Genomic DNA, 57,671 nt, shown 5'->3' with positions numbered 1-57,671 from the left:
CGCGCTCGAAGAGCATCGCGGCCTGCTCGAAGACGGCCTCGTTGCGCGCGCCGTGGGCGAGCTCATCGCCCCGCGTGCGCATCGCCTCGGCCTCGTCGCGCATCTCGGCCACGCGCGCGTAGACCATGTCGATGTGCTTCTGCTCGACCGCGATCTCGGCCTCTCTGACAGAGGTTTCCGACACGCAGCGCTCCCACGGTTTCGTTCCCGGACGGAAGAGCGAGATTACGCGCTTCGCGGCCGGCGTGAATCAGCCGCGTGGCGGATGTGCTCTGCCTCACCTCGATTTCCCTGCTCACGGCGGCCATCCGGCCCGCTGAGTGGTCTGATCCACTCAGGTTCCGACAGCGGCAGGGCACGCTGCGTGCGCCTGGGCCCCGTCCGGTCGCCGGCCCACCCGGTCCCCGCGTCGCCCGGTCGGGTCGGGCACCATGGCCCGGTGACCAGGATCGTGGCCGGGGCCGCCGGGGGCCGCAGGCTGGACGTGCCGCCGCGGGGCACCCGCCCGACCGCGGACCGGGTGCGCGAGGCCCTGTTCAGCGCCCTGGAGGCGGCGCTGGACCTGGACGGCGCCCGGGTGCTGGACCTGTACGCGGGCTCCGGCGCGCTCGGCCTGGAGGCGCTCTCCCGCGGCGCCGCGCTGGCCACGCTGGTGGAGAGCGACCGGGCCGCGGTGGCCGTGCTGCGCCGCAACGCGGACACGGTCGGACTGCCCGGGGTGGACATTCGGCAGGCGACAGTGGACCGGGTGCTGGCCACCGCCCCGGCCGCGCCGTACGACCTGGTCTTCGCCGACCCGCCGTACGCGCTGGCCGACGCGGACCTGACGCGCGTGCTCACCGCGCTCGCCGCGGGCTGGCTGGCGCCGGACGCGACCGTCGTGGTGGAGCGGTCCACCCGGACGGGTGACCCGGGCTGGCCCGCGGACCTGGTCGCCGACCGCAGCAAGCGCTACGGCGAGACCACCCTGCACTGGGCGGCGTACCGGCCCGACGCCGGTACGTGAGCGCCGCTACATCACCGGTGGCGGCCCCGGCCTGCTGCTACGGTCCGGGATCATGACGCGCGCGGTCTGCCCGGGTTCCTACGACCCGCCCACCAACGGTCACCTCGACATCATCGAGCGCGCCGCCGCCCTCTTCGACGAGGTCGTGGTCGCGGTGCTGGTCAACAAGAACAAGAAGGGCCTGTTCACCGTGGACGAGCGGCTCGCGCTGATCGCCGAGACCGTCGAGCACCTGCCGAACGTCCGGGTGGACTCCTGGCAGGGTCTGCTGGTGGACTACTGCGCCCGCTTCGACATCCAGGCCATCGTCAAGGGCCTGCGCGCGGTCAGCGACTTCGACTACGAGCTGCAGATGGCCCAGATGAACCAGGGCCTGACCGGCGTGGAGACCATGTTCATGCCGACCAAGCCGCTCAACAGCTTCCTGTCCAGCTCGCTGGTCAAGGAGGTCGCCACCTACGGCGGCGAGGTCTCCCACCTGCTCCCGCCCAACGTCCACAAGCGATTGCTGGCCCGCCTTGCGGAGAACCGCGCGGCCGAGGGCTGACCGGGGCCCGAAGGGGTTACAGCGGCAGCTTCATGCCGATGTGGCTGGCCACGAACCCGAACCGCCGGTAGAAGCGGTGCGCCTCCTCGCGTGAGGCGTCCGTGGTCAGCTGCACCATGATCGCGCCGCGCTCGCGGGCCGCGTCGATCGCCCACTCGATCAGCGCGTGCCCGAGCCCGTCGCCGCGCCGGTCGGCCCGCACCCGCACGCCCTCGATGGTCGCCCGCACCGCGCCCAGCCGGGACAGCCCCGGGGTGAAGGTCAGCTGCAGCGTGCCGACCACCTCGCCGTCCCGCTCGGCCACCACCAGCAGCTGCCGGTCGTCGGCCGCGATCTCCGCGAACGCCTCGGCGTAGCGCGGGTCGCCCGGGGACTCCCTGGTCGCGCCGAGCGGGTCGTCGGCCAGCATGGCCACGATCGCGGGCACGTCGTCGTCGGCGGCGGGGCGGATGAGCACGATCCACAGCCTGCCACAGCCGGTTCACGCGACCGACAGCCGATGCTCACCCGGTAGAGCTACGTTCGGTGAATGAGCAACTTCGCCGCGAAGGCCGCCAACGCCCTGCTCGCCGTCCTGCTCACCACCTTGGGCGTGCTCGGCCTCACCGCCACCGCCTCGGCCGCCACCCCCATCGAGTACGGCACCGCCGCCCCTACCCTGGCCCAGCCCGCGTGCGGGAACACCTCCTCCTACACCCGCGTCGCCCTCTCCAGCCTGCCGTCCCAGGCCAACGACACCTACCGGCTCATCCGGTCGGGTGGTCCGTTCCCGTACCCGCAGGACGGCACCGTGTTCCAGAACCGCGAACACCTGCTGCCCGCCTGCTCCACCGGCTATTACCACGAATACACCGTGGTCACCCCCGGCTCCGGCGACCGGGGCGCGCGCCGGATCATCACCGGCCGCGCGGGCGAGTACTTCTACACCGCCGACCACTACGCCAGCTTCCGCCTGATCACCGTCTGATCCCGCCCGGCTTGATCCCCCCGGCGGACGCTCCCCGCCGACCTCGCGCGGCGCCGGGACACGCCCGGCGCCGCGCGTCCCCCTCGACCGCTGCCTCGACGGGCAAAATCAGCATCTGGGTCCTGCCCAGGGGGATGGGCGAGTGCGGGTCGGTTGGAGGAGCCGTGTACAAGGTCTTCGAGGCCATCGACGAGCTGGTCACCATCGTGGAGGAGGCCCGCGGGCTGCCGATGACCTCCGGCTGCGTGGTGCCCCGCGGCGACGTGCTGGAACTGCTCGACGAGATCCGCGACGCGCTGCCCGCCGAGGTCGACGACGCCCAGGACGTGCTCGACCGCAAGGACGAGATCGTCGGCGGCGCCGAGCACCAGGCCGAGCAGACGCTGAGCAAGGCCAGGCTGGAGGCCGAGCAGGCCGTCGCCGAGGCCCGCGCCGAGGCCGATCGGCTGGTCGCCGAGGCCACCGCGCACGCCGACCGGCTCGTCGCGGACGCCCAGGACGAGGCCGACCGCACCGTGGCCGCGGGCCGCGCCGAGTACGAGAGCCTGGTCGGCCGCTCGCAGACCGAGGCCGACCGGATGATCCAGGCGGGCCGCGAGTCCTACGAGCGCGCGGTCGAGGAGGGCCGGTTCGAACGCGACCGGCTCGTCTCGCAGACCGAGGTCGTGCAGACCGCGCACCAGGAGTCGGCCAGGGTCGTGGACGCGGCCGCCGACGAGGCCAACCGCCAGCGCGCCGACTGCGACGCCTATGTGGACGGCAAGCTCGCCGAGTTCGAGGACCTGCTCACGCACACCCTGCGCACCGTCGGCAAGGGCCGGATCCACCTGCGCGGGCCGGTGCCCGCCGGCCCCGCGGGCTACGACGCCCCGCCGTTCGACTACGAGAGCTGACCGACCCCGCGAGCCGACCGACCCGGTATTCGATTTCGTCCCGGACCGGCCCATCGCGTACCCTGTTCAGGCTGTCCACGTAACCGACCGGGCGTGTCCCGGGCGGATCGTCCGAAGGTGTCCCGAGGCGAAGGGTCCGATGTCCGCCAACCGCAAGAGCCCCGCTCGTCTGGTGCTCACCAGCCCCTGGGTGATCGATACCCGCGAGCTGGGCAGGCGACCCGGGTCCAGCCGCCGCGTGCACCGCGTCGCCACCGCCGACCATGTGATCGGCCTGGAGGGCGTCATCGGGGTGCCCGCGGGCGCCGAGGTCGAGCTGGACGTGCTCCTGGAGTCCGTGGTGGAGGGCGTGCTGGTCACCGGCACGGCCGTCGGTCCGCTGGCGGGCGAGTGCTCGCGCTGCCTGGACCCGATCACCGACGAGGTCGAGGTCGGGCTGACCGAGCTGTTCGCCTACCCGGACAGTGCCACCGACCTGACCACCGACGAGGACGAGGTGAGCAGGCTGGTCGAGGACCACCTGGACCTCGAACCGGTGGTCCGGGACGCGGTCGTGCTCGCGTTGCCGCACGTGCCGCTGTGCGCGGAGGACTGCGCCGGGCTGTGCACGGAGTGCGGTGGCAAGTGGGCCGATCTCGGTCCGAATCACCGGCATGAGACCATTGACCCTCGGTGGGCCGCGCTGCAGGAGCGGTTCCAACAGGATCCGGGTCAGTAGCTGCGATACCAGTCCAGATCCTGCTCAAACAGCTCGTCAGAGGAGAGTCAGTCGTGGCCGTCCCCAAGCGGAAGATGTCGCGTTCGAACACCCGCTCGCGCCGTTCGCAGTGGAAGACCACTGCGGTGCACCTGGTGAACTGCTCGAACAAGGCCTGCCGCGCACTCAAGCCGCAGCACATCGCCTGCCCGACCTGTGGCCAGTACGACGGTCGCCAGGTCACCCAGCCCGCGTAACCCGGCCGGAAGCAGAACCACGGCATGGGGGGTAAGGCGTCCCGGGGTCCCACGGCGGATCCGGAAACGTTGCTCGACGCGCTCGGCGTCCGTCTGGACGCCGAGCTGCTCGTGCTCGCCCTGACGCACCGCTCGTACGCCTACGAGAACGGGGGCCTGCCGCCCAACGAGCGGCTGGAGTTCCTGGGCGACGTGGTGCTCGGGCTAGTGGTCACCGACCACCTCTACCGCACGCACCCGGACCTGGCCGAGGGCCAGCTGGCCAAGCTGCGCGCCAGCGTCGTCAACATGCACGCGCTGGCCAGCGTGGCCCGCGGTCTCGGCGACGGCGGTCTCGGCGCGCACCTGCTGCTTGGCAAGGGCGAGGAGCTCACCGGCGGCCGCGACAAGGCCAGCATCCTGGCCGACGGCATGGAGGCCGTCATCGGCGCGGTCTACCTCGAACACGGCATCGACACCGCGCGCGAGGTCGTGCACCGCCACTTCGACCCGCTGCTCACCGAGGCCCCCCGGCTGGGCGCGGGCCTGGACTGGAAGACCAGCCTCCAGGAGCTGACGGCGTCGGCAGGCCTGGGCGTGCCGGAGTACCGGGTCCGCGAGGAGGGCCCGGACCACCGCAAGGAGTTCACGGCCTACGTCGTGGTCAACGGCCAGAGCTACGGCAACGGCGACGGCCGCACCAAGAAGGAAGCCGAGCAGAAGGCCGCCGAGGCCGCCTGGCGCGAACTCTCGGCGAAGATCCAGTCCGACGACAGCGGTGCCTGAGCTCCCCGAGGTCGAGGTCGTCCGCCGGGGTCTGCGTGACCACGTGGCCGGTCGGACGATCATCTCGGTGGAGGTCCTGCACCCGCGCGCCACCCGCCGCCATGTGCTCGGCGACCTCGATTTCGCCGGTCGACTGGTCGGCCGGACCATGGCGGCGGCGCGCCGTCGGGGCAAGTACCTCTGGGTCGACCTGGACTCCGGCGAGGCGGTACTGGCACACCTGGGCATGAGCGGCCAGATGCTCGTCCAGCCCGCGGACGCCCCGGACGAGAAACACCTGCGCGTCCGGCTGCGCTTCACCTCGGGGCCGGAACTCCGCTTCGTGGACCAGCGCACCTTCGGCGGACTGTCGGTGGAGGAGATGACCTCGGTCGACGGGGTGCTGCTGCCGGTACCGGTCGCGCATATCGCCCGCGACCCGATGGACCCGGACTTCGACCTGTCGGCGGCGGTGTCGTCGTTACGCCGCAAGCACACGGAGATCAAGCGCGCCCTGCTGGACCAGACTCTGGTGTCCGGCATCGGCAACATCTACGCGGACGAGGCGTTGTGGCGGGCCCGGCTGCATTGGGCCCGCCCTGCGGACAAGCTGTCGGCCGCCAAGGCGGGGGAGCTGTTGTCCGCCGCCACGGATGTGATGAACGAGGCGTTGGGGGTCGGCGGGACCTCCTTCGATGCGTTGTATGTGAACGTCAACGGGCAGTCTGGGTACTTCGATCGCTCGTTGAACGCGTATGGGCAGGAGGGGCTGCCCTGCCGTCGGTGCGGTAGGCCGATTCGGCGGGAGCCGTTCATGAACCGGTCCTCGTTCTCCTGCCCCCGCTGCCAACCCCATCCGGCGGGCTTCACCGGCTGACTCGCCACAACGGGTACCCATCCGGTTCGACACCGCAGGACCGACCTGAGCCGGAGCGGCCGGTCTCCGCTCGCTCGCTGATACTCCTGGCCGAGGCCGTCCGCAGTGGAGTGCCTTGCGCGCTAGTGCGCTATGCGTAATAGTGTTCCTAGCGCGATAGCGGGGAGGGTGCATGGATACCAGCCAGCTGCTCAAGGGCGTGCTGGACCTGGCGGTGCTGGCGGTCCTCAAGGACGAGGACGGGTACGGCTACGACGTGCTGCGCAGGCTGCGGGGTGGGGGCATGGAGGAGGTGGGGGACGCCTCGGTCTATGGGACGTTGCGGAGGTTGTACCGGGCCGGGTTGCTCACCTCGTACGTCGTGCCCAGTGACGAGGGGCCGCATCGGAAGTACTACGGGATGAACGAGGCGGGCCGGGAGCGGTTGGTGGAGTCGGAGAAGGCGTGGCGGGAGTTCTCGACCGCCATGGACGGGATTCTGCGGAAAGGGGCGGCGGCGTGAACGGCACCGATACGCGCCCGGAGGTGGCGGATTATCTGCGGCGGGTGCGGGCCGCGTTGGCCGATCTGCCCGCGGACGAGCTGTCCGAGGTGATGGAGGACGTCGAGCCGCATGTGGCCGAGGTGCTCGACGAGGCGGGGTCGGCCGAGGAGCTGACCCGCAGGCTGGGCACGCCCGAGGAGTACGCGGCCGAGCTGCGGGCGGCGGGCGGGTATCCGGCGCCTGCCGTGCCACGGGCCGAGCCGACGCGGTGGGTGGCGGCGAGGTACGCGGTCTGGGGGTCCGCGTTGCTCGTCGTGACCGCGTTCATCAGCGGGGCCCTGGCGTTCGGCCATGAGAGCGCGCGGAAGTACGCGGTGCCGGTGATGGTGCTCGTCGCCGTGGCGCCCGCGTTGTGGATGCTGGTCGGGCGGGCGCTGAGCCGGGACGACATCGAGGCGGTGCGGGAGTTCCGCTGGCTGCGGGCGCGCGGGCAGGCGATCGTGGCGCTGCTGTCGCCCGCGGTGATCGTGTTCGTGCGGTCCCTGCGGCCGGGCTGGTGGCTGCTGCGGGTGGCGCTCGTGGTGCTGGCGTTCTTCAGCGGCCACTTCGAGGGCACGCTGGTCGTGGTGCTCGCGGCGGCGGTGGCGTCCTGGGCCGGGCCCCGGTCGAGCACCGACCGCCGGGTGCTGCCGATCGCGGTGGCGGCCAACACGTTCCTGGCGGGTGCGTTGATCGCGTTGCTCGCCGTCGGCCTGAACGCCATGCACTCCCGTCGGGACGACCGGCCGGTGTACATCCCGAGTGGACTGTCCTATGAGGGCCGCACACTGTCCAACCTGTACGCGGTGGACCCGGACGGCAAGCCGATCCCGGACTTCTACCTCTACGACGAGGCGGGCAGCCCGATCACCGTCGAGCAGCCGAGCTGCCACGACTACGACGACACCTCCAGGCCCGGCAATCGGTTCCCGCTGCCGGAGATCCAGTACCTCCGCGGCGCCTGCGTGGAGACGTCCGACAACCCGTTCGTGCCCCGGCCGCCGCGCGGCTCCGCGACCCCGACCGGCACGCCCGCCCCCTCCACCACCCCGGGGACCAGCACGCCGGAACCCGGCACCACGAGCCAGGCACCGAGCGCGACGTCGAGCGCGCCGCCGACGACCACGGCACCGACCACCACGCTGTCACCGACCACTACGCCGCCGGTCACTCAGCCGCCGGTCACGACAACCAGGTAACCAGGCTCACGTGACCGTCAAGACCGCGTAAGAACGGCAGGTCACAGCGTCAAGGTGCCGTCAGGTGCCATCAAGGTCCGGCCGCGGGAAGTGCACGCTCTCCTGCGGTCGGACCGCCATATGGGCGGTCCGGTGAAGAGAGGAACCGGATGGCCGACCTGGTTTACGCCGCCCTGATCATCGGCGGCTTCCTGGTGCTGGCGCTCACCCTGCGCGGTCTGGGGAACCTGTGAGCACCGCCGCGAACATCGTCGGCGGCGTGCTCGCGCTGGCCCTCATCGTGTACCTGTTCGTCGCGCTCGTCCGTCCGGAGAAGTTCTGATGTCCGCCACCGCCGCGGGCCTTCTCCAGGCGGGCCTGCTCCTGCTCGCCCTCGCGGTCGGCTACCGGCCGCTGGGTGATCACATGGCCAGGGTGTTCTCGACCGGGAAGCACTGGCGCGTCGAGAAGGCCGTCTACCGCGTGGGCCGGGTCGATCCCGACGCCCAGCAGCACTGGAAGACATACGCGTCGTCGGTGCTGGGTTTCTCCGCCGTCTCGGTGGTCCTGCTGTTCCTGGTGCAGCGCCTGCAATCCCTGCTGCCGTTCGACTTCGACCGCGGCCCGGTCCCGGTCGGTGTCGCGTTCAACACCGCGATCAGCTTCGTCACCAACACCAACTGGCAGTCCTACCTGCCCGAGAAGGTCATGGGGCACACCGTCCAGATGGTCGGCCTGACCGTGCAGAACTTCGTCTCCGCCGCCGTCGGTCTGGCCGTGGCGATCGCCCTGGTGCGCGGGTTCACGCGCGCGGGCACCGACCGCATCGGCAACTTCTGGGTCGACCTCGTGCGCGGCACCGTCCGCGTCCTGTTGCCGCTCGCGTTCATCTCGGCCGTCCTGCTCGTCGCGCTGGGCGTGGTGATGAGCCTCAAGTCCGGTGTGGACGTGACCAACCCGGACGGTTCCGCAGGCCGTATCGCCCTCGCCCCGGCCGCGAGCCAGGAGGCCATCAAGGAGCTCGGCACCAACGGCGGCGGCATCTTCAACGCCAACTCCGCGCACCCGCTGGAGAACCCGAACGGCTGGACGAACCTGGTCGAGATCTACCTGATCCTGGTGATCCCGGTCAGCCTCACCCGCACCTTCGGCACCCTCGTGGGCAACCGCAGGCAGGGCTACGTACTGCTCTCCGTCATGGGCGTGATCTGGGCCGCCATGCTCACCGTCATCTGGTGGGCCGAGTCGCACCCCAACGGCCCGGCCGCGCTCCTGGCGGGCGCGGGCATGGAAGGCAAGGAACAACGGTTCGGCATCGCCGGTTCGGCATTGTTCGCCAACGCCACCACCGGCACCTCGACCGGCGCCGTCAACTCCATGCACGACAGCTTCAGCGGTCTCGGCGGCGGCGGGACCATGCTCAACATGCTGTTCGGCGAGATGACGCCCGGCGGCGTCGGCACCGGCCTCTACAGCGTCCTGATCATGGCCGTGATCGCCATGTTCCTGGCCGGGCTCATGGTCGGTCGCACCCCCGAGTACCTGGGCAAGAAGCTGGGCAGACGCGAGGTCACCTGCGCCGCGATCGCCATGCTGGCCATGCCGGTCGTCGTCCTGGTCGGCGCGGGCGCGGCCCTGCTGCTCCCGTCGACCCCCGGCGCGCTCAACAACCCCGGCGCGCACGGCCTCTCCGAGATCCTCTACGCCTACGCCTCGGCGTCCAACAACAACGGCAGCGCGTTCGCGGGCATCACGGTCACCAGTGACTGGTTCCAGATCACGCTCGGGCTGTGCATGCTGTTCGGCCGGTTCATCCCGATCCTGGCCGTGCTCTGCCTGGCAGGCTCGCTCGCGGCGCAGAAGAAGGTTCCGGAGACGGCGGGCACGCTGCCCACCACCGGACCGTTGTTTGCCACCATGCTCGGCGGCACCGTCGTGCTCGTCGCCGCGCTCACCTTCATCCCGGCTCTCGCGCTGGGCCCCATCGCGGAGGCACTCGCATGACCATCACGGACCCGGGAACCAAGCCGGACGTGGTCGAGCACCACGCGGAGAGCACCGGCAGGGTCGGCGCGGGCGTGTTCGACCCGAGGCAGCTGCTCACCTCGCTGCCCGACGCGCTGCGCAAACTGCACCCACGCCACCAGATCCGCAACCCCGTCATGTTCGTGGTGTGGGTCGGTTCGATCCTGGTCACGGTGTTCGCGATCGCCGAGCCGAGCGGGTTCACCGTCGCGGTCGCGGTCTGGCTGTGGTTCACCGTCCTGTTCGCGAACCTCGCCGAGGCCGTCGCGGAAGGCCGGGGCAAGGCGCAGGCGGAGTCGTTGCGGCGCACCAAACGCGACACGATGGCCCGGCGGTTGCGTGCCGACGGCGGCGAGGAGACCGTGCCGGGGGCCGGGCTGGCCGTCGGCGACCTCGTGGTGGTCGAGGCGGGCGAGGTGGTCCCCGGCGACGGCGACGTGGTCGAGGGCATCGCGACCGTGGACGAGTCGGCCATCACCGGCGAGTCGGCTCCGGTGATCCGGGAGTCCGGCGGCGACCGGTCGGCGGTCACCGGCGGCACCACCGTGCTGTCCGACCGGATCGTGGTGAAGATCGCCACCCGGCCCGGCGAGTCCTTCGTGGACAGGATGATCGCCCTGGTGGAAGGCGCGAAACGGCAGAAGACGCCGAACGAGATCGCGCTCACCATCCTGCTCGCCACGCTGACGATCATCTTCCTGCTCGCGGTCGTGGCGTTGCAGCCGATGGCGGACTACTCCGGCAGACAGCAGTCGGTGACCGTGCTGACCGCGTTGCTGGTCTGCCTGATCCCCACGACCATCGGCGCGCTGCTGTCGGCGATCGGCATCGCGGGCATGGACCGGTTGGTGCAGCGCAACGTCCTCGCCACGTCCGGCCGCGCGGTCGAGGCGGCCGGAGACGTGAGCACGCTGCTGCTCGACAAGACCGGCACCATCACCTTCGGCAACCGCCGCGCCACGGAGATCATCCCGGTGGGTACCGCCACCGCCGACGACCTCGCCGTTGCCGCCCGACTCTCCAGCCTGGCCGACGGCACGCCGGAAGGCCGCAGCATCGTCGAACTCTGCGTCGGGACCTATGGCCTGCCCGGGGAACCGACCCGGGCCGAGCGCGCGGGCGAGTCCGTGCCGTTCACCGCGCAGACCCGGATGAGCGGCATCGACCTGGGCGGCCGCCGGATCCGCAAGGGCGCGGCGAGCGCGGTCCGCGACTGGGTCACCGGCCAGGGCGGCACGGTCCCCGACGAGGTGCACGAGATCGTCGACCGGATCTCCGCCGAGGGCGGCACGCCGCTGGTCGTCGCCGAGGGCGCGGTGGTGCGCGGGGTGGTCCGACTGTCCGATGTGGTCAAACCGGGCATGCGGGAGCGGTTCGCCGAGCTGCGCGCCATGGGCATCCGCACGGTCATGGTCACCGGCGACAACGCGCTCACCGCCAAGGCCATCGCCGGACGCGCGGGCGTGGACGACTTCCTCGCCGAGGCCAAGCCGGAGGACAAGATGGCCCTGATCCGCCGGGAGCAGGAGGGCGGGCGGCTGGTCGCGATGACCGGCGACGGCACCAACGACGCCCCCGCGCTGGCCCAGGCGGACGTGGGCGTGGCGATGAACACCGGGACCATGGCCGCCAAGGAGGCGGGCAACATGGTCGACCTGGACTCCGACCCCACCAAGCTGATCGAGGTCGTGGCCATCGGCAAGCAGCTGCTGATCACCCGGGGCGCGCTGACCACCTTCAGCATCGCCAACGACCTGGCCAAGTACTTCGCCATCCTGCCTGCCATGTTCGCCACCGTGTATCCGCAGCTGGGGCAGCTCGACATCATGCGGCTGCACTCGTCGAACTCGGCCATCCTGTCCGCGGTGGTCTTCAACGCGCTGGTCATCGTGGCGCTGATCCCGTTGGCACTGCGCGGTGTCCGCTACCGCCCGGCGAGCGCTCGTTCGCTGTTGCGGCGCAATCTGCTGATCTACGGCCTCGGTGGCGTGGTCACGCCGTTCGTCGGGATCTGGCTGATCGACCTGCTCGTCCGACTCATCCCGGGAATGTGACGCCATGAAACAGCTGTTGAAGCAGAGCGCGGCGGGACTGCGGGTGCTGCTGGTCCTCACGGTCCTGACCGGGATCCTCTACCCGCTGGGCGTGTGGGCGGTCAGCAGACTGCCCGGGTTGTCGGCGAACGCGGAAGGGTCGGTGATCCAGGTGGACGGTCGGGCCGTCGGCTCGCGGCACATCGGCGTCGACCCGGTGGCCGCCGACCCGGCCCGCGACCCCTGGTTCCACACCCGCCCGTCGGCCGGTTCGGCCGACCCGCTCGGCCCGGGTGACCCGTCGACCTCCGGCGGCTCGAACAAGGCCGCCGACAACACCGACCTGGTCGACATGATCCGGCAGCGGATCGATCTCGTCGCGCGGCGCGAGGGTGTGGACCCGGCGAAGGTGCCCGCCGACGCGGTGACCGCGTCCGCCTCCGGGCTGGACCCCGACATCGGCCCCGCCTACGCGGACCTGCAGGTCCCGCGGGTGGCGCGGGTGACCGGCGTGCCAGAGGATCGGATCCGGGCGCTGGTCGTCGAGCACACCTCGGGCCGGGACCTCGGGTTCGTCGGCGAGCCCGCGGTGAACGTGCTGGAGCTGAACCTCGCGGTACAGGCCGCGAGTGGATAGCAGAGTGGGCAGATCGGTGGGAGCACAGTGGTAGAGGGGCGGCCGCGCCGGGGAGAGCTGCGGATCTACCTCGGCGCGGCACCGGGCGTCGGCAAGACCTTCGCGATGCTCGGCGAGGCGCACCGCAGGCTGGAGCGCGGCACGGACGTGGTCGTCGGCCTGGTCGAGACGCACGGCCGGGACAAGACCGCCGCGCTGCTCGACGGCCTGGAGGTCGTGCCGCGCGGGCGGGCCGACCACCGCGGCCGCGAGTTCGAGGAGATGGACCTGGCCGCCGTGCTGGCCCGCGCGCCCGAGGTGGCGCTGGTCGACGAGCTGGCGCACACCAACGTGCCCGGCTCCCGGCACGCCAAGCGCTGGGAGGACGTGGAGGAGCTGCTCGCGGCGGGCATCGACGTGCTGTCCACGGTCAACGTGCAGCACCTGGCCAGCCTCAACGACGTGGTCGAGCGGATCACCGGGGTGCCGCAGCAGGAGACCGTGCCGGACGAGGTGGTGCGTCGCGCCGGGCAGATCGAGCTGGTCGACATCACCCCGGAGGCGCTGCGCCGCAGGCTCGCGCACGGCAACGTCTACCCGGCGCAGCGCATCGACGCCGCGCTGGGCAACTACTTCCGGCCCGGCAACCTGACCGCGCTGCGCGAGCTGGCGCTGCTGTGGGTGGCCGACCAGGTCGACGTGGCGCTGCGCCGGTACCGCGAAGAGCAGGACATCACCGACACCTGGGAGACCCGCGAGCGGGTGGTCGTGGCGATCACCGGCGGCCCGGAGAGCGAGCCGCTGATCCGGCGCGGCAGCCGCATCGCCACCCGCGCGGGCGCCGAGCTGATGGTGCTGACCGTGCTGCGCGGCGACGGCCTGGCGGGCATCGCGCCGCAGGAGACGGCCCGCTACCGCAGGCTCGCCGAGGACGTCGGCGCCACCTTCCACGCGGTGGTCGGCGACGACGTGCCCGCCGCGCTGCTGGACTTCGCCCGCGCCGTCAACGCCACCCAGCTGGTGGTCGGCACCTCCCGCCGCTCCCGCTGGGCGCGCGCGGTGGACGAGGGCATCGGCGCGGCCGTGGTCCGCCGTTCCGGCGCCATCGACGTGCACATGGTCACCCACGACGAACGTGAGGGCGGCCTGCGCGGCAGGCTCGCCCGCAGCCCGCTCGCCCCGACCCGCCGCCTGCTCGGCTGGGCCCTCGCGCTCGCCGCGCCCGGCCTGGCCACGCTGATCGGGGCGTTGCTGCGGGAGGAGCTGATCCTGTCCACGAACGTGGTGGATTACGTGCTGGCGACCGTCGCGGTGGCGCTCGTGGGCGGTCTGGGGCCCGCGCTGCTCGCGTCGGTGCTGTCCGGGGTGCTGCTGAACTTCTTCTTCACCGCCCCGCTCTACACGCTGACCATCGACGCGCAGCAGAACGTGGTCACGCTGGTGGTCATGGTCGTCGTCGGGGTGCTGGTCGCGCTGGTGGTGGACACGGCCGCCCGACGCGCGGAACAGGCGGCGCGCGCCCGGACGGAGGCGGCACTGCTGGCGTCGTACTCGCGGACAGTGCTCACGCACCCGCATCCGGTGCAGCGGCTGCTGGAGAAGGTGCGGGAGAACTTCGCCCTGAACTCGGTGGCCCTGCTGGAGCGGCGCGACGGCGTGTGGGAACGGGTCGCGTGCGACGGGCCGCAGCCGTGCGACGAACCGGACGAGGCCGATGTGGACGTACCGGTGACCGTCGACGTACACCTGGCCCTGCGCGGCCGCAAACTGCCCGCCTCCGACCAGCGAGTGCTCACCGCCGCCGCCGGACAGGCCCTGCTCGCGTTGCGCCAGCAACGGATGGCGGCCGAGACCGCCGACGCCCGCCACCGCGCCGAGACCACCGAGCTGCGCACCGCGCTGCTGTCCGCGGTCGGCCACGACCTGCGCACCCCGCTCACCTCGATCAAGGCCGCGGCGGGCAGCCTGCGCGCCGCCGACCTCGAACTGTCCGAAGAGGACACCGCGGAGCTGCTGGCCACGGTGGAGGAGTCCGCCGACCGCCTGGCGGCCCTGGTGGACAACCTGCTCGACTCCTCCCGGCTGGCCACCGGCGCCGTCGCCCCCCGGCTGCGCCCGGTCACCTACGACGAGGCCGTGGCCCGCGCCCTGACCGGCATCGACGGCCGGGAGCGGGTGGAGATCGACGTCCCGGAGTCGCTGCCCCCGGTCCTCGCCGACGCGGGCCTGCTCGACCGGGTCATCGCCAACGTGGTCGACAACGCCCTGCGCCACGGCGGACCCCGGGTCGCGGTCCGCGCCAGCGCCCACGCCGCCCGCGCCGAGCTGCGCGTCGTCGACCACGGCCGGGGCCTGCCCAAGGGCGGCGCCGACGTCGCGTTCGCCCCGTTCCAGCGACTCGGCGACCGGGACGCCACGCCCGGGGTCGGCCTGGGCCTGTCCGTGGCGAAGGGCTTCACCGAGGCGATGGGTGGGAGTATCCGGGCCGAGGACACGCCGGGCGGTGGCCTCACCGTGGTCGTGTCGCTGGTGCTCGCTCAGCCGATGGGGGAGATGCCGATGGGGGAGGTGTCGTGACGACGGTTCTCGTGGTCGATGACGAGCCGCAGATCGTTCGCGCGCTGCGGATCAACCTGACCGCGCGCGGTTATGACGTGTGCACTGCCCATGATGGGGCTGCCGCGTTGCGGGCCGCGGCCGAGGCGCGGCCGGATGTGGTGGTGCTCGATCTCGGGTTGCCGGATATCGACGGGACCGAGGTGATCGCCGGGCTGCGAGGGTGGACCGCGGTGCCGATCATCGTGCTGTCCGCTCGGGGTGAGTCGGTGGACAAGGTCCGTGCCTTGGACGCAGGCGCCGATGACTATGTGACCAAGCCGTTCGGCATGGACGAGCTGTTGGCACGGTTGCGGGCCGCTGTCCGGCGCGGGGCCGCTTCGGTGCCTGGCGGTGAGGAGGCCGTGGTCGAGACTGCCTCGTTCACGGTCGATCTGGCGGCCAAGAAGGTGCACCGCGACGGGGTGGAGGTGCATCTGACGCCGACCGAGTGGGGGATTCTGGAGATGTTGGTCCGGAATCGGGGGCGGTTGGTGGCGCAGAAGCAGTTGCTGCAGGAGGTATGGGGTCCCGGGTATGCGAACGAGACGCATTACCTGCGGGTCTATCTGGCGCAGCTGCGGCGGAAGCTTGAGCCTGAGGCGGCCCGGCCCCGGCATCTGATCACCGAGGCCGGTATGGGGTATCGGTTCGAGCTGTGAGGGCTACCGCTCTGTGAGGGTTACCGCTCCGCGGGCTGCAACTCACCAGCGTGCTCGACCGACCTGCTCGGAAACCCATGCCGTCGAGCCCCGATCACCAACAACAACACCGGAACCGCGACCCCCAGACACAACCACGGAAACGCCCCGGCCCCCACCCCGTCCAACACCAACCCGCCGACAACCCCGCCCACCGCCGTGGCCACATTCCACAACGTCACCAACATTGCCTGCGCCATATCCGCGGACTCCCCGCCCGCATTGGCCACGGCAGTCTGCAACAGAGTGGGCATACTCCCCGCGCTGAACCCCCACAACACCACCGCAGCGAACACCCACACCTGACTCCCCGACAACGCTCCCATGATCCCCGCCGCGACCGAGAACAACACCATGGTCAGCACGGACAAGCCCCGCAGCCGCCGATCTATCTGAGTCCCCACGACCCAGATGGCGACCACCGAAGCCGCCCCATAAACCAGCAATACGACATCAATGACGTCAGCCAGTCCGGCCCGATCCAGGTACGTGGAGATATAGGTGTAGAGAATCGCCTGGGCCAGCACGTAAGCGGCGGTCGCGACCAACACCGCCGTCACCCCGGGCACGGCCAACGCCCCCAGCACCCGACCCCGACGGCCGACCTCGCCGGGAAAGTCCGGCACGAGCACGAGCATGGCCCCCATCAACACCACGGCGATCCCGGTCATGCTCCAGAACGTCACCCGCCACCCGACCGCGTCCCCCAGGAACGTCCCGGCGGGCACCCCGAACGACAGCGCCAACGGCACCCCCGCCATCACGATGGCCACCGCCTTGCCATGCTGCCGAGCAGGCGCCACCCGCCGCGCGTACCCGGCCAGCATCGCCCACACCAGACCGGCCGCCAGACCGGCGACGAACCGGGCCCCCATGCTCAGCCAGTAGTCCGTCGCGAACGCGGTGACCGAGTTGGCCACCGCGAACCCGGCGACGGTCGACAGCAGCAACCGCTTCCGCGACCACCCCGCCGTGGCGGCCGACAACGGCACGGCGGCCAACGCCGACCCGATCGCGTAGACCGTCACCGACTGGCCCATCGCGGACTCGCTGACGCCGATGTCCCGGCTCATCCCGGGCAGCACCCCGGCGGGCAGGGCCTCGGTCAGGACGGTGATGAACGCCGCCGTCGCCAGCGCGGACAACGCGCGCAGGGGGAGACGGTCATGGCTGGCGCTGCCGGGGCTCCGCATGATCTTTATGCTGGAACCCTCGCATATATGTGAAGGTCCACCCGCGGTAGGAGTGAGGTCGAACACAGTCATGCGCATCGGCGAGCTGTCCGCCCGCACCGACATCCCGCGCCGGATGCTGCGCTACTACGAGGAGCAGGAGCTGATCGCCTCGACCAGGGCGGCCAACGGCTACCGGGAGTACGCCGAGGAGACCGTCGAACGGGTGGCCCAGATCCGCGAGCTGCTCGACGTCGGCCTGCCCACCCGGATCATCCGCGAGATCCTGCCCTGCCTCGGCGTGCCCAGGGTGATCCGGTTCCCGGCGCCCACCCCGGAGATGGTCGGGTCGCTGCGGGAGGAGCTGGACCGGGTGCAGACGCGGATCGACATCCTCACCCGGCACCGCGACGCCATGGCCTGCTACCTGGACTCGGTGATGGCCCACGACAGCGGTCACCAGCCGAACATCTGCGTCCAGTAGGTGCCGTACTGGCTGCCGTTGTCGGCGAACCCGAGGCCCATGTTGCGGTAGGCGCAGTTGAGGATGTTGGCGCGGTGGCTGGCGGAGCCCATCCACGCGCTCATCGCCGACGCCGCCGACGTCTGGCCCTGGGCGATGTTCTCCGCCGACGCGGTCCAGTAGCCCGCCGCCTCGGCGCGGTCGACGAAGCTGCTGCCGTTGAGGCCGGTGTGCGAGAAGTACCGCCGGGTCGCCATGTCCGTGCTGTGCGCCTGCGCGGCCTGGTTCAGCCGGGGGTCGATGGTCAGCGAGCCGCAGCCCGCGTTCCGGCGCTCGTTGTTGACCAGGGACAGCACCTGGTTGGCGAACGCCGGGTTGGTGCTCACCGGCGCGGTGCTCGTCGGGGTCGCCGTGGGGTCCCGGGTGCCGGTGCCGGGCCCGCCCGTCCCGGGGCCGCCGCCTCCCGGGCCGCCTGGGTTGCCGCCGCCCGGACCGCCGGGTGTCCCGGTGGAGCCGCTCGCGGTGGGGGTGATCGGGACGCTCGGTGTGGTCGTAATGGCGCCTGAGGAAGGCGCGATCGTCGCGGACGCGGTGGGCGCGCCGGGGCTGGGGGTGACGGTGGGAGCGCCGGAGTCGGTGGGGTTACCGGACTCGCGGTCGCCGCGGCCGGGCAGACCGGCGCGGTCGAGTGCGGTGCGGCCGATCGGCCCGTCCGGGGCCGCCTCGATGTGCGCGGGGGCCATCAGGAACGTGGCCACCCCCGCCGTGCTCGCCCCGACCGCCAAGGCCACGAGCAGGGCGGGCACCACGCCGCCGCGACGAGAGGCGCGGCCGGGCTCCTCGTCGTCCTCGGGCCGCGGTCTTCGACTCACGGATCGGCAAGCTACCACTATCGGGCTAGATGATCCCTAACCTGGTGAATTTTGCTTGATCAAATTGACGGAGAGTTACCCCGCGGGCGTCGTGGTGGTGGGATCCGAGGTCGGCGGCACCGTCGTCGTGGTGGTCGTCGTGGTCGTCGGCGGGTTGTTCGGGGTCGTCGTGCCCCCGCCACCACCACCGCCCCCGCCACCACCGCGGGTCGTGGTGGTCGTGGTGGTAGGTCGCTTGGTGGTGGTCGTCGTCGTGGTGGTCGTGCCCGACGTCGTGGTCGTGGTCGTCGTCGACTCGGTGGTGGTCGAGGACGTGTCGGTGGTCGACGTGGCGCCGTCGGTGGTCGTCGTCGTCGTGGTGCGCGCGGTGGTGGTCGTGGTGTGCGGGATCACCTGGTTGGCGGGGGACCGGGCCTCCTCGCCCTTCCCCGCGGCGAGGCCCGCCACGGCGGCGAACACGGTGGAGAGCACCACCCCGGCCACACCCAGGATCGCGTACGGCGACTTGCGCAGGCCGCGCGCGCGGGGCTCCTCGTCATCTGCCGGGACGGACGAGACGACCGGGTCATCCTCTGGCTCGGACATGCGGGTCCTACCTCCCTGACCCGTCGGCGAAGGCGGGTCACGGCGCGGCAACGTATCACTCGACCGTGGACACGGTCACGGCCGGTCGGCGAACGGGGCATCCGGGACACACCGGCCACGGGACGTTCACCGGACGTTCGGCCGTCGACAGCCGCCCGTCCGTTGCTCACTACTTGTCTGTACAGGAAGGCTGCCGGGTGTACCGCCGGACCCCAGTTCTTGGAGGAACACCTTGCGGCGAACACCCCTGTCGACCATCCTCGCCGGGCTCGCCGTGGCGGCCGCGGCCGTCACCGTCCCCACCGCCGCGCATGCGGCCGTGCATACCCCGAAGGTTCTCGTCATCGGCATAGATGGCCTGCTCTACGACAAGATCGCGCCTGCCGACGCGCCCACCCTCGACAGCCTGATCGCGACCGGTTCGGCGAGCAGGACCGTGCTCTACGCCAACCCCTTCGCGCCTACTCTCTCCGGCCCGGGCTGGGCCACCCTGGCCACGGGAACCTGGCCAGACAAGCACCGCGTGCTGAGCAACAGCTGGGGCACCGGCACCAACCTGGCCACCTACCCGGACTTCCTCACCCGGATCGAGCAGACCAGGCCGACCCTGTCCACCTTCGCCGCCGCCACCTGGGACCCGCTGGTCGACGACTCCGCGGGCAAGGCCATCTTCGGCCCGTCCGTCGACCTGCGCGTCAACGGCGCCGACGACACCGACACCACCGCCAAGACCGTCGCCCGCCTGCGCGACGTCGGCCCGGACGCGAGCTTCGTCGTGCTCGACGACGTGGACGCCGCCGGTCACAGCAGCGGCGCCGCAGGCACCGCCTACCTGAACGCGGTCGCCGCCGCGGACAAGCGGGTCAAGCAGTTCGTCGACACGATCAAGGCCCGCCCGACCTACGCCACCGAGGACTGGACGATCATCGTCAGCGCCGACCACGGCCACACCGACGCGGGCGGCCACGGCGGCAACACCCCGCCGGAGCGCTCCTCGTTCATCATCCGCACCGGCCCCGGCACCACCCCGGGCACGCCCGCCATCGCGCCCAGGAACGTCGATGTCGCCCCGACCGTGCTGTCCCTGCTGGGCGTGTCGATCCCGAGCACCTTGGACGGCCGCGTGCTCGGCACCGCCACCAACGACCCGTTCGACACCCTCGTCGGCTCGTTGCAGACCCGTGTGGACGAGACCGGCATCCCGGCCTCGGTGCGCGGCTGGACCAAGACCACCCCGTCCGGGTGGACCATCGACAACTCCGCGATGGGCACCGGCGGCGTGACCGAGTGGCGCGGTTGGTCGTTCGCCACCGACGACTTCTGGACCCGCGCCGAGGCGGGGCAGAACCGCGAGGGCAACGTGCGCGCCCGCGGGGTGTTCGCCGTGGCCGATTCGGACGAGTGGTCGGACAAGTCCACCTCGGGCACCTTCAACAGCGCGTTGACCTCGCCCGCCTACCCGGTCGCGGGCAAGAGCACGGCCACCATCGGGTTCAGTTCGCACTACCGCAAGGAAGGCGCGGAGACCGCGACCGTCACGGTGTCCTTCGACGGCGGCACCCCGCGCACCGTCCTGACCTACACCGGTGACGCCATCGCGAAGGTCGAGTCGCTGACCGTCGCCGTGCCCGCGGGCGCCGCCACCATGAAGGTCACCTGGCGCCTGGCCAACGGCAGCAACAACTGGTTCTGGGCCGTGGACGCGCCCGTCGTCACCGCGTCCTGAGGCGCGCGGCGGTTGCTTCACGCGTGGCTTGCTTCACCCGTGGGCAGTCGCCGTGTTGATCACAGCCGTATCGATCACAATGGAGTGATCAACAACGTGATCACAGCTGGAGCGGACCGGTCCACCCGGTCGGGAATCTCCCGTCCGCCGTCGGACACCGGCCCATGCCACCATGGGCCGGTGTCCGACGAGCGTGTACGGCTGACCGCGTGGGTCAGGGGACGCGTGCAGGGCGTGGGTTTCCGGTGGTGGACCCGCGCCCGCGCGCTGGAGCTGGGCCTGGTCGGCTGGGCCCGCAACGCCGACGACGGCCGGGTCGAGGTGGTCGCCGAGGGCGGCCGCGACCGGTGCGCCGACCTGGTGGCGGCACTGCGATCGGACGACCCGCCCGGGACCGTCCACTCCGTTGTCGAGCAGTGGGCCGATCCCAAGGGGAACCTGGCCGGGTTCGTGGAACGGTGAGTCGTCGGGTGCCCGTCCACCGCGGACCCGGGGAACATGAGACACGGAACACATCCGCCGGACGACCTTGTCGTTGAACCACCACGTCGCGGGAGGCGTAGGCCCAGATCGTGGGGAGCACCCCGGAGCAGGACGACGAGTTCGTCCGCGAGCTCTACCGCCGGTACCGGCGACCGCTGCTCGGCTATGTGCTGCGCGCGGTCGGCGGCGACCACCAGCGCGCCGAGGATGTCGTGCAGGAGACACTGTTGCGGGCGTGGCGCCACGCCGAGTCGCTGGAGGCCGACAAGGCCGGTCCGTGGCTGTACACGGTCGCCAAGAACCTGGTGATCTCCGGCTACCGCAAGCAGAGCGCGCGGGTGGCCGAGGTGCCGATCGAGAACGGCGACTGGCCGCGCGGCGGCGACGAGTTCGAGCAGGTCCTGCAGGGCTGGCAGGTCGCCGAGGCGATGCGGGCGCTCTCCCGCGACCACCGCGCCGTCATCGCCGAGCTGTTCTACCGCCGCCGCACCGTCGCCGAGGCCGCCAAGGTGCTCGGCATCCCCCCGGGCACGGTCAAATCCCGATCGTTCTACGCGCTGCGCGCCCTTCGCGACGCCCTGGAGGAGAGAGGGGTGACGGAGTTGTGACCTGCGCACACACCCTGTCCCTCGGGGCATACCTGCTCGGCGCGCTCGACCCCGCCGACCGCTACGCCTTCGAGGCGCACGCCGCGAGCTGCGCCGACTGCACCCGCGAGCTGGTCCGGCTCTCCCCGCTGCCGGGCCTGCTGCACCGCATCCGGGCCGAGGACTTCGAGGACATCCCGGAGGTGCCCGCCGACCTGCGGCTGGTCGAGGAGCGGCCGGACCCGCCCGCCTGGTACGACGAGGAGGCGGCCGAGCCCGAGCAGAGCGCGCAACCGGAGCCCGCCAAGCCCGCCCGGCGCAGGCGGCACGTGGTGCTCGCCTCGGCGGCCGCGGCCGTGGTCGCGCTCTCCGTCGGCGGCGTACTGGTCTGGGAGTCGCTGCACGGCCAGGCGGGCCCGCAGCCGATGATCGTCAACTGGTCGGCCACCGACGCGGCCAGCGGCGTGCGCGCCGACGTCGACCTGACCGACCGCAACTGGGGCACCGAGGTCAAGATCCGGCTGCACGACGTGCCGCCGGGCAAGCCGTGCAAGCTGGTCGTGCAGGGCCGCGACGGCTACCGGGAGATCGCGGGCTGGTGGGCGACCGGGTACGTGCAGGGCGAGTCGATCCCGGGCAGCACCTCGATCGACCTGTCCCGCATCTCCCGGGTCGAGGTGGTGACGGACGACAACATCGTCCTGGTCGACGTGCCCGCGCCCTCCTGACCAGGCCCGATCGAGCGGTGGGAAACGTGAGTCGGCCCCGCCTCCCGCGTGGGCGTCACCTACACAGGTAGTCTCGTTCGGATCACGGCGGAGCTCGCCTCACCGGAAGGGTCTGCCTCGTGCACCTCAAGAGCCTGACGCTGAAGGGGTTCAAGTCCTTCGCCTCGGCGACCACGCTCAAGTTCGAGCCGGGCATCACCTGCGTGGTCGGTCCGAACGGCTCGGGCAAGTCGAACGTGCTCGACGCGTTGCGCTGGGTGATGGGCGAGGGGTCGGCCAAGGGCCTGCGCGGCGGCAAGATGGAGGACGTCATCTTCGCGGGCACCGCGGGCCGCGCCCCGCTCGGCCGCGCCGAGGTGACGCTGACCATCGACAACGCCGACGGCGCGCTGCCCATCGAGTACACCGAGGTGTCGATCACCCGCCGGATGTTCCGCGACGGCGCCAGCGAGTACGAGATCAACGGCCAGGGCTGCCGCCTGATGGACGTGCAGGAGCTGCTGTCCGACTCCGGCATCGGCCGCGAGATGCACGTCATCGTCGGCCAGGGCCAGCTCTCGGCTATCCTGGAGTCCAAGCCCGAGGAGCGCCGCGCTTTCATCGAGGAGGCCGCGGGCGTCCTCAAGCACCGCAAGCGCAAAGAGAAGGCCATCCGCAAGCTCGACGCGATGCAGGCCAACCTCACCCGGCTCAACGACCTCACCGCCGAGCTGCGCCGCCAGCTCAAACCGCTGGGCAAGCAGGCCGAGATCGCCCGCCGCGCGCAGACCGTGCAGTCCGAGCTGCGCGACGCCCGGCTGCGCCTGCACGCCGACGAGCTGGTCACCCAGCGCTCGGACATCGCCCGCGACCAGGCCGACGAGGCCACCGCCCGGCGCAAGCGCGCCGAGGTCGAGCAGGCCCTGGAGATCGGCCAGGCCCGGCAGACCGAGCTGGAGGACCACCTGGCGGTCGACGCGCCCGCGCTCGCCGCCGCCCAGGAGACCTGGTACCGGCTCTCCGCCCTGGAGGAACGCCTGCGCGGCACGGTCCGGCTGGCCGTGGAACGCGCCCGGCACCTGTCCGCATCGGTGGAGGCCCCGCGCGGCGGCCGCGACCCCGAGGAGCTGGAAGAAGAGGCCGAGCACACCGCGCAGCGCGAGGCCGAGCTGTTCGAGGCCGTCGCCGAGGCCCGCTACACGCTCGCCGAGTCCACCGAACGCCGCGCCGAGCTGGAACGCATGGTGCAGGCGGCGGAGAAGGCGCACTTGGCCGCCGTCCGCGCGATCGCCGACCGCCGCGAGGGCCTGGCCCGGCTGGGCGGCCAGGTGGAGGCGTTGCGCAGCAAGACGAACGCCACCGACGAGGAGATCGAACGGCTGTCGTTCGCCCTGGGCGAGGCCCGCGAGCGCGCCGAGATCGCGGCCGAGGAACTGGCCGTCGCGCAGGAGACCACCGAGGTCGAGGACACCGACGACGCCGGCCTGGTCGAGCGCCACCAGCAGGCAGGCGCGGCCAACGACGCCGCGCGCGCCCGGGTGGAGGAGCTGGTGCGCGCCGAGCGTCAGGCGGAGAAGGACATCGCGTCGTGGCGCGCTCGCGTGGACGCGCTGTCCCTGGGGCTCTCGCGCAAGGACGGCGCCGGTGCGCTGTTGGCGGCGGGGGAGCGGCTGCCCGGCCTGCTCGGCTCGGTCGCCGCGCTGCTGACCGTCGAACCGGGCGCCGAGGTGGCCCTGGCGGCCGCTTTGGGGCCGGTGGCCGACGCCATCGCCGTCGCCGACCCTGATGGCGCGGTGGCCGCGTTGCGGTTGCTGCGGTCCGGGGATGCAGGGCGTGCCGGGATGCTCGTGGGTGGGAATACCGCTCCGATGGCAGGCACAGCTCGTGACGACTGGCCGATGTTGCCGTCCGGGGCGCGGTGGGCGGCGGATCTGGTCCGGGCGCCGGAAGCCCTGCTGAACACCGTGCACCGCGCGTTGGACCGGATCGCCGTGGTCGACGGCCTGGACACCGCGCAGACCCTGGTCGGCGCGCACCCCGCGGTCCGCGCGGTCACCACCGAGGGCGACCTGCTCGGCGCGCACTGGGCGGTCGGCGGCTCGGAGAAGGCACAGAGCGTCATCGAGGTCCAGGCGGCGGTCGACGAGGCCAATGCCAAGCTCGCGGGCTCCGAGCGCGCTCTGGAACAGTCGGCGGCGGCGCTGGAGGGCGCCCGCGCGGAACAGCAGTCCCGGCGCGCCGAGCTGGACTCGGTCAAGGAGCTGATGAACGAGGCCAAGGTCCGCGCGGCCCGGTCCTCGGAGCGCCTCAATCGCCTCAGGCAGGCCCTGCGCTCGACCGAGGCGGAGGTCGACCGCGCCGAGACCCAGCGCGGCAAGGTCGAACGCGCCCGCGAGGAGGCCCTGACCCGGCTCGCCGAACTGGAGGAGCGGCTCGCCGCCGTCCAGGAGGAGCAGGTCGACGACGAACCCGACTCCGCCGAACGCGACGAGTACACCGCGTCCCTGGCCACTGCCCGCCAGGAGGAGATGGACGCCCGCCTGTCCCTGCGCACCGCCGAGGAACGCCATCGCGCCCTCCAGGGCAAGGCCGACCAGCTGCGCCGCGCCGCCCGCGCCGAACGCGAGGCCCGCGAACGCTCCTCCCGCGCCATGGCGGCCCGCAAACGCGGCGCCACCATCGCCCAGGCCGTGGTGGACGGCGGCGAACTGGCGTTGACCCGTATCGCCCGCTCGCTGGCCCGCGCCGCCGAGGAACGCGACACCATCCAGGCCCAGCGCGCCGACCGCGAACGCGTCCTGGCCGAGGTCCGGGGAAAAGTCCGCGAACTGTCGACGGAACTGGAAAAGCTGACCGACGCCGTCCACCGCGACGAAGTACTCCGCGCGGAACAGCGCCTTCGCCTGGAACAGCTGGAAACCCGCATCGGGGAGACGTTCGGCATCGGCCTGGACGACCTGGTCGCCGAATACGGCCCGGACGTGCCGGTGCCGCCGAGCCCCGCCGAGCTCGCCGAGTACGAGGCGGCCAAGGAACGTGGCGAGGAGGTGACCATGCCTCCGTCATCGCCGTACGACCGGGAGACCCAGGCCCGCCGTGCCAAACGCGCCGAACGCGACCTGGCCACCCTGGGCAAGGTCAACCCGCTCGCCCTGGAGGAGTTCGCCGCGTTGGAGGAACGCTACAAGTTCCTTTCGACGCAGCTGGAAGACCTCAAGGCCACCCGCCGTGATCTCCTGACCGTCATCAAGGAGGTCGACGACAAGATCCTGGAGGTCTTCGCCTCCGCCTATCACGACGTGGCCCGTGAGTTCCGCACCGTGTTCGACGTCCTGTTCCCCGGCGGTGAGGGCCGCATGATCCTCACCGAGCCCGAGGACATGCTCAGCACCGGCGTCGACGTCGAGGCCCGTCCCCCCGGCAAGAAGGTCAAGCGCCTCTCGCTGCTCTCCGGCGGCGAGAAGTCCCTGGTCGCGGTCGCCATGCTGGTCGCGATCTTCCGCGCCCGCCCCTCGCCCTTCTACGTGATGGACGAGGTCGAGGCGGCCCTGGACGACACCAACATGCGCCGCCTCATCGGCCTGCTGGAACAGCTGCGCGCCAGCTCCCAGCTGATCATCATCACGCACCAGAAGCCCACCATGGAGATCGCCGACGCCCTCTACGGCGTCAGCATGCGCGGCGACGGCATCACCCAGGTCATCTCCCAGCGCCTCCAGCACCCGGGCCGCGCCGAGGCCCCCGTTCCGACGGTGGCCCCTCAGCGTGCTCAGGCGACGCAGGTGGAACAAGTCGCGGAACCGGAACCGGTACGAGAAGCGGAATCGGGACCGGAACAGCTCGCGGAGCCAGGCCCGGAACAGACGCCGCAACCCGAGCAGGAATAAGGAAACGCCCCGCCCATGCAACGCATGGACGGGGCGTCAAGAGCAACTCGTCAGGCGGACGGCGGCGGCGGATAGCCACCCGGCTGCCCCTGCCCACCCTGGTACGGCCCCGGCTGCTGCGGGAACCCGCCCTGCTGCGGGTAACCACCCGGCTGCTGCGGGTATCCACCCTGCTGCGGGTAGCCACCGGGCGCGCTCGGGCCCGCCTTGCGCACGTTGAGGAAGTTCAGCACCGCGCCGACGGTCGAGCCGATCGCGGCCAGCAGCACGATGAAGAAGCCGAAGCCCGCGCCGTACGAGACGCCCGCGATGTCGGCGTAGGCGCTGCTCAGGCCCGCGCTGTTGTCGAAGGTCACCCAGCGCAGGAGCAGGAACAGCACGGACACGCCCGCGAGGATCAGCCAGATCAGCGGCACGTTGCGCACCGGGTTGCCCAGCATCGACAGCAGCACCAGCACGCCCGCGGCCACCAGCATCAGCACGGGCAGCCAGCCCAGCAGACCGGTCGACCACCCGCTCACCGAGTTGCTCTCGTTGATGACCTGGCCCATCAGCGTGGTGTTGACGCTGACGGAGTAGAACGGGAAGAAGCTGAACAGGAACGCGAGCACTCCGCCGCCGAGAGCCGCCCACTGGATCGGGGTGACGCGCTTGGGGTCGAAGTTTGCCATGTTTGCCATGGGCGAGGGGCCTCTCATGCAGAATCGCCGGCGGGGACCGGACGTAGAGTCGCGTGTGGACCCGCTGGAGGCGGGACGCGGTGAGGGTCGCACAAAGTATGGGCGGATCCGACCGTTTCGCAAATACCGGGACCAAGCGGAGACGAAGCTGCTCCATTCGGACTAAACGCGACAGTCCGATGTGGCATACCCGGCACTACCTGCATCGATGTCGTCGCTGATGGTGATGCGACCGTCCACATCGATCAGTGTGCGGATCGTCCGGTTGCACGATTCAGACCGCGCGCACCGCCCGGGGCGGGTGACCCGCCGGTAATACGGTCGCGCCGGGGGGTGTGGGGAGTTCACGATTCGCTCATGTATTCGATTCGTGCCGCGACGCCCGCCGACGAGCCCGCCGTGGTCGGCCTGCTCACCCGGCTGCAGGCGGAGCCGGAGCACCACATCGGCTACCACGGGGTCAGTGCCGAGGAGATAGCCGCCGAGCTGGGCGGACTCGCGCCCGACTGGGCCACCGGCGCGGTCGTGGCGGTGGACGGGCGGGGCGTGCCGCGCGGGGTGCTCAGCGTCGAGGCCGACCCCGGCCTCGGCCGCGCCTGGCTGTACGGACCCTTCGTCGAGGTGCCGGACGGGCACCCGGCCGCCCGCCAGGTGTGGCACAACACCGCCGACGACCTGCTGGACCTGGCCCTCGGCCTGCCCCGGCTGCGCGGCGTCACCGATCTGGAGCTCTACGGCCACCGCCGCAACCGCAGGCTGTGCGACTTCGCCGCCCGGCACGGCTTCGCGGCGGGCTCGGCCAGCCGCGTGTTCACCCTGGCGGGCGGCGCGCTGCGCTCGACCCTGGTCGGCATGGCGTCCGCGAACGGCCCGCGCGTCCTCGGCGCCGACCCCCGGCACCGCGCCCAGGTCGTCGACCTGCACGAACGATGTTTCCCCAACCGCACCGCCGGTGGCGCGCAGCTCGTCGACGGCGACCGCGGTCACACCGTGGTCGTGCTCACCGGCGCCGACGGCGTCATCGGCTACGCGGCAGGCTTCGCCCAGCCGGAGGAGCTGTACGTCGACTACGTCGCCGTCGACCCCAACATGCGCGACGCGGGCGCGGGCCGGTCCCTGGTCCAGGCCCTGCTGCGGGCCCTGGTCGCCGAGCACGGCGCCCGCCCGCAGGCCGCCGCGGTGATCGCGCTGGGCAACGACGCCTCGGAGCGGATGTTCACCGCGCTCGGCTTCACCCTCCATCTGGAGCTGGTCGCGTACCGGCGGGCGTAGCCGTCGTGGTCGCCCTGGCGTGCCGCAGCGACAGCAGGCCGCCGACCGCCAGGGTGACCGCCACGCCCAGCGGCGTGTACCAGGGGAACGCGAGCGCCACCGAGTCGCCCGCGGGCTTGGCGAAGTCGACCCCCAGGAACGCCCCCGACGCCTTGCCGAACCTCAGCCCCAGGATCACGAACGCCATCACCGCCACCGTCACCAGGAACGCCGCGATCGCGTCCGCCTGCCGCGCCCGCCGCACCAGCAACCCGAGCAGGAACGCGCCGAGCAGCGCCCCGTAGGTGTAGCCGGTGATCGCCAGCGCGGTCTCCACGATCGGGTTCTTGGTGGTGGTGAACAGGGACGCGAACAGGATCAGCACCCCCGCCCACACCACGGTCCACACCCGACCCAGCCGCAGCACCTCCGCGTCGCCCAGCGGTTTCCGGGACAGCTTCCGGTACACGTCGCTCACCGTGGACGAGGCCAGCGCGCCAAGCGAGGAGCTCAACGCCGCGGCCAGGATGCCCGCGATCACGAACCCGGACAGCCCGCTCGGCAGCTCCCGCACGATGAACGAGGCGAACAGCTCGTCCGCGGTGCCCAGCCCGAGCTGCCTGACCGGGTCCAGCCCCCGGTAGAACGACCACAGCATCGTCCCGATCACCAGGAACAGCGCGAACTGCAGGAACACCACGAACCCGCTGGCGATCAACGCCTTCCGGCTCGCCCGCAGGTCGTTGCACGCCATCAGCCGCTGCACCACCAGCTGGTCGGCACCGTGCGAGGCCATCGACAGCACCGCCCCGCCGAGCACCGCCGTCACGAACGCGTACTGGTTGCTCGACGGCGCCGACCCGAAGTCGAACAGCTGCGTCTTGCCCGCGTCCACCGCCGCCGAGAACCACCCGTCCGGCAGCCGCCCGGCCAGCACCACGACCACCGCGACCCCGCCGAGTACGTACCAGAGCATCTGGACCGCGTCGACCCACACGACCGCGCGCACCCCGCCGAAGAACGTGTACGCCACCATCGCCACCCCGAGCACGGCCGAGATCTGCCAGTACTCGGCGTCCACCCCGTACGCGGCCAGCACCACCTTCACCGGGATCGCGGTCGCGAACAACCGCACCCCGTCGGCCAGCAGCCGGGTCAGCAGGAACGTCACCGACGCGGTGCCCTGCAACCCGGCGCCGAACCGCTCGCCCAGGTAGTTGTAGGCGGTGGTCATGTTCCCGGCGACATAGCGGGGCAGCAGCACGAACGCCACCACGATCCGGCCCAGCACGTACCCGATGGCCAGCTGCAGGTAGGTGAACGCGCCCAGGTACGCCACCGTGGGCACGCTCAGCACGGTCAACGTGGACGTCTCCGCGGACACGACCGACAGACACGCCACCCACCACGAGATCCGGCCCTCGCCGACGAAGTAGTCGTTCGCGGAGCGTTGTCTGCCGCCGATGAGCACGCCCAGCAGCGGCATGCCCACCAGGAACAGCACGATGATGGCCAGGTCGAGCACGCGCACAGGGCTCTCCGTGGTCGGCGGGATCTCTCCTGACTGTCTATTCCACCACCGCCCGTGCCGCTGAGCTGCCCCTATTCCCGGTGTCCGGCGGGCGGCGGACCGGGGATGCGAGGATGGCCCGGTGTCGAACACCCTGATCGTCATCCTCGTCGTCATCGTGGCGCTGGTGGTCGCCGCCCTGGTCACCGGGATCGTGCTGGCCCGGAAGAAGAAGATCAGCCTGGACCGGGCCGAGAAGCCCGCGGTCACCGACCGCCCCAAGGGGGGCTACCAGGCGGGCGGCGGCATCAGCCTGGCCCCCGGCGGCCCCCGCGACACCGCGCAGGCCCACCCCGCGGGCGAGCGCACCGAGGTGGACGGCCAGCCCGGCGTCGGCGACGACGCCGCTGTTCCCCGCGACTCCGCGAAACGCGACATCGTCGACGTCGCCCTCCCGTCCCCCGAGGACACCGCGAACACGGCGACCGAGACCAGGCCCGAGACCGCTCCGGGAACCGAGGCCGGGCCGGACGCCGGAACCGATGCCGAGACCGACGCGGCCGGGACGGAGGCGCCGACGGAGGCCATCCCGGTCCAGCCGGACCCGGTCACCGACCGCATCCCCGCCCAGGCCGAGCCCGACACCGGCCGCATCCCGGTGCAGGTCCCCCTCGACGAGATCGCCCCCACCGCGGGCCGCATGGAGCGCCTGCGCGGCAGGCTGGCCCGGTCGCGGTCCACGTTCGGCCAGGGGCTGCTCGGCCTGCTCGGCGCGGGCGACCTGGACGAGGACTCGTGGACCGACGTCGAGGACACCCTGCTGCTGGCCGACCTCGGCGCCGCCACCACCCAGGAGATCGTCGACCGTCTCCGGATCGAACTGAGCGCACGCGGCGTCCGCAGTCCCGAACAGGCCCGCACCCTGCTGCGCGAGGTCCTCGTGGACGCCCTGCACCAAGACATGGACCGCGCCGTACGCGCTCTCCCGCACGGCACCGACGGCGACCGCAGGCCCGCCGTGGTACTGGTCGTGGGCGTCAACGGCACCGGCAAGACCACCACCACCGGCAAGCTCGCCCGCGTCCTCGTCGCCGACGGCCGCACCGTCGTCCTGGGCGCCGCCGACACCTTCCGCGCCGCCGCCGCCGACCAACTCCAGACCTGGGCCGACCGCGTCGGCGCCCGGGTCGTGCGCGGCAAGGAAGGCGCCGACCCGGCCGCGGTGGCCTTCGACGCGGTCAAGCTCGGCCGCGAGACCACCGTCGACACCGTCCTGATCGACACCGCGGGCCGCCTGCACACCAAGACCGGCCTGATGGACGAGCTCGGCAAGGTCAAGCGCGTCGTGGAGAAGCAGGGCAAGGTCGACGAGGTCCTGCTCGTCCTGGACGCCACCACCGGCCAGAACGGCCTCACCCAGGCCCGCGTGTTCGGCGAGGTCGTCGCCGTCACCGGCATCGTCCTGACCAAGCTCGACGGCACCGCCAAGGGCGGCATCGTCTTCCAGGTCCAACGCGAGCTCGGCGTCCCGGTCAAACTCGTCGGCCTCGGCGAAGGCGCCGACGACCTGGCCCCCTTCGACCCCACCGCCTTCGTCGACGCCCTCCTGGGCTGACCCCGCACCCCCTGGCGGGGCCCCTCCCGTCAGGGGTGTTGCCGGATTCGATCCTGCCCCGAAGCAGGCCCCTCCCGCCCGGAGGCAGGCCCTTGAGGTGATCCTGTTTCGCCAGGTCAGGTTCGGTCCAGACGGTGGCCCCGGGCTGTGGATGGTTCGCACCGCCGGTGGACAACCCGCTCACCCCGGTCGAACCCGAACATATTTCACATTCATGCTCATGGACCAGCCGCTTGATCGAGTGAGACGAGTGCGGGCTCCTCCAGATGGATGAGGACACTGCCCGCCGCGTCCGGCACGGTGTCGCGCGTGGACGCGGTGCGGCTCTGGCTGGTTGATGATCATGTATTGCTGACCGAGGCGCTCGCCGGTCGGTTGGCCGCGTTCGCGGACCTGGCCGTCGCGGGCTGGTGTGCCAGCGACGACCCGCGGTTGGCGGCCGGGTTGGCGCGCGAGCTGCCGGATGTGATCGTGGTCGAGCCCGAGCGTGCCCGGCTGTCCGAGGACCGGCTGTTCGCGCTCATCCAGGACGCCGCCCCCGACGCGCGGATCGTGGTGCTCACGGCGGGGCGCGAGCCGGAACGGGCGCTCGCCGCCGCCCGCGCAGGAGCGCAGGCGTGGGTGCCGAAGGCCGCGGGCACCACCCACCTGGTCGAAGTACTGCGCGGGGTCCGCCGCGGCGACGCGTGGTTCCCGCCGCGTTGTCTCGGGGTCGTGCTGCGCGGTCTGCGCGCCGACGCGCACCGCGCACGACCCGAGGGTGGACCGCTTGCCGCGTTGTCCGGGCGTGAGCGAGAGGTGCTCGGGTGTCTGGTGGACGGTATGCGCGGCCCGGAGATCGCCGCCGCGCTCGGGCTGTCCACGAACACGATCCGCGCGCACACGCACAGCGTCTACGCCAAGCTCGGCGTGCACAGCCGCCTGCAGGCGGTCAAGGCCGCGCGGGCCGCCGGGCTGTCCCCCCGCACCCCGGCGGACCTGCCGTTATGAAGTTGGTGCCGCGCGTCGCGGCTTTCGGATGAACCATGGGTCCATTCGCGAAGGGACGCTCGGATGGACTGGCCTCAGGACAGGCGCGCGGGGGTGGGCAGGCGGCGCTCGGACCGCTCCGAGCTGCCCGATCTGCTGCATGACCTGGGCCACGGCCTCGCCACGCTGGCACTGCTCACCGAGTCGGTGCGCGGCGCGGCCGAGCTGCGCCCGGACACCCTGACCCGGGTCGGGCTGATCGAGGAACAGCTGGCGCGCCTGCTCGCACTGCTCCGGGAGACGCCGGCGATCGCCCCGGTCGACGTGCGCGCGCTGCTCACCCAGCTCGTCTCGGTCGCCTCCGCCGCGGGCGCCCCGGTGACCCTGGCCCCCGGCGACCCGGTCGTCACCCCGGTCGACGCCCGTCTGCTGTGGCGGGTGGTGACCAACCTGGTGGACAACGCCGTCCGCGCGGGCGGCACCGTCCACGTGCACGCGTTCCCCGGCCCACCCGCCACCATCGAGGTCGTCGACACCGGCCCCGGCTTCGGCGCGGGCCCACCGGGCGTCGCGGGCCGCGGCCTGGCCATTGTGGACAGTCTGGTCCGGACACTGGGCGGGACCGTCCGGATCACCGGCGAGTTACCCGCCGGTACCCGCATCCGGGTGACCCTCGGCGTCGTTGAGCCGGCCGAGGACACCCCGGAGGCCCGATGACCGACCTGGTCCTGTGCGACGACCACGCGGTCTTCGCCGACGCCCTGAGCGCCGTGCTCGTCCAACACGGTTTCGCCGTACGCGCCGTCGCGGGCACCATCGCCGGTGCCGTCGCCGCCCTGCGCGCGCTGCGGCCCGACCTCTGCCTCCTCGACCGAACCCTCGCCGACGGCGACGCCGTGGCCGCCCTCGCCCGCCTCGCCCAGGCCAGCTCGCACACCCGCATCCTGATCCTCACCGCCGACGACGACCCCGCCACCGCCACCCAGGCCCTCACCGCGGGAGCGGCGGGCTACGTCCACAAGACCGCGGGCGTCCGCACCCTCACCCGGGCCCTGCACCGCACTCTCGCGGGCGAGACGGTGATCGACCTCCCACCCCGCCGTCCCGGTGTCGATCTCCCACCTCGCCGCCCCGGTGTCGATCTCCCACCCCGCCGCCCCGGTGTCGATCTCCCACCCCGCCGCCCCAACCCGGAAACCGACACCGCCCACCGCCTCGCCGCCCACCTCACCCCGCGCGAACGCCAATGCCTCGCACTCCTGGTGGAAGGCGCGGGCACCGTGGCCATGCAACGCCGCATGGGCATCTCGGCCACCACGGTCCGCACCCACGTCCAGTCCCTGCTGACCAAACTCGGCGTCCACTCCCGCCTGGAGGCGGCTTCCTTCGCCGTCCGCAACCGCCTCCTCGCCGACCCGCCGGACCACGCCACCGGCACATGATCGAAACTCCGGAATGGGCCCACTGGCCACTGTGGTGGGACCTCATGAACCCGCCGGTCGGCACCCGACCTCAAACGCGGCGCGTGCACGGACCGACCACGACGCCGAGGCGGCCGTCGGTGTGCGGTGATCTTGCCTGTGGATAGGCGAGCAATGCCTGCCTTCGGCCCCCCGAATCCATTCCAGGGAGGGTGACCGACAATCCAGGGCGCGCGGTGATCCTGGCTGTGGACAACCGAGTTGTCCACAGCCAGGATCGTCGACGACCCGGAACTGTCGTGGCCGGGCGGTAGAATGGAATCGGGGGGCCGAGGGCCTGCCAAGATCACCGGCCAGGATCGCTGTTCAAGATCGCCGTTCAAGATCAAGGTGTGCCTGCGAAGAGGACGGCCTGGCTGGGGTCCTCGTCCGGGAGCATGTGCAGGGTGGCGTCGATCCGGAAGCCTGCCGCGCGCAGCCAGGCCGCCATCTGTTCCGGCCTACGTCGATGAACGTTGATCCGCATCGGATGTCCGCCATACCCGGATGTCTTCAGGCGGGTCTCATCGCCCACATGGAAACCGATCTGCACCGTGCCGCCGGGGCGCAGCACGCGTCGGAACTCGGCGAGGACGGTCGGGATCGTCTCGTCCGGGATGTGGATCAGGGTCCACCAGGCGAGGATCGCCGCGGCCGAGTCGTCGGCCAGGGGCAGGGCGGTCATCGACGCGACGGCGAACGGCACCGTCGGGTACCGGCGGCGGGCCTCCTCGATCATTCCCGGGGACAGGTCGAGGCCGCCCACGGACGCGCCGCGGCCATGCACGTACCCGGCCACGTGTCCCGGCCCGCACCCCACGTCCACCACCGGTCCCGGGCCGACCAGACCCAGGGCCGCGCGCAGGAACGGCTTGTCGGCCAGGGCGTCGCGCATCAAAGTGGCGTAGGAGGTCGCGACCGTGTCGTACGACTCCCGTGCGTCGGCCAGCCAGTTCACAGTGCACGCAACCGGGCGAGTCGGTCCGCGGGGTGTCGGCGTGGGCACGACACGCACTTCGGTACGTCGGTCGCCTCGTAGACCAGGCAGCATGAGCCCCGCCGCACATAGTCCCGGCCGTTCACGGATACGAACCGCGGCGTCGGCAGTTCCGCCACACCACCGGCCAATGACAGTGCCACCTCTGGTGAACCCCCCGCCCACAACACCCGATTACCCAACGAATCCGTCGCGATAGCCCACAACGTCCGCGCCCGCGCCCCCGTCACACCGGACACCGACGCCACAAACGCAGACAACACCGCCTCCAACGCGTCCGATACATCCGTGCACACCGCGTCCGAGCGAGCCGCAGGCAGGCGACCGTCCACATGCGAGTACAGCGTCACCCGGCGCGGGTCCAACGCCACCCCGGCAACCACGACCGACTCCGCGACCGGCGCCAACAGCATCGAGCTCGCCGAGTACCACCACAGCACCCCGAGCACCGCGCGGTCCGTGCACCGGTACATCCGCCCCGCCAGCTCGATCTGCGCGGGCAACCACGACTCCGAGAGAGAGACCGGCATCCCGGCCAACCCGGCCACGGACGCCCCCGCGTGATACGGCAGACGCGCGTTCAGCGTCGCGTACACCTCGTCGGGTCCGGTCATCACGACCCAGGCTACCGATCGGGCGGGAAACCTGGTCGTAACACCGACAGCCGTCTAGTTCACGGCCGCGAAACCTGGCGCGACCCTCCGCGAAACAGCGTGACCGGATGCTTCCCGGCAATCAGGAGTTCACGGGAGGACGATGTGAACACAGGAGACACAGCCTGGGTGCTGGTGAGCGCGGCGCTGGTCATGCTCATGACCCCCGGCCTCGCCTTCTTCTACGGCGGCATGGTGCGGGCGAAGAGCGTGCTGAACATGCTGATGATGAGCTTCATCGCGCTGGCCGTGGTCACGGTGCTGTGGGTGCTCTACGGCTACAGCCTCGCGTTCGGCGACGACGTCGGCGGCGGGCTGGTCGGCGGCGGTGAGTTCGCCGGGCTCAAGGGGCTGGTCGGCGGCCTGTTCGGCGCCGCGCCGAGCGACCCGGCGCAGCCGTGGACCGGGCACCAGATCCCGCACCTGGTGTTCGTCGTCTTCCAGCTGATGTTCGCCGTCATCACCGCCGCGCTGATCTCCGGCGCGATCGCGGACCGCGCCAAGTTCTGGGCGTGGACGCTGTTCATCGCCGTCTGGGTGACCATCGTCTACTTCCCGGTCGCGCACTGGGTCTTCGACTTCGACGGCGCCACCGGCGTCGACTTCGTCGGCGGCTGGATCGCCAACAAGCTGGGCGCGCTCGACTTCGCGGGCGGCACCGCCGTCCACATCAACGCGGGCGCCGCCGGGCTGGCGCTGGCCCTGGTGCTCGGCAAGCGCAAGGGCTGGCCGCGCGAGCCCATGCGGCCGCACAACCTGCCGTTCGTGATCCTCGGCGCGGGCCTGCTCTGGTTCGGCTGGTATGGCTTCAACGCCGGGTCCGCGCTGGTCGCGGGCGATCTCGCGGGCGTCGCGTTCATCACCACCACGGCGGCCACGGCGGCGGCGGTGCTCGGCTGGCTGGTCGTCGAGCAGGTCCGCGACGGCAGGCCGACCACGCTCGGCGCGGCCTCCGGCGCCGTCGCAGGCCTGGTCGCGATCACCCCGGCCTGCGGGTACGTCAGCCCGCTCGGCGCGCTGGCCATCGGGCTGGTCGCGGGCGGGCTGTGCGCGCTGGCGGTCGGGCTCAAGTACAAGCTCGGCTTCGACGACTCGCTCGACGTGGTCGGCGTGCACCTGGTCGGCGGCCTGGTCGGCACGCTGATGATCGGCCTGTTCGCCACCACCTCGGTCAACGCGGCGGGCAAGGACGGCCTGTTCTACGGTGGCGGCCTTGGGCTGCTCGGCAAGCAGGCCGTCGCCGCGTTCGCGGTGCTCGGCTACTCGTTCGTGCTGACCCTGGTCATCGGGTTCCTGATCCAGAAGACGATCGGGTTCCGGGTCTCCGCCGACGCCGAGCGGGCGGGCATCGACGAGGCCGAGCACGCGGAGAGCGCCTACGAGTTCTCCGGTCTGCGCGGCGGCGGGTCCTCGCTGGGCCGGTCCGCCGACGTGCTGGCCGGGAAGATCGCCGCGGGCGCGGGCAAGGAAGGCTGACGGGCATGAAGCTGGTAACCGCGATCATCAAGCCGTTCACCCTCGACGACGTCAAGGCGGCCCTGGAGCAGCTGGGCGTGCTGGGCATGACGGTCAGCGAGGTGCAGGGCTACGGCAGGCAGAAGGGCCACACCGAGGTGTACCGGGGCGCCGAGTACTCGGTGGACTTCGTGCCCAAGATCCGCGTCGAGGTGCTCACCGACGACCCGGACAAGGTCGTCGGCGCCATCGCCGACGCCGCCCGCACCGGCAAGATCGGCGACGGCAAGGTGTGGGTGACGCCGGTCGAGACCGTGCTGCGGGTGCGCACAGGGGAACGCGGCACGGACGCGATCTGACCGATGGCGGACACCGCCGCGGACCTTGTCCGCGCCCGGGACCGGCTGCTCGGGCCGAGGTCCGCTGCCGCGCACCGGCTGCCCGCGGCGGTGCTCCGCGAGGCGCTCGTCGACCTGCACGAGCTCTGGCTGACCGGGCACGCCGCCCGGTCGGGCGCGGGCCCCGGCATCGCGCTGCTCGCGGTCGGCGGGCTGGGCAGGCGCGAGCTGGTCCCGTACGCGGACCTGGACCTGGTGCTCGTGCACGACGGCCGGGCGCCGGTGGCCGCGGTCGCCGAACGGCTCTGGTACCCGCTGTGGGACGCGGGCGTCGGCCTGGACCATTCGGTACGCACGGTCGGCGAGGCGCTCGACATCGCCGCCGCCGACCCGCGCACCGCGCTCGGCCTGCTCGACGCCCGCCACCTGGCAGGCGACGCGGAGATCGGCGAGCGGCTCGCGAGCGCGGCCCGGGAGCAGTGGCGGACCGGGGTGCGCAAACGGCTGCCGGAGCTGGCGCACTCGGTGCGCGACCGCTGGTCCCGCGCGGGCGAGATCGCGCACCGGGCCGAACCCGACCTCAAACACGGCCGCGGCGGCCTGCGCGACCTGGGCGTCCTCGCCGCGCTCGCGCACGCCCAGCTCATCGACCGGCCCGGCGGCGAGGTCGCCGACGCGCACACCCTGCTGCTGGACACCCGCACCGAACTGCGCCGCGTCGCCCGCCGCGCCCGGGACGTCCTGCGCCCGCAGGACGGCGACGAGATCGCGGCCCTGCTGGGCCTGACCGACCGGTTCGCCCTGGCCCGCGCCCTGTCCGGCGCGGGCCGGACCGTCGCCTACGCACTCGACGTCGCCCTGCGCTCCACCGGCGCCGCCACCCCGGCCCGGCGCGTCCTGAGCGCATTGCGCCGCGCACCCGACCGCCGCCCGCTCGACGAGGGCGTCGTGCTGCACGGCACCGAGGTCGCCCTGGCCCGCGACGCCGACCCCGCCAAGGACCCCGGCCTGTTGCTCCGCGTTGCCGCGGCGGCGGCCCGCACCGGCCACCCCATGGCGCCGGGCGCGCTCACCCGTCTCGGCGAGTCCGCCCCGGAACCACGCGCGCCCTGGCCCGCCGAGGTGCGGCAGGACCTGGTCGCGCTGCTCGGCGCGGGGGAGGGACTGACGGATGTCGTCGAGGCGCTCGACCGCACGGGTCTGTGGGCGCGGTTGTTCCCCGAGTGGGGCGCCGTGCGCGACCTGCCACCCCGCGACGCCGCGCACGTGTGGACCGTGGACCGGCACCTCGTGCAGACCACGGTCGACGCCGCCCGTCTGGTCACCTCGGTCGCCCGACCGGACCTGCTGCTGCTCGGCGCCCTCCTGCACGACCTGGGCAAGGGCCGCGACCGCGACCACTCGGTCGTCGGTGCCGCCCTCGCCACCAGCATCGGCACCCGCCTCGGCCTGCCCGCCCCGGACGTCGCCACGCTGACCGCCGTCGTCCGCCACCACCTGCTCCTTCCGCACACCGCCACCCGCCGCGACATCGAGTCCGAGACCACCGTCCACCGCGTCGTCGAGACCCTCGACGGCGACCCGCTGCTGCTCGACCTCCTGCACGCCCTCACCGAGGCCGACTCCCTCGCCACCGGCCCCGGCGTGTGGACGGAGTGGAAGGCCCGCCTGGTCGCGGACCTGGTCGCGCGCTGCCGCACCGCCATGGCCGGTGGTCCGCTGCCCGGCCCGGCGCCCCTCGACCCCGCTCAGTCGGCACTGGCCGAGACCACCGCGCGCACCGGCAGACCGGATGTCCGGATGGCGCCCGCCGAGTCGGGGACCACGGTCACGTTCGCCGCCAGGAACCTGCCGGGTGTGCTGTCGCGGGCGGCGGGTGTGCTCGCGCTCAACTCGCTGGAGGTCCACGCGGCCACGGTGTCGGCGCATGCCGGTGTGGCCGTGGGGGTCTTCTCGGTGACACCTCGGTTCGGGTCGTTGCCGGATCCGGCTCTGCTGCGGGAACAGTTCGGCCGGGCAGTGTCGGGATCGCTGCCGTTGGCGGAGAAGCTCGCCGCGAAAGAGCGTGACTACGGCGGGCGGGTCGGTGCCGTGCCCGAACCCCGGGTGCTGTGGTTCGATCATGAGGCAGGCGGCGCGGAGGTGGTGCTGGAGCTGCGCGCCACCGACCGGATCGGGCTGCTGCACAGCGTGGCCGATGCGCTGGAACGGTCCGGTGTGGACATTCGGTGGGCGCGGGTCGCGACACTGGGGGGCGCCGCCGTGGACTCGTTCTGCCTGCCGGTGGATCCGGCGCCGGGGTGGCGTGGGGCCGTGGAAGCGGCAGTGTTGCGGGCCAGCCGTTAGTCCTGCCTGGTTTGAGTAGTCCTACTCGGCTCTACTCGGGTGCCATCACGCTGGGGATCGGATCCCGGTGCCGACAGACTTTGCCTTGTCGCGCCGAGTGGGGGACAGGGGAGGACCTCGGGGCCGGACCGCCGGGGAGGGCGGTACGACCTCGGACTTCCACTCGACGGGACGCACCAACCGGGAGGGGCCCGTCGAGGGGTCGGGCCCTTTCCCCGGTTTCGGCGCGCTCCGTGCGCGATCCCCGACCGCCGCCGCGACTCACTCTCGCCCATCGGGTGACCCTGCCTGCTGTGGACGATCTTCCTCCGCGACCTCCGGCACCGGTCCATCGTCGACCGGCACCCGCAGGACCAGCAGGTACGTCACCACGGCCAGGACCGCCGCCACCCCGACGGCACCCCACAAAAAGACCTCGAACGCCCCCCGGTCGATCATCAGTGCCGCCAGCACCTGAGTAGCCGGAACGATGAACAACACGATCGCGGCAACCAACCCGGTATTGGCAGGCATGGCAGTAGTGGCAGCCCCGAGCACGGCAATCACCACAAGACCGAGAATCCACCCCAACACCCCTTGATCCGGCTCATGCCGCAGCAACAACTCGACCGCCCCCATGTTCGGCGTCACCGGCGCCAACGAACTGGCGAGCGCATTGCGAGCCGCCGTGTCCTCCGGTCCGAAGTAGGCAAGCAGCAGCCGCAGCATCGTGAACCCGCTGGCCGCCATCGCCACCGCCACCATGGCCTGACCGCGGGCAACCATATGCTCGGCCCGATGGAAGGCCACGAGCAGTAATCCGAGCACCCCCACCAGCAACACCGGTCCGAACACGGCCATCGACTGCCACGGCGTGCTCGTCAACGCCAGCTCGATGTCACGCGGCGTCAGCGCGTACCGCAGGAACCCGGTGAAGTCCACGATCAGCAGATAACCCATCGCCGCGGCCACTCCGGGCCGTGGGTGTCGGCGCAGGAGCATCCCGATCGCGGCGAGGTCCACGACGCATTCCAGGACCAAGGCAGGCAGGTTGAACGGGTCCCCCACACCGACGATCCACAGCATCGGTCGCGTCAGGCCCAGACCCAGCAGGACGAACGCCGCCTGCACCGCCCCGGGCACCCCCTGGGTCCGCCGAGCCACCACCGTCACCGCCAGATAGACGGCCAGCGTGATCGACCCCCGCAGCACCCGCGACAAGTCGAGCGTCGGCAGCACCTCGGTCACGATCGTCACCGCGGCCACCCCGGCCACAGCCGTCACCGCGGCCACCGAAGTGCCGCCGCCCGGCCGTAACCATCCGGCGACGCGACCCAACACACCACGCACGGCCGGAAGCGCGAGCCCGACACCGGCCACCACCAACGCCGCCACGGGCACCACCCACAACGCCCCCACCCCGCTGATCGGCAGGTCGAGCATCGTCGCGGGCAAGGGCGCGACCACCAGCGCGCTGCCCGCCAGCACACCCACGGCACCGTCCCGCCGCAACACCGCCACCAGACCCAGCACCGCGACCACGAGCATCCCCGCGATCACCAGCACCACGCCCCACCCGTCGAGCTGACCCGACCAGCGCCACGAGTCGTCGTCCGAGCCCGCCACCGCGCTCAGCGGCAGCACGCCCACCCCGACCACCGCCGTCGCCGCCAGCACACCCGTCGCCGCGCTCGGTCGGGCCCACAGCGGTGGCGCCCACACCGCCACGACGGCGGCAGGCACCGCGACCACGAGCAGCAGCCCCGCGATCGTCCCGGGACCCGCGCCCGCCACCACCAGCAAGGTCACCAGCACCGACGGCACGACCACGCCGACCCCCGCCGCGCCCACCCCCATGCCCAGCGCGGCGAACACCAGCAGCGCCAGGAACGGCGGCAGGTACGTCAGCACCACGACCACCGCCGCCGACGGTTTCGTGGTCGCCGCCACCAGCACCGGCCCGGTCAGGTACGCGCCCAGGAACACCGCGCCTGCGCCGAGCCCGCGCGCGGTCGTCGCGTCCAGCCGGGGCGTGCGCCACACCGCCGCCCCGAAGAAGATCACCGCGGCCACCAGCAGCAGCCTGGTCGTGGTGTCCGCCAGCGACGTGTACCCGACCACCACCGCGACCGCGGCCACCACCGCCGTCGCGGGCAGCAGCCGCGCCACCGTCCCCGTGCCTGTCATTTCCCGGCCCCCTCAACGAAATCCTGCTCGGACCGGGCGAAGCTAGCACCGGTGTTCGACGGCCCGCGCCGAGTTGTCCACAGGCTCCGGGGGTGCCAGGTCAAGGACATCGCGGCGGGCAGGGGCCCGGGGCGACTACGCTCGACCAGTGAGCCGCACCGCGTGCGGCCCGATTCGACCCGACCCGCAAGGCTGGAGTGCCGCACCCGTGTTCGACACCCTCTCCGATCGGCTCACCTCGGTCCTGCAGAACCTGCGGGGCAAGGGGCGGCTGAGCGACGCCGACATCGACGCCACCGCCCGCGAGATCCGGATCGCGCTGCTGGAGGCCGATGTCGCGCTGCCGGTCGTGCGCACGTTCATCGCGCGGATCAAGGAGCGCGCCAAGGGCGCCGAGGTCTCCGCAGCGCTGAACCCGGCCCAGCAGGTCGTCAAGATCGTCAACGAGGAACTGGTCGCCATCCTGGGCGGCGAGACCCGCAGGCTCAACCTGGCCAAGAACCCGCCGACGGTGATCATGCTGGCGGGTCTGCAGGGTGCCGGTAAGACGACCCTGGCGGGCAAGCTGGCGCGCTGGCTCAAGGCCCAGGGACACGCCCCGATGCTGGTCGCCTGCGACCTCCAGCGCCCCAACGCGGTCACCCAGCTGCAGGTCGTCGGCGAGCGCGCGGGCGTCACCGTGTTCGCCCCCGAGCCGGGCAACGGCGTCGGCGACCCGGTCGACGTGGCCCGCCGCGGCATCGACGAGGCCCGTCGCGGCCAGCACGACATCGTGGTGGTCGACACCGCCGGTCGGCTTGGCGTGGACGAGGAGCTGATGCGCCAGGCCGCGGACATCAAGGCCGCGGTCGCCGCCGACGAGGTCCTGTTCGTGGTCGACGCCATGATCGGCCAGGACGCGGTGACCACCGCCGAGGCGTTCCGGGACGGCGTCGGCTTCACCGGCGTGGTGCTCACCAAGCTCGACGGCGACGCCCGCGGCGGTGCCGCGCTGTCGGTCCGCGAGGTCACCGGCGCGCCGATCATGTTCGCCTCCAACGGCGAGAAGCTGGCGGACTTCGACGCCTTCCACCCGGACCGGATGGCCTCCCGGATCCTGGGCATGGGCGACGTGCTCACCCTGATCGAGCAGGCCGAGCAGCACTTCGACCAGGAGCAGGCGGAGAAGGCCGCGGCCAAGATCGGCTCCGGCGAGCTGACCCTGGAGGACTTCCTGGAGCAGATGCTCGCGGTGCGCAAGATGGGGCCGATCGCCAACCTGCTGGGCATGCTGCCCGGCGCGGGCCAGATGAAGGACGCGCTGGCCCAGGTGGACGAGAAGCACATCGACCGGCTGCAGGCGATCATCCGCGGCATGACCCCGGCCGAGCGCGCCGACCCCAAGATGATCAACGCCTCGCGCAGGCTGCGCATCGCCAACGGCTCCGGCGTGCAGGTCCGCGAGGTCAACGACCTGGTCAACCGCTTCTTCGAGGCGAAGAAGATGATGCAGCAGATGGCGGGCCGGTTCGGCATGCCGGGCCGCTCGGCCACCCGCAAGCAGGCCAAGCCGCGCAAGGGCAAGAAGGGCAAGGGCCGCGGCCCGACCCCGCCCAAGGCGCGCGGCGGGCTGCCCGCGGGCTTCCCGGACCTGTCCGGCATGCCGCCCGGCCTCAACGAGATCCCGCCCGGTCTGTCCGGTCTCGACGCGCTGCCGCCCGGTTTCGACCCGTCCCGGCTCAACTTCCCGAAGAACCAGAAGAAGAAGCCGTGACCGCGCTGCACGTGCGCGGGGTCCTGCTCCCCGGTGCCGAGGAGCGGGACCTCTGGGTGGTCAACGGCCGGGTCCGCACCCGGCCGGTGCCCGCCGCGGAGACCGTGGTCGACGGCGGTTTCCTGCTGCCCGGCCTGGTCGACGCGCACTGCCACGTGGGGATCGGTCCACAGGGGCCGGTCGACCTGGACACCGCGGCCACCCAAGCCGAGACCGACCGCGACGCGGGCACACTGCTCCTGCGCGACTGCGGCTCCCCGCTGGACACCCGCCCGTTGCAGGAACGCCTTGACCTGCCCCGGATCGTCCGCGCGGGCAGGCACCTGGCCCGCCCCAAGCGCTACATCCCGCACCTGGGCATCGACGTCGGCGAGCCCGAGCGGCTGCCTGCCGCGGTCGCCGAGCAGGTCGAGTACGGCGACGGCTGGGTCAAGCTGGTCGGCGACTGGATCGACCGCGCGCACGGCGACCTCGCCCCGCTCTGGCCGGACGACGTGCTGGCCGAGGCCATCGCCGTCGCGCACGCCGCGGGCGCCCGCGTCACCGCGCACGTGTTCGGCGAGGACGCCCTGCCCGGCTTGGTCAACGCCGGTATCGACTGCATCGAGCACGGCACCGGCCTGTCCGACGAGGTGATCGCCGAGATGGCCCGGCGCGGCACCGCGCTGGTCCCCACCCTGATCAACATCGAGAACTTCCCGGACATCGCCGCCAAGGCCGACAAGTACCCGGCCTACGCCGACCACATGCGCGCCCTGCACGCCCGCGTCGGCGACACGGTCGGCAAGGCCATCGAGGCGGGCGTGCCGGTCTACGCGGGCACCGACGCGGGCGGCGGCATCGAGCACGGCCGCATCGTGGACGAGGTCACCGCGCTGCACCGGGTCGGCATGTCCGCCGAGGACGCCCTCGGCGCCGCCTCCTGGGCCGCCCGCGGCTGGCTCGGCTGGTCGAACCTGGACGAGGGCACCGCCGCCGACCTGCTGGCCTTCGACGACGACCCGCGCAAGGACCTCGCGGTGCTGCGCGCGCCGAAACGGATCATCCTGAGAGGCAGGGTCGTCCGCTAGGCACCGCACGCCAATCCGACGGGGGAGCGGGAAGAGTCCAGGAAGAGTCACAGCGAAACGGACCGGACACACGGGGGAGGGGCGATGGCACCACCACCGCCGGGGGAGCCGACCGCCACCCCGACGACCCCGTCCCTGCCTGCCGTGACCCCGTCGCCCACGCGTGACCACCGCTGGGGGTTCGGCGCGTTCCTGTTCGTCTTCGCGGTGTTCGTGCTGTCCGCGGTCGTGATCAACGCGCTGATCGGCATGGCGGGCCCGGAGCGGACCGACTCGGTCGCGGTGATCCTGGTCGGCACCATCGTGCCCACCGCCCTGGCCACCCTGGCCACGCTGCTGGTCACCAAGGTGCGCGGCAACGGACCGCGGATCGACCTCAAGCTCTCCTACAACCGCGCCGACCTGCGCGCGGGCTTCAAGTTCGGGCTCATCGGCCTGGTCTGCACCACCATCGCCGCGGGCATCTGGACCAGGGTCGTCGGCGAGGAGAACGCCACCTCCTCGCTGGGTGCCCTGGTGGACAACCAGAAGATGCCGGTCGCCGCCGCGATCGTGCTGTTCCTCTACGTCTGGCTGGTCGGCCCGCTGTTCGAGGAGGTCATCTACCGCGGCCTGCTGTGGGGGGCGCTGGAGCGGCTGCGCTGGGGCCGCTGGGCGGTGTTCGCGCTCACCACCGTGATCTTCGCGGTCAGCCACCTGGAACCGCTGCGCACCTCGCTGCTGCTGGTCATCGGCATCCCGATCGGCCTGGCCCGGCTCTACACCGGCAGGCTCGGGGCGAGCATCGTCACCCACCAGTTCAACAACTTCCTGCCCGCCCTTGCCGTGCTGCTGATCAGCCTGGGGGTGATGAAGTGACGCTGGACCTCAACAGCGACCTGGGCGAGGGCTTCGGGGTGTGGCGGCTGGGCGACGACGAGGCGCTGCTGGACGTCGTCACCTCCGCCAACGTGGCCTGCGGCTTTCACGCGGGCGACGCGAGCACCATGCGCGCGGTCTGCGCGGCCGCCGCCGCCCGGGGCGTGGCCGTCGGCGCCCAGATCTCCTACCGCGACCTGGCCGGGTTCGGCCGGCGGTTCATCGACGTCGAGCCCGAGCGGCTGGCCGACGAAGTGCTCTACCAGGTGGGCGCGTTGGCGGCTTTCGCGCGCGCGGCGGGCACCCGGGTGTCGTACGTGAAACCGCACGGTGCCCTCTACAACGCCACCGTCCACCACGAGGCCCAGGCCGCCGCCGTGGTCGCCGGGGTCCGCGCGTTCGGCGACCTGCCCGTGCTCGGCCTGCCCGGCTCCCGCCTGCTCGCCGCCGCCGAGACCGCGGGCCTGACCCCGGTCCAGGAGGCCTTCGCCGACCGCGGCTACACCCCGGCGGGCACCCTCGTCCCGCGCGGCGAACCTGAGGCGTTGCTCACCGACACCGACGCCGTCGTGGCCCGCGCCGTCCGCCTCGCCACCGCGGGCGAGCTGGTCGCCGTCGACGGATCCGTGCTGGCCACGTCCGCCCGCTCGCTGTGCCTGCACGGCGACACCCCCGGCGCCGTGCGGCACGCGCGAGCCGTCCGCGCGGCCCTGGCCGAGGCCGGGATCCGGCTCGTCCCGTTCGCCGGATGACCCGCGGGTTCTCCCCCGCGCCGCGCGTCTGGCACAATTACCCGCTGTCCGTCGTGGCCGGACCCTCTCACCGTGCCGTGACGCCTAGACCTCCGGATGTGGCGACCCGCAATTCCCCACGCGGATCGTCCCGCCGACACCGCACGACCGAGAGCTTTGAGGAGCACCCCTACCCGTGGCCGTCAAGATCAAGCTGCAGCGCCTCGGAAAGATCCGCGCGCCGTACTACCGCATCATCGTCGCCGACGCGCGCACCCGCCGCGATGGCAAGGCGATCGAGACGATCGGCCGGTACAGCCCCAAGCAGGAGCCCAGCCTCATCGAGGTGGACTCCGAGCGGGCGCAGTACTGGCTGGGCGTCGGCGCGCTGCCCACCGAGGCCGTCGAGCACCTGCTCAAGGTCACCGGCGACTGGCAGAAGTTCAAGGGCCTGCCGGGCACCGAGGGCACCCTGCGGGTGGCCGAGGCCAAGCCGAGCAAGCAGGAGCTGTTCGAGGCGGCGCTGAAGGCGGCGGGCGAGGAGCCCACCACCGACGCGACCACCCCGCGCAAGAAGCCCGCCCGCAAGACCGAGGACAAGCCCGCCGAGTCCGCCGAGACCGAGGCCGCGGCCGAGTGAGCGCCCTCGCGGACGCCCTGGAGCACCTGGTGCGCGGCATCGTCGACAACCCCGACGACGTGCAGGTCGAGCTGGTCACCACCCGCCGCGGGCGCACCCTTGAGGTGCACGTCAACCCGGACGACCTCGGCAAGGTGATCGGCCGGGGCGGCCGCACGGCGACCGCGCTGCGGACCGTGATGGCCGGTGTCGGCGGTCGCGGCATCCGCGTGGACGTCGTCGACACCGATCACTGAGCACGATCGGAATCTGCGACGGATGGCGGCAATGGATCTCGTCCTGGTCGGGCGGGTCGCGAAGGCGCACGGCATCACCGGCGAGCTCGCCGTCGACGTGCGCACCGACTCGCCCGAACGGCGCTTCGCCCTGGACGCGGTCGTCACCGCGCGGGTGCGCGGCGCCGCCGACCGCGCGCTGACGGTGACGGCCGTCCGGGAACACTCCGGTCGGCTGCTCGTCCGCTTCGCCGAGGTGCCCGACCGCACCGCGGCCGAGGGCCTGCGCGGCGCGCTGCTACTGGCCGACCCGGCGGACCTGCCTGCGATCGACGACCCGGACGAGTTCTACGACCACGAGCTGGAGGGCCTGGCCGCCCGACTGCGCGACGGCACCGAGATCGGCACCGTCCGCGAGATCGGCCACAGCCCGGCGGGCGAGCTGCTGGTCGTGGACCGGCCGGACGGCACCGAGGTGCTCGTCCCGTTCGTCCGCCAGATCGTCCCCGAGGTGGACGTGCGCGCCGGGTACGTCCTGCTCGACCCGCCGGAAGGCCTGATCGAGTAGTGCGCGTCGACATCGTCACGATCTTCCCGGACTACCTGGAGCCGCTGCGCGGCGCGCTGCTCGGCCGCGCCATCGAGCGCGGCCTGCTCGACGTGGCCGTGCACGACCTGCGTCGGTGGACCTACGACGTGCACAAGGCCGTGGACGACAGCCCGTACGGCGGCGGCCCCGGCATGGTGATGAAGCCCCAGGTCTGGGGCGAGGCGCTGGACGAGGTCTGCGCCGGACCCACCCCGCGGCTGGTCGTGCCCACCCCGGCGGGCAGGCCGTTCACCCAGGCCATGGCGCACGAGCTGGCCGCCGAGGAGCGGCTGGTGTTCGCCTGCGGCCGCTACGAGGGCATCGACCAGCGGGTGATCGACGACGCGGCCACCCGGATGCCGGTGGACGAGGTCTCCATCGGCGACTACGTGCTGGTCGGCGGCGAGGTCGCGGTCATGGTCATGGTCGAGGCGGTGGCCAGGCTGCTGCCCGGCGTGCTGGGCAACCCGGTCTCCGCCCAGCAGGACTCGTTCTCCGACGGCCTGCTGGAGGGCCCCAGCTACACCCGGCCCGAGGTGTGGCGGGACCGGCCGGTGCCCGAGGTGCTGCGCTCCGGCAACCACGGCGCCATCGCCCGCTGGCGGCGCGACCGGGCCCTGGAGCGCACCCACCATCGGCGCCCGGACCTCCTCGCCGCGTTACCGCCCGAACAGCTGGACAAACACGATCGGGCTATGCTGGACCGGCTGCGGACGGAGCCCGATTTCGGATCCCGAGATCCCGTCTGACATACTTTCCGGGTTGCCGCCCATACGGCGCGGCCCACATGCCCTTCCCAGGTCGGAGTGTCGCATCTCGCGACGCCCCCGGCCGGGACGTATGACATCTCCGCGAAGACGAGGACGGACTACCGATGAACACCCTGGATGCCCTGGACGCCAAGTCGCTGCGTTCCGACATCCCGGACTTCCGCCCGGGTGACACCCTCAAGGTCCACGTCCGCGTCATCGAGGGCTCGCGCTCGCGGGTCCAGGTGTTCCAGGGTGTCGTCATCCGCCGCCAGGGCGGCGGGATCCGCGAGACCTTCACCGTCCGCAAGGTCTCCTTCGGCGTCGGCGTGGAGCGCACCTTCCCGGTGCACACCCCCAACATCGCCGAGATCGAGGTCGCCCGCCGCGGCGACGTCCGCCGGGCGAAGCTCTACTACCTCCGTGAGCTGCGCGGCAAGGCCGCGAAGATCAAGGAGAAGCGCGAGCCGCAGACCGCTTCCTGACGCGGTCAGCACACCCGACCCCGTACTCTCGGGTGCGTGGTCGACCGCCCTCCTCGCCGAATGCCGCCCGACGACGTGACGGAGCCGGAGCGCTCCCGCGGGGCGGGCGGTGCCGCGCGCGACGAGAACAAGCCGACCGAGCCGATCAGCAGGCGTGGCCCGGCGCGGTCCAACGGCACGAGCAAGGGCGGCCCGCTCAACGGGGTGCGGCTCAACGGCTTCCCGGTGGCGGGAGACACCACCGACACCGAGCCGATCTCCCGCAGACCGCAGCCGGGTTCCCGCTCGGGCGCCTCGCCCAGGCCGGTGCCCGAGGTGCCGGACCTGCCCGAGGTGACGCCTGCCGACCCGGGGTTCTGGTTCGGTCAGCCGGTGCCAGGGGAACAGCCGCCCGGCCAGGTGCCGCCGCGGCGTGACCCGGGCACGGACTGGTTCCCGGAGGCGGCCAGTCGCTCCGCCGAGCGTTCCCGGTCGGGCGACACCCACACCCGATCGGGCAGCACTCCGGCGCGGCAGCCGGATGGGGATGTGACCCGCGGCGGGGACGCGCATCATGCCCGCATGGTGCCGACCGACGACACCGATCCGACCCTGCCGCCGCTGCCGCGGTCGACGGGCGGGTCGCCTCGGCCGCCCGGGTCCCGCACGGACCTCCCGGTGGTCGGCCCGCCGTCGCGCCCGAACCTGCCGCCGGTTGGCGGTGGCGCCGCGTCGTACCCCAACCTGTCGGTCGCCGGACCTCGTCCGGGCGCGCCTGGTCCTCGTCCGGACGCGAACCCGCCGTCCCGGCCCGGCATGGCCCCGGTCGGTCCGCCCTCGCGGCCGAACCTGCCCCCGGCCGGTCCTGTCTCGCGTCAGAACCCCCCACCGGGCGCCGGTTCTGTTTCGCACCCGAACATGCCGGTCGTCGGTCCGCGTCCGAACATGAACCCGCCTTCCCGGCCGGGGATGCCCCCGGTCGATCCGCCGCAGGCAGGGTCCACGTCACGGACCGACCTGCCCGCGCCGGGAGAGAGGTCGCGTCCCGCTTGGGCTTCCCGCAACGACCTCTCGCCGGTCCCCGAACTGCTGGGTGATCCGGACATCGAGGACCCGGAGGAGGACACCGACGACCTCTCCGAGCGCGCGGGCCTCGCCACCAAACCCGAGGACGACACCGAGGAGTCCGAACAGTCCGATGAGACCGCGGGCCCGTCGGACGGCAAGGGCGAGCCGCCGCGCTACGACGCCGACCTCACCGCGCTGATCCCGCGCGTGCGGGCCCGCACCCTGGAGAAGTACCCGGGCAACTCCGGCCGTTCCCGCCGTGAACGCGTCGACGAGCGCGAGGGCCGCAAGCGCGGCAGGCACCGCAGGCCGCCGCGCAGGCAGCCGCTGTGGCGGGAGATCCTCACCCTGGTGGCCGTGGCGCTGCTGCTGACCTTCCTGATCCAGCACTTCATCGGCCGCGTCTACTCGATCCCGTCCGGCTCGATGGAGCAGACCCTGCACGGCTGCCCCGGCTGCGACGGCGACCGGGTGTTCGTCGACAAGATCATCTACAACTTCCGCGACCCGGCGCCCGGCGACGTGGTCGTGTTCGAGGGCCCCAACGCGTGGACCGAGCACGACGTGAAGACCGACCCCGGCGCCAACGTCTTCGTCAAGGGGCTGCGCTACGCCGGGTCGTTCATCGGCATCGCCCCGCCGGACGAGCGCGATTTCGTCAAACGGGTGATCGCGGTCGGCGGGCAGACCGTGGAATGCTGCGACGACAAGAACCGCGTGCTGGTCGACGGCAAACCGTTGGACGAACCGTACATCTACTGGGAAAACGGCGTGCCGAACTCGCAGCAGCAGTTCGAGCGGGTTACTGTGCCCGAGGGCACGCTGTGGGTGATGGGGGACAACCGCAACAACTCCAGCGATTCCCGTTTCCAGGGCGGCGGCGGCATTCGTGGCGTCGTGCCGCTCGGCAAGGTGATCGGCAAGGCCCGCTACATCGTGCTGCCGCCGTCGCGGTGGCGCGGCGTCGGCGACCACAACCCGCAGGCGGGCCCCGAGTTGTCCGCCGTGGGTTGGCAGCAGGGGGTGCCCGCCGGGGTGGGGCTGGCCGCGGCGTGGCCGGTGCTGTGGGTGGGCAGGCGCCTGAGAAACATCCTCGTACCCAGGAAGGCTGACTAGGTTGTCGGACGCAGACGGTGTCGTGCCAGGGGATCGACGCGACACCGAGGATCTCGACGTCTCCGAATCGGACACCAAGCGGGAAACGCCGGAACCGGGCCGTTCCGCGCCGGAACCGGAAACCGGACCGGACACCGGGAAACCGGATGAGCCGCGGTCGGAATCGGCGGGGGACGACGAGGAAACCCCGGCCAAACCGAAGAAGAAACGGTCCCTGATCGCCGAGCTTGGCATCCTACTCGGTGTCGCGCTGGTGCTGACGATCGTCATCCAGTCGTTCATCGCCAGGGTCTTCGTGATCCCGTCGGAGTCGATGGAGAAGACCCTGCACGGCTGCGCAGGCTGCAACGGCGACCACATCCTGGTCGACCGGGTCGTCTACTACTTCCGCGACCCGGAGCCCGGCGACGTGGTCGTGTTCAAGCGCCCGGACACCTGGGACCAGGACGGCCCGAGCACCCGCTCCGACAACGCGGCACTGGCCTGGCTGCAGGACTTCGCCTCGCAGTTCGGCCTCGCCGACCCGAGCGACGAGGACCTGGTGAAGCGGGTCATCGCGGTCGGCGGGCAGACCATCGAGTGCTGCGACGCGCAGCAGCGGGTCATGGTGGACGGCAAGCCGCTGGACGAGCCCTACATCAACCACGTGATCCCCAACGACCACCAGCTGCTCATCCCGAAGATCACCATCCCGCCCGGCATGCTCTGGGTGATGGGCGACAACCGCGGCTCCTCGGCCGACTCGCGGCTGCAGGGCGGCGGCGGCGTCAACGGGTTCGTGCCGGTGGACAACGTGATCGGCAAGGCGCGCACGATCATCCTGCCGCCGTCGCGCTGGCAGGGCATCGGCGACCACAACCCGCAGACCCAGTCGTTGTCCGCGCCCGGCTGGCAGAGCGGCATCCCGGCCGGTCTCGGCGTGGCGGCGGCGTTCCCGGTGGTGTGGGTCGGCAGGCGGCTGCGCGGGGTGCTGCGCGGCCGGTCCGACCGGTCCGGTCGATAGGCTCGCCGGGTGTCGGAGGCGAACACACCGGACGATGACGAGCGCCCGGAGGACGCGGACGAGGTCGGCCGCAAGCCGCGCAAGAAGCTCCCGTTCTGGCTGGAGTTGCCCCTGCTGGTGGCGGTCGCGTTAGTCCTGACGATCGTCATCCAGTCGTTCGTCGCCCGGGTGTTCGTGATCCCGTCCGAGTCGATGGAGGCGACCCTGCACGGCTGTCCCGGCTGCTACGGCGACCGGGTGCTGGTGGACAAGCTCGTCTACGACTTCACCGACCCGGAGCCGGGCGAGGTCGTCGTCTTCCACCGACCGGACACCTGGAACCGCTCGGAGTTCCACGCCGACCGCTCGGACAACGGGTTCGTGCGCTGGCTGCAGGGCATCGGCGCCAAGTTCGGCCTCGCCGCGCCGGACGAGGACGACGTGGTGAAGCGGATCGTCGCGGTGGGCGGGCAGACCGTCCGCTGCTGCGACGAGCGCAACCGGGTCCTGGTCGACGACAAGCCGCTGGACGAGCCCTACATCCACTTCGAGGCGGAGGGCGACCAGCAGGACGCGTTCCAGCCGGTGTCGGTGCCGCCGGGCATGCTGTTCGTCATGGGGGACAACCGCAACAACTCGGGCGACTCCCGGATCCAGGGCGGGGGCGGCGCCGCCGGGCTGGTGCCGGTGGACAATGTCATCGGGAAGGCCCGCGTGATCATCCTGCCGCCGTCGCGCTGGCAGGGCGTCGGCGACCACGACCCGCAGTCCGCGCTGTCCGCCCCGGCCTGGCAGGCGGGCATCCCCGCGGGCCTTGGCGTCGCGGCGGCCTGGCCCACGCTGTGGCTGGGCAGGCGGCTGCGCGGCCTGCTGGACGGGAAGGGGACACGGTGACGGTCGAGACGCTGCGGCCACCGCGCGCGGTGTTACGCCGCGACACCGGCACCTGGGGCCTGCAGACCGCGCTGCACCGGCGCGGCCTCGGCCCGGTGGCGGGCGTGGACGAGGCGGGCCGGGGCGCCTGCGCGGGCCCGCTGGTGATCGCCTCCTGCGTGCTGCGACCCGGCGACGCCGCCCGGCTGGACGGGCTCACCGACTCCAAGCTGATGACCGCCGCCGCCCGCGACCGGATGTACGACCTGGTCACCGACCGCGCGGTCGACTACGCCGTGGTGGTCGTGCCGCCCGCCGAGGTCGACCTGAACGGCGTGCACGTGGCCAACATCGACGGCATGCGGCGCGCGGTGGCCCGGCTGGCCACCCACCCGGGGTACGTGCTGGTCGACGGCTTCCGGGTGCCGGGGCTGACCGCACCAAGCATGCCGGTGCTCAAGGGCGACCAGGCCGCGGCCTGCGTGGCGGCGGCGTCCGTGCTGGCCAAGGTCACCCGCGACCGGATCATGGCGGACCTGCACGGGGACCTGCCGGAGTACCGGTTCGACGTGCACAAGGGGTATTGCACGGGCGTGCACACGCGCGCGTTGCGCGAGCACGGCCCCAGCCACGAGCACCGCTGGTCGTTCGCGAACGTGGCCGCGGCGGGCGTCGCGCACGGTCTGCGCGCGCCACACCGGGTGGCGCTGAGTGTGGCCGCGGCGGCCGTGGTTCAGAATGGTGAACCCCCGCAGTAGCGGGGTACAGGTCACGACCAGGAGGGCGCGCGGCAGATGAGCGCGGAGGATCTCGAAAAGTACGAGACCGAGATGGAGCTGCAGCTCTACCGGGAGTACCGCGACATCGTGGGCCAGTTCGCCTACGTGGTGGAGACCGAGCGGCGGTTCTACCTGGCGAACGGGGTCGACGTGCAGGTGCGCGACGCCGACGGCGAGGTCTACTTCGAAGTCCGGATGTCCGACGCCTGGGTGTGGGACATGTACCGGCCCGCCCGGTTCGTGAAGAACGTCCGGGTGATCACGTTCAAGGACGTCAACGTGGAGGAGCTGGACAAACCCGACCTGAGGCTGCCCGAGGACGGCCCCTTCAGCGGCTGACGGCACGGTCCCGACAGGCCCGCGGCGAGACTCGCCGCGGGCCTGTTCGTCGTTTCCGGGCGGGGTTGTCCACAGGTTTACGCCCTAAACCGTCAGCCATCCACAGGCCCGCGGCGCCCATGGCCGACGCCCCCGCCCCGGCGGCACTGTCGACCTCGGGGCACGGCACCGGCCGTGCCCAGGGAAGACGGGAGCGGCCATGTCCACACACCTGCGGCTCGGCGCGCACGGGGAGGACCTCGCCGCGCGCCACCTGGAACGCACCGGCCACGTGATCCTCGCCCGCAACTGGCGGTGCGAGCTCGGCGAGCTGGACATCGTCTGCGCCCGCGACGGCCACCTGGTGGTGTGCGAGGTGAAGACCCGGTCGAGCACCGACCGCGGCACCCCGGCCGAGGCGGTCACCCCGGCCAAGGCCCAACGCATCCACCTGCTGACCGACCGCTGGCGCCGGGACAACGGCGTCGGCCCCCGCCCGACCCGCTTCGACATCGTCGCGGTGCTGGTGCCCGGCACCGGCGCGGCGGAGATCCGCCACCTGCGGGGGGTGTTCTGAGTGGTCCTCGCCCGAGTGTGGTCCGTCGCCCTGTTCGGTGTGGACGGCATCCCCGTGGAGATCGAGGCCGACCTGGGCGGCGGCAAACCCGGCACCCGGATCGTCGGCCTCCCCGACGCCGCCCTGAACGAGGCGAAGGACCGCGTGCGCGCGGCGGTCCGCAACAGCGCGCAGAAGTGGCCGGACCAGCTGGTCACCTTCAACCTGTCCCCGGCCGCCCTGCCCAAGGGCGGCTCCGGCTACGACCTGGCCCTCGCGGTCTCGGTCCTGGTCGCCGATCACAAGATCCCACCCGCCCCCTTCACCGACACGGTCCTCCTCGGCGAACTGGCCCTCGACGGCCGCCTCCGGGCAAGCCGCGGCGTCCTGCCCTGCCTGCTGGCCGCCCGCCGCGCGGGCCTCCGCCGAGCCATCGTCCCCGAACGCGCCCTCCCGGAGGCCTCCCTCGTCCACGACCTCACCATCCTCGGCGCCCGCACCCTCACCGACGTCCTCACCTGGAGCCACGGCGACGACGATGCGCTCATCGTTCCCGAACGTGAGCTTCGGCGGCCCAAGGTCGATCCCCCCGACCTCGCCGATGTGGTGGGACAACCGGAGGCTCGATGGGGACTGGAAGTCGCCGCCGCAGGTGGCCACCATGTGCTGCTCGCGGGACCGCCGGGGACCGGGAAGACCATGTTGGCCAAACGCCTGCCCGGTTTGTTGCCGGTGTTGTCCCCGGAGCAGGCGTTGGAGGTCACCGCCATCCATTCCGTGGTGGGCGACCTCAGGTCGGACTCCCCGTTGATCACCGTGCCCCCGTTCGTCGCGCCGCACCACTCGTCCTCTCAGGCCGCCCTGGTGGGTGGCGGGTTCGGTCTCGCCAGACCCGGGCTGGTCAGCAAGGCCCACGCCGGAGTGCTCTTCCTCGACGAAGCTGCGGAGTTTCCGGCGGATCGGTTGGACTCGCTGCGTACCGCCCTTGAGGAAGGGGAGATCCGGCTCGCTCGGCGGGACGGTGTGGTGACCTATCCGGCCCGTTTCCAACTCGTCCTGGCCACGAATGTCTGCCCGTGCGCGCCACCGAGGGAAGCGGATTGCGTGTGCTCGCCGAACGCCCGCCGTCGATACCTGGCCAGGTTGTCCGGGCCGCTTCTGGACCGGGTCGACATCCGGCTGCGCATGCGTCCGATCACGGCCATGTCGCGGATGGGGGACACCGAGCCGGAGAGCACGGCGGCGGTCGCGGCACGCGTCGCCGAGGCTCGGGAGCGGGCCGTGTGCCGGTGGGCCGGGCGGTGGCATACCAACGCCGAGGTGCCCGGTCCCGCTCTGCGCCGGGACTTCGTCCTGCCCCGGCAGGTCACCGCGCTGCTCGACCGGGCGTTGAACGTCGGTGCCCTGACCGCGCGCGGTGCCGACCGGAGCCTTCGGATGGCCTGGACTCTCGCGGACCTGGCGGGAGATCCGCGGCCGTCCGCCGATCACGTGGCGACCGCGCTCCAGTTCCGTGATCGCCGTGCCGCATGAGAACCCTTGCCCTGCAACAGGAGATGAACCATGAACGCCGAGTGCTCCAAGAACGTCGGCCCGAGCGACCAGGTACGGCTCGCGCGCGCATACCTGCTGCGGGTGGTCGAACCGCCAGGGGTGGCGTTGGGGGTGTTCGTCGAGCAGGTGGGTCCGGTGGAGGCGGCTGCCGCTGTCCGCTCCGGGGAGGCGCCCAGGCAGGTGGTCGATGAGACGTCGGCGCGGCAGGAGGTGGAGCTCGCCCATGCCGATCTTGAGCGGGCGGCGGGTGTCGGTGGGCGGTTGGTCGTGCCCGAGGACGACGAGTGGCCCGCCTGGCCCCTGCTGAGCCTCACCAACGCGCGCGGTGGTGGGGCGCGGTGGGCGGCGCCGCCGTTGGGGCTGTGGGTGCGGGGTGCGGGGTCGCTCGACGACGTGGTGCGGAAGTCGGTGGCGGTGGTGGGGGCGCGGTCGGCCACCGGGTATGGCGAGCACGTGGCCACCGAGTTCGGGTACGAGCTGGCCGAGCGCGCGGTGACGGTCATCTCCGGTGCGGCGTTCGGTGTGGACGGTGCCGCGCATCGCGGGGCGTTGGCGGCCAAGGGGACCACGGTCGCGGTGCTGGCGTGCGGGGTCGATGTCCCCTACCCGGCCGCGCACACGAGCCTGATCGACCGGGTCGCGCGGGACGGGGCGGTGGTGAGCGAGTACCCGCCGGGCACGACTCCGGCGAAGTACCGGTTCCTGGTGCGCAACCGTTTGATCGCGGCGCTCTCGCAGGGGACCGTGGTGGTGGAGGCCGGGGTACGCAGTGGCGCACGCAACACGGCGACGTCGGCTGCCGCGTTGGGGAAGCCGGTGTTGGCCGTGCCCGGACAGGTCGGCTCGGCGATGTCCCGGGGCTGTCACGAGATGATCCGCGCGGGCACCGCGACCCTGGTCAACACCGTCGACGAGGTCCTGGAGGCGGTCGGCGAGATCGGCGACCTGGCCCCCGGCCCGAGCGCGCCGCGGCGGCCGACCGACGGGCTGGGGAAGCAGGCCGCGCGGGTGCACGACGCGCTCAGTCCGCGGGAGTCGCGCGGGGCCGAGTGGGTCGCGCGCGAGTCCGGGGTGCCGCTGGACCGGGTACGCGCCCTGCTGCCCGAGCTGGAGTTGACCGGTTTGGCCCGGCGCGGCGAGGACGGGTGGTCGCGGGAGCGGACCTGAGGCGTGGCGATGCTTGACCCGGGGTGGGTTGTGGCCCAGCGTGGCGGGGGTGCCGCCCGCCACCCGCCGAACCGCCCGCGTCGACCTGCTGCGCACCCGGGACGCCCTGCCCATCCCGGTCCGCGCCGTGCTCGCCGAATACGAACGCCACCTCGCCCTCGAACGCGACCTGTCCACCCACACGGTCCGCGCCTACCTCGGCGACGCCGTCTCACTCCTCGGCTTCCTGCACGGCATCCCCGCGGGCGGTCCACGATCGGGTGAATCGCCGGCGCCTCGGACCGGTACCGGCGGAAACACCCGTGCCGCCGCGAACGACCTTGAGAACCGCGAGCCCGAACCCCCCGAGGAGGCCGACGCCCTGCCCGACCCCGCCTCAAGCGACCCCACCGGCTACCCGCAGGCCGCTGCCCGCGTACCCGGCCGTGACCGCACCCATGCCACCGACCCGGTTGGTGGCATGGCGGCTCCCGCAGACCCTGGCCGTATGGCAGGCGACCGCGCAGGCGGTGACACCGGCGCCACGGACACCGCGTCCTCGACCGGCGACACCGCGACCGGCGACACCGCGACCGGCGACACCGCGACCGGCGACACCGCGACCGGCG

57 protein-coding genes and 1 pseudogene (1 of these 58 running past the window's edge) are annotated in these 57,671 nt (G+C 72.1%); 48 read left to right on the top strand and 10 right to left on the bottom strand.

All coding sequences use genetic code 11. The features are described 5' to 3' along the window. Positions 1-184, bottom strand: partial view of a HelD family protein gene (locus tag C503_RS0110115; protein WP_018682086.1) — the beginning only. 1,919 nt of this gene lie to the left of the window's left edge; the window shows 184 of its 2,103 coding nt (coding positions 1-184); it begins with the start codon at positions 182-184; its stop codon lies off the left edge, out of view. 255 nt (positions 185-439) lie between these two features. Between C503_RS0110115 and rsmD the strand changes: the two genes are divergently transcribed. Further along, on the top strand, positions 440-1,006 hold the full coding sequence (rsmD, locus tag C503_RS0110110; RefSeq protein ID WP_026316141.1) for a 16S rRNA (guanine(966)-N(2))-methyltransferase RsmD: 567 nt from the start codon (positions 440-442) through the stop codon (positions 1,004-1,006). A gap of 52 nt (positions 1,007-1,058) precedes the next feature. Further along, entirely contained in the window at positions 1,059-1,553 is a 495-nt protein-coding gene (gene coaD / locus C503_RS0110105; protein WP_018682084.1) for a pantetheine-phosphate adenylyltransferase, read from the top strand. A 16-nt stretch (positions 1,554-1,569) separates the two neighbouring features. On the opposite strand, the gene C503_RS0110100 is transcribed toward coaD, so the two are convergent. Further along, a complete protein-coding gene (locus tag C503_RS0110100) occupies positions 1,570-2,010 on the bottom strand; it encodes a GNAT family N-acetyltransferase (RefSeq protein ID WP_018682083.1) in 441 nt (146 codons plus the stop codon). 72 nt (positions 2,011-2,082) lie between these two features. Between C503_RS0110100 and C503_RS0110095 the strand changes: the two genes are divergently transcribed. From C503_RS0110095 to C503_RS0110025, 14 genes are all read left to right on the top strand, one after another. Continuing rightward, the gene (locus C503_RS0110095) at positions 2,083-2,520 is read left to right on the top strand and encodes a guanyl-specific ribonuclease (RefSeq protein ID WP_018682082.1); all 438 of its coding nucleotides are present in this window, start codon (positions 2,083-2,085) and stop codon (positions 2,518-2,520) included. A gap of 164 nt (positions 2,521-2,684) precedes the next feature. Further along, the gene (locus tag C503_RS0110090) at positions 2,685-3,413 is read left to right on the top strand and encodes a DivIVA domain-containing protein (RefSeq protein WP_018682081.1); all 729 of its coding nucleotides are present in this window, start codon (positions 2,685-2,687) and stop codon (positions 3,411-3,413) included. Between the two features lie 139 nt (positions 3,414-3,552). Beyond that, positions 3,553-4,131 (top strand): YceD family protein, encoded by a 579-nt coding sequence (locus C503_RS0110085; protein ID WP_018682080.1) that lies wholly within the window; start codon positions 3,553-3,555, stop codon positions 4,129-4,131. Between the two features lie 53 nt (positions 4,132-4,184). Then, positions 4,185-4,367, top strand: a complete 183-nt coding sequence (gene rpmF, locus C503_RS0110080) for a 50S ribosomal protein L32 (protein WP_018682079.1) — start codon at positions 4,185-4,187, stop codon at positions 4,365-4,367. A 24-nt stretch (positions 4,368-4,391) separates the two neighbouring features. Beyond that, positions 4,392-5,132 carry a ribonuclease III gene (gene rnc / locus C503_RS0110075; protein WP_026316140.1) on the top strand — a complete coding sequence of 247 codons (741 nt, stop codon included), beginning with the start codon at positions 4,392-4,394 and terminating at the stop codon, positions 5,130-5,132. Continuing rightward, a complete protein-coding gene (gene mutM / locus C503_RS0110070; RefSeq protein WP_018682077.1) occupies positions 5,125-5,988 on the top strand; it encodes a bifunctional DNA-formamidopyrimidine glycosylase/DNA-(apurinic or apyrimidinic site) lyase in 864 nt (287 codons plus the stop codon). Before rnc ends, mutM begins: the two co-directional genes overlap by 8 nt. 172 nt (positions 5,989-6,160) lie before the next feature. Beyond that, complete coding sequence (locus tag C503_RS0110065; protein WP_018682076.1) at positions 6,161-6,490, top strand: PadR family transcriptional regulator; 330 nt, start codon at positions 6,161-6,163, stop codon at positions 6,488-6,490. Further along, a complete protein-coding gene (locus tag C503_RS0110060; RefSeq protein ID WP_018682075.1) occupies positions 6,487-7,710 on the top strand; it encodes a DUF1700 domain-containing protein in 1,224 nt (407 codons plus the stop codon). The genes C503_RS0110065 and C503_RS0110060 overlap by 4 nt, the downstream gene beginning before the upstream one ends. 229 nt (positions 7,711-7,939) lie before the next feature. Further along, positions 7,940-8,032, top strand: coding sequence for a K(+)-transporting ATPase subunit F (gene kdpF / locus C503_RS0110050; protein ID WP_018682074.1), 93 nt, complete (start codon positions 7,940-7,942; stop codon positions 8,030-8,032). Further along, positions 8,032-9,693: a potassium-transporting ATPase subunit KdpA gene (kdpA, locus tag C503_RS0110045; RefSeq protein WP_018682073.1), complete on the top strand. Its 1,662-nt coding sequence runs from the start codon at positions 8,032-8,034 to the stop codon at positions 9,691-9,693. The genes kdpF and kdpA overlap by 1 nt, the downstream gene beginning before the upstream one ends. After that, on the top strand, positions 9,690-11,768 hold the full coding sequence (kdpB, locus tag C503_RS0110040) for a potassium-transporting ATPase subunit KdpB (protein WP_018682072.1): 2,079 nt from the start codon (positions 9,690-9,692) through the stop codon (positions 11,766-11,768). The genes kdpA and kdpB overlap by 4 nt, the downstream gene beginning before the upstream one ends. 4 nt (positions 11,769-11,772) lie before the next feature. After that, entirely contained in the window at positions 11,773-12,384 is a 612-nt protein-coding gene (locus C503_RS0110035; RefSeq protein ID WP_018682071.1) for a potassium-transporting ATPase subunit C, read from the top strand. A gap of 27 nt (positions 12,385-12,411) precedes the next feature. After that, entirely contained in the window at positions 12,412-14,940 is a 2,529-nt protein-coding gene (locus C503_RS0110030) for a sensor histidine kinase (protein WP_018682070.1), read from the top strand. Continuing rightward, positions 14,937-15,620 (top strand): response regulator, encoded by a 684-nt coding sequence (locus C503_RS0110025; protein ID WP_018682069.1) that lies wholly within the window; start codon positions 14,937-14,939, stop codon positions 15,618-15,620. Before C503_RS0110030 ends, C503_RS0110025 begins: the two co-directional genes overlap by 4 nt. A 20-nt stretch (positions 15,621-15,640) precedes the next feature. On the opposite strand, the gene C503_RS0110020 is transcribed toward C503_RS0110025, so the two are convergent. Next, on the bottom strand, positions 15,641-16,852 hold the full coding sequence (locus tag C503_RS0110020) for an MFS transporter (RefSeq protein WP_018682068.1): 1,212 nt from the start codon (positions 16,850-16,852) through the stop codon (positions 15,641-15,643). Between the two features lie 70 nt (positions 16,853-16,922). Here C503_RS0110020 and C503_RS0110015 point away from each other — a divergent pair, with 70 nt between their 5' ends. Next, on the top strand, positions 16,923-17,315 hold the full coding sequence (locus C503_RS0110015; protein WP_018682067.1) for a MerR family transcriptional regulator: 393 nt from the start codon (positions 16,923-16,925) through the stop codon (positions 17,313-17,315). On the opposite strand, the gene C503_RS48475 is transcribed toward C503_RS0110015, so the two are convergent. After that, the gene (locus C503_RS48475) at positions 17,288-18,166 is read right to left on the bottom strand and encodes a CAP domain-containing protein (protein WP_211222371.1); all 879 of its coding nucleotides are present in this window, start codon (positions 18,164-18,166) and stop codon (positions 17,288-17,290) included. The genes C503_RS0110015 and C503_RS48475 overlap by 28 nt on opposite strands. Positions 18,167-18,241: 75 nt before the next feature. After that, a complete protein-coding gene (locus C503_RS47280) occupies positions 18,242-18,751 on the bottom strand; it encodes a hypothetical protein (protein ID WP_018682065.1) in 510 nt (169 codons plus the stop codon). A gap of 232 nt (positions 18,752-18,983) precedes the next feature. Here C503_RS47280 and C503_RS0110000 point away from each other — a divergent pair, with 232 nt between their 5' ends. The 5 genes from C503_RS0110000 (at position 18,984) to smc (ending at position 26,141) form a co-directional block, all read left to right on the top strand. Further along, positions 18,984-20,477, top strand: coding sequence for an alkaline phosphatase family protein (locus C503_RS0110000; protein WP_018682064.1), 1,494 nt, complete (start codon positions 18,984-18,986; stop codon positions 20,475-20,477). A gap of 180 nt (positions 20,478-20,657) precedes the next feature. Beyond that, positions 20,658-20,939 carry an acylphosphatase gene (locus C503_RS0109995; RefSeq protein WP_026316139.1) on the top strand — a complete coding sequence of 94 codons (282 nt, stop codon included), beginning with the start codon at positions 20,658-20,660 and terminating at the stop codon, positions 20,937-20,939. 110 nt (positions 20,940-21,049) lie between these two features. Beyond that, on the top strand, positions 21,050-21,568 hold the full coding sequence (locus C503_RS0109990) for a sigma-70 family RNA polymerase sigma factor (RefSeq protein WP_018682062.1): 519 nt from the start codon (positions 21,050-21,052) through the stop codon (positions 21,566-21,568). Continuing rightward, entirely contained in the window at positions 21,565-22,275 is a 711-nt protein-coding gene (locus C503_RS45800) for an anti-sigma factor family protein (protein ID WP_018682061.1), read from the top strand. The genes C503_RS0109990 and C503_RS45800 overlap by 4 nt, the downstream gene beginning before the upstream one ends. Before the next feature lie 119 nt (positions 22,276-22,394). Next, positions 22,395-26,141: a chromosome segregation protein SMC gene (smc, locus tag C503_RS0109980; protein ID WP_018682060.1), complete on the top strand. Its 3,747-nt coding sequence runs from the start codon at positions 22,395-22,397 to the stop codon at positions 26,139-26,141. A 50-nt stretch (positions 26,142-26,191) separates the two neighbouring features. Here the strand turns inward: smc and C503_RS0109975 are convergent, their stop codons facing one another. Further along, complete coding sequence (locus C503_RS0109975; RefSeq protein WP_018682059.1) at positions 26,192-26,812, bottom strand: DUF5336 domain-containing protein; 621 nt, start codon at positions 26,810-26,812, stop codon at positions 26,192-26,194. A 366-nt stretch (positions 26,813-27,178) separates the two neighbouring features. On the opposite strand from C503_RS0109975, the gene C503_RS0109970 reads away from it, so the two are divergent. Further along, complete coding sequence (locus C503_RS0109970) at positions 27,179-28,093, top strand: GNAT family N-acetyltransferase (protein ID WP_018682058.1); 915 nt, start codon at positions 27,179-27,181, stop codon at positions 28,091-28,093. On the opposite strand, the gene C503_RS0109965 is transcribed toward C503_RS0109970, so the two are convergent. Beyond that, positions 28,053-29,603, bottom strand: a complete 1,551-nt coding sequence (locus C503_RS0109965; protein WP_018682057.1) for a sodium:solute symporter — start codon at positions 29,601-29,603, stop codon at positions 28,053-28,055. The genes C503_RS0109970 and C503_RS0109965 overlap by 41 nt on opposite strands. 121 nt (positions 29,604-29,724) lie before the next feature. Here C503_RS0109965 and ftsY point away from each other — a divergent pair, with 121 nt between their 5' ends. The 4 genes from ftsY to C503_RS0109945 all read left to right on the top strand — a co-directional run bounded on the left by ftsY (position 29,725) and on the right by C503_RS0109945 (position 33,608). Continuing rightward, complete coding sequence (gene ftsY, locus C503_RS0109960; RefSeq protein WP_018682056.1) at positions 29,725-31,197, top strand: signal recognition particle-docking protein FtsY; 1,473 nt, start codon at positions 29,725-29,727, stop codon at positions 31,195-31,197. 270 nt (positions 31,198-31,467) lie between these two features. Further along, positions 31,468-32,187, top strand: coding sequence for a helix-turn-helix transcriptional regulator (locus C503_RS0109955; protein ID WP_018682055.1), 720 nt, complete (start codon positions 31,468-31,470; stop codon positions 32,185-32,187). A 63-nt stretch (positions 32,188-32,250) separates the two neighbouring features. Further along, entirely contained in the window at positions 32,251-32,883 is a 633-nt protein-coding gene (locus C503_RS43155) for an ATP-binding protein (protein ID WP_084476961.1), read from the top strand. After that, on the top strand, positions 32,880-33,608 hold the full coding sequence (locus tag C503_RS0109945) for a response regulator transcription factor (protein WP_018682053.1): 729 nt from the start codon (positions 32,880-32,882) through the stop codon (positions 33,606-33,608). Before C503_RS43155 ends, C503_RS0109945 begins: the two co-directional genes overlap by 4 nt. A gap of 364 nt (positions 33,609-33,972) precedes the next feature. Here the strand turns inward: C503_RS0109945 and C503_RS0109940 are convergent, their stop codons facing one another. Both C503_RS0109940 and C503_RS0109935 read right to left on the bottom strand, forming a co-directional pair. Next, a complete protein-coding gene (locus C503_RS0109940; RefSeq protein ID WP_018682052.1) occupies positions 33,973-34,584 on the bottom strand; it encodes a class I SAM-dependent methyltransferase in 612 nt (203 codons plus the stop codon). Then, positions 34,581-35,237, bottom strand: a complete 657-nt coding sequence (locus C503_RS0109935) for a (2Fe-2S)-binding protein (protein ID WP_018682051.1) — start codon at positions 35,235-35,237, stop codon at positions 34,581-34,583. Before C503_RS0109935 ends, C503_RS0109940 begins: the two co-directional genes overlap by 4 nt. Positions 35,238-35,381: 144 nt before the next feature. On the opposite strand from C503_RS0109935, the gene C503_RS0109930 reads away from it, so the two are divergent. The 3 genes from C503_RS0109930 to C503_RS0109920 are packed head-to-tail and all read left to right on the top strand — an operon-like array spanning position 35,382 to position 39,415. Further along, the gene (locus C503_RS0109930) at positions 35,382-36,752 is read left to right on the top strand and encodes an ammonium transporter (protein ID WP_169514526.1); all 1,371 of its coding nucleotides are present in this window, start codon (positions 35,382-35,384) and stop codon (positions 36,750-36,752) included. A 5-nt stretch (positions 36,753-36,757) separates the two neighbouring features. Next, positions 36,758-37,090, top strand: a complete 333-nt coding sequence (locus tag C503_RS0109925) for a P-II family nitrogen regulator (protein ID WP_018682049.1) — start codon at positions 36,758-36,760, stop codon at positions 37,088-37,090. A gap of 3 nt (positions 37,091-37,093) precedes the next feature. Continuing rightward, a complete protein-coding gene (locus C503_RS0109920) occupies positions 37,094-39,415 on the top strand; it encodes a [protein-PII] uridylyltransferase (protein WP_018682048.1) in 2,322 nt (773 codons plus the stop codon). A gap of 261 nt (positions 39,416-39,676) precedes the next feature. Here the strand turns inward: C503_RS0109920 and C503_RS38845 are convergent, their stop codons facing one another. Further along, positions 39,677-41,581: a hypothetical protein gene (locus tag C503_RS38845; RefSeq protein WP_018682047.1), complete on the bottom strand. Its 1,905-nt coding sequence runs from the start codon at positions 41,579-41,581 to the stop codon at positions 39,677-39,679. 208 nt (positions 41,582-41,789) lie between these two features. Between C503_RS38845 and ffh the strand changes: the two genes are divergently transcribed. From ffh to C503_RS47800, 18 genes and pseudogenes are all read left to right on the top strand, one after another. After that, entirely contained in the window at positions 41,790-43,334 is a 1,545-nt protein-coding gene (ffh, locus tag C503_RS0109910) for a signal recognition particle protein (protein WP_018682046.1), read from the top strand. Next, positions 43,331-44,404, top strand: a complete 1,074-nt coding sequence (locus C503_RS0109905) for an amidohydrolase family protein (protein ID WP_018682045.1) — start codon at positions 43,331-43,333, stop codon at positions 44,402-44,404. The genes ffh and C503_RS0109905 overlap by 4 nt, the downstream gene beginning before the upstream one ends. 84 nt (positions 44,405-44,488) lie before the next feature. After that, positions 44,489-45,262, top strand: coding sequence for a CPBP family intramembrane glutamic endopeptidase (locus C503_RS0109900; RefSeq protein WP_018682044.1), 774 nt, complete (start codon positions 44,489-44,491; stop codon positions 45,260-45,262). After that, entirely contained in the window at positions 45,259-46,014 is a 756-nt protein-coding gene (locus tag C503_RS0109895) for a LamB/YcsF family protein (protein ID WP_018682043.1), read from the top strand. The genes C503_RS0109900 and C503_RS0109895 overlap by 4 nt, the downstream gene beginning before the upstream one ends. A gap of 175 nt (positions 46,015-46,189) precedes the next feature. Then, entirely contained in the window at positions 46,190-46,633 is a 444-nt protein-coding gene (rpsP, locus tag C503_RS0109890) for a 30S ribosomal protein S16 (protein WP_018682042.1), read from the top strand. Then, positions 46,630-46,869 (top strand): RNA-binding protein, encoded by a 240-nt coding sequence (locus tag C503_RS0109885; RefSeq protein WP_018682041.1) that lies wholly within the window; start codon positions 46,630-46,632, stop codon positions 46,867-46,869. Before rpsP ends, C503_RS0109885 begins: the two co-directional genes overlap by 4 nt. A 31-nt stretch (positions 46,870-46,900) precedes the next feature. After that, a complete protein-coding gene (rimM, locus tag C503_RS0109880; RefSeq protein WP_018682040.1) occupies positions 46,901-47,416 on the top strand; it encodes a ribosome maturation factor RimM in 516 nt (171 codons plus the stop codon). Further along, the gene (gene trmD, locus C503_RS0109875) at positions 47,416-48,186 is read left to right on the top strand and encodes a tRNA (guanosine(37)-N1)-methyltransferase TrmD (protein WP_018682039.1); all 771 of its coding nucleotides are present in this window, start codon (positions 47,416-47,418) and stop codon (positions 48,184-48,186) included. The genes rimM and trmD overlap by 1 nt, the downstream gene beginning before the upstream one ends. A 125-nt stretch (positions 48,187-48,311) precedes the next feature. Continuing rightward, positions 48,312-48,671: a 50S ribosomal protein L19 gene (rplS, locus tag C503_RS0109870; RefSeq protein WP_018682038.1), complete on the top strand. Its 360-nt coding sequence runs from the start codon at positions 48,312-48,314 to the stop codon at positions 48,669-48,671. Positions 48,672-49,913: 1,242 nt separating this feature from the next. Further along, positions 49,914-50,834 (top strand): signal peptidase I, encoded by a 921-nt coding sequence (gene lepB, locus C503_RS0109865; RefSeq protein ID WP_425393517.1) that lies wholly within the window; start codon positions 49,914-49,916, stop codon positions 50,832-50,834. A gap of 1 nt (position 50,835) precedes the next feature. After that, entirely contained in the window at positions 50,836-51,837 is a 1,002-nt protein-coding gene (gene lepB, locus C503_RS0109860; protein WP_018682036.1) for a signal peptidase I, read from the top strand. 9 nt (positions 51,838-51,846) lie between these two features. Further along, positions 51,847-52,710: a signal peptidase I gene (lepB, locus tag C503_RS0109855; RefSeq protein ID WP_018682035.1), complete on the top strand. Its 864-nt coding sequence runs from the start codon at positions 51,847-51,849 to the stop codon at positions 52,708-52,710. Next, positions 52,707-53,447, top strand: coding sequence for a ribonuclease HII (locus C503_RS0109850; protein ID WP_018682034.1), 741 nt, complete (start codon positions 52,707-52,709; stop codon positions 53,445-53,447). The genes lepB (C503_RS0109855) and C503_RS0109850 overlap by 4 nt, the downstream gene beginning before the upstream one ends. 36 nt (positions 53,448-53,483) lie before the next feature. Further along, positions 53,484-53,807, top strand: a complete 324-nt coding sequence (locus C503_RS0109845) for a DUF2469 domain-containing protein (protein WP_018682033.1) — start codon at positions 53,484-53,486, stop codon at positions 53,805-53,807. A gap of 199 nt (positions 53,808-54,006) precedes the next feature. After that, positions 54,007-54,363: a YraN family protein gene (locus C503_RS0109840; RefSeq protein ID WP_018682032.1), complete on the top strand. Its 357-nt coding sequence runs from the start codon at positions 54,007-54,009 to the stop codon at positions 54,361-54,363. Next, positions 54,364-55,875 (top strand): YifB family Mg chelatase-like AAA ATPase, encoded by a 1,512-nt coding sequence (locus C503_RS0109835; protein WP_018682031.1) that lies wholly within the window; start codon positions 54,364-54,366, stop codon positions 55,873-55,875. 30 nt (positions 55,876-55,905) lie between these two features. Then, the gene (dprA, locus tag C503_RS0109830; protein WP_018682030.1) at positions 55,906-57,063 is read left to right on the top strand and encodes a DNA-processing protein DprA; all 1,158 of its coding nucleotides are present in this window, start codon (positions 55,906-55,908) and stop codon (positions 57,061-57,063) included. A gap of 49 nt (positions 57,064-57,112) precedes the next feature. Next, positions 57,113-57,671, top strand: a pseudogene (locus tag C503_RS47800) (hypothetical protein); the annotation flags it as partial.

The organism is Actinokineospora enzanensis DSM 44649 (genome assembly GCF_000374445.1).
In the GTDB taxonomy this organism is placed as follows: domain Bacteria; phylum Actinomycetota; class Actinomycetes; order Mycobacteriales; family Pseudonocardiaceae; genus Actinokineospora; species Actinokineospora enzanensis.
The sequence above is the reverse complement of the archived record's forward strand: the minus strand, read 5'-3'. Positions and strand labels throughout refer to the sequence as shown.

What these genes read in the sequence shown, in the direction of transcription:
- coaD (WP_018682084.1), top strand. Translation starts at nt 1,059, where the DNA reads ATGACGCGCGCGGTCTGCCCGGGTTCCTACGACCCGCCCACCAACGGT.
- C503_RS0110095 (WP_018682082.1), top strand. Translation starts at nt 2,083, where the DNA reads ATGAGCAACTTCGCCGCGAAGGCCGCCAACGCCCTGCTCGCCGTCCTG.
- C503_RS0110085 (WP_018682080.1), top strand. Translation starts at nt 3,553, where the DNA reads ATGTCCGCCAACCGCAAGAGCCCCGCTCGTCTGGTGCTCACCAGCCCC.
- rnc (WP_026316140.1), top strand. Translation starts at nt 4,392, where the DNA reads ATGGGGGGTAAGGCGTCCCGGGGTCCCACGGCGGATCCGGAAACGTTG.
- C503_RS0110065 (WP_018682076.1), top strand. Translation starts at nt 6,161, where the DNA reads ATGGATACCAGCCAGCTGCTCAAGGGCGTGCTGGACCTGGCGGTGCTG.
- kdpA (WP_018682073.1), top strand. Translation starts at nt 8,032, where the DNA reads ATGTCCGCCACCGCCGCGGGCCTTCTCCAGGCGGGCCTGCTCCTGCTC.
- kdpB (WP_018682072.1), top strand. Translation starts at nt 9,690, where the DNA reads ATGACCATCACGGACCCGGGAACCAAGCCGGACGTGGTCGAGCACCAC.
- C503_RS0110035 (WP_018682071.1), top strand. Translation starts at nt 11,773, where the DNA reads ATGAAACAGCTGTTGAAGCAGAGCGCGGCGGGACTGCGGGTGCTGCTG.
- C503_RS0110020 (WP_018682068.1), bottom strand. Translation starts at nt 16,852, where the DNA reads ATGCGGAGCCCCGGCAGCGCCAGCCATGACCGTCTCCCCCTGCGCGCG.
- C503_RS0110015 (WP_018682067.1), top strand. Translation starts at nt 16,923, where the DNA reads ATGCGCATCGGCGAGCTGTCCGCCCGCACCGACATCCCGCGCCGGATG.
- C503_RS47280 (WP_018682065.1), bottom strand. Translation starts at nt 18,751, where the DNA reads ATGTCCGAGCCAGAGGATGACCCGGTCGTCTCGTCCGTCCCGGCAGAT.
- C503_RS0109975 (WP_018682059.1), bottom strand. Translation starts at nt 26,812, where the DNA reads ATGGCAAACTTCGACCCCAAGCGCGTCACCCCGATCCAGTGGGCGGCT.
- C503_RS0109970 (WP_018682058.1), top strand. Translation starts at nt 27,179, where the DNA reads ATGTATTCGATTCGTGCCGCGACGCCCGCCGACGAGCCCGCCGTGGTC.
- C503_RS0109955 (WP_018682055.1), top strand. Translation starts at nt 31,468, where the DNA reads ATGAGGACACTGCCCGCCGCGTCCGGCACGGTGTCGCGCGTGGACGCG.
- C503_RS43155 (WP_084476961.1), top strand. Translation starts at nt 32,251, where the DNA reads ATGGACTGGCCTCAGGACAGGCGCGCGGGGGTGGGCAGGCGGCGCTCG.
- C503_RS0109945 (WP_018682053.1), top strand. Translation starts at nt 32,880, where the DNA reads ATGACCGACCTGGTCCTGTGCGACGACCACGCGGTCTTCGCCGACGCC.
- C503_RS0109935 (WP_018682051.1), bottom strand. Translation starts at nt 35,237, where the DNA reads ATGACCGGACCCGACGAGGTGTACGCGACGCTGAACGCGCGTCTGCCG.
- C503_RS0109925 (WP_018682049.1), top strand. Translation starts at nt 36,758, where the DNA reads ATGAAGCTGGTAACCGCGATCATCAAGCCGTTCACCCTCGACGACGTC.
- C503_RS0109920 (WP_018682048.1), top strand. Translation starts at nt 37,094, where the DNA reads ATGGCGGACACCGCCGCGGACCTTGTCCGCGCCCGGGACCGGCTGCTC.
- C503_RS38845 (WP_018682047.1), bottom strand. Translation starts at nt 41,581, where the DNA reads ATGACAGGCACGGGGACGGTGGCGCGGCTGCTGCCCGCGACGGCGGTG.
- C503_RS0109900 (WP_018682044.1), top strand. Translation starts at nt 44,489, where the DNA reads ATGGCACCACCACCGCCGGGGGAGCCGACCGCCACCCCGACGACCCCG.
- rimM (WP_018682040.1), top strand. Translation starts at nt 46,901, where the DNA reads ATGGATCTCGTCCTGGTCGGGCGGGTCGCGAAGGCGCACGGCATCACC.
- rplS (WP_018682038.1), top strand. Translation starts at nt 48,312, where the DNA reads ATGAACACCCTGGATGCCCTGGACGCCAAGTCGCTGCGTTCCGACATC.
- C503_RS0109845 (WP_018682033.1), top strand. Translation starts at nt 53,484, where the DNA reads ATGAGCGCGGAGGATCTCGAAAAGTACGAGACCGAGATGGAGCTGCAG.
- C503_RS0109840 (WP_018682032.1), top strand. Translation starts at nt 54,007, where the DNA reads ATGTCCACACACCTGCGGCTCGGCGCGCACGGGGAGGACCTCGCCGCG.
- dprA (WP_018682030.1), top strand. Translation starts at nt 55,906, where the DNA reads ATGAACGCCGAGTGCTCCAAGAACGTCGGCCCGAGCGACCAGGTACGG.